Annotated in this window: 59 protein-coding genes (2 of these 59 only partly in view); 27 read left to right on the top strand and 32 right to left on the bottom strand. The window is 42.4% G+C overall.

Annotated elements, in window-relative coordinates:
- Positions 1-200 carry the 5' portion of a DUF445 domain-containing protein gene (locus BK582_RS23485; protein ID WP_169911235.1) on the bottom strand. Its footprint begins 943 nt before the window's first position, so 200 of the gene's 1,143 nt are visible here — the first part of the coding sequence; its start codon is at positions 198-200; its stop codon lies beyond the left edge, outside the window.
- 583 nt (positions 201-783) lie between these two features.
- Between BK582_RS23485 and BK582_RS23490 the strand changes: the two genes are divergently transcribed.
- The 7 genes from BK582_RS23490 to BK582_RS23520 all read left to right on the top strand — a co-directional run bounded on the left by BK582_RS23490 (position 784) and on the right by BK582_RS23520 (position 8,848).
- A complete protein-coding gene (locus tag BK582_RS23490) occupies positions 784-2,055 on the top strand; it encodes a YheC/YheD family endospore coat-associated protein (protein ID WP_169911237.1) in 1,272 nt (423 codons plus the stop codon).
- 42 nt (positions 2,056-2,097) lie between these two features.
- Complete coding sequence (locus BK582_RS23495; RefSeq protein WP_169911239.1) at positions 2,098-3,138, top strand: YheC/YheD family endospore coat-associated protein; 1,041 nt, start codon at positions 2,098-2,100, stop codon at positions 3,136-3,138.
- A 52-nt stretch (positions 3,139-3,190) separates the two neighbouring features.
- Complete coding sequence (locus BK582_RS23500) at positions 3,191-4,591, top strand: YheC/YheD family endospore coat-associated protein (RefSeq protein WP_078597360.1); 1,401 nt, start codon at positions 3,191-3,193, stop codon at positions 4,589-4,591.
- Between the two features lie 197 nt (positions 4,592-4,788).
- The gene (locus BK582_RS23505; RefSeq protein ID WP_078597361.1) at positions 4,789-5,826 is read left to right on the top strand and encodes a YheC/YheD family endospore coat-associated protein; all 1,038 of its coding nucleotides are present in this window, start codon (positions 4,789-4,791) and stop codon (positions 5,824-5,826) included.
- Between the two features lie 232 nt (positions 5,827-6,058).
- On the top strand, positions 6,059-6,277 hold the full coding sequence (locus BK582_RS23510) for a DUF5342 family protein (protein ID WP_078597362.1): 219 nt from the start codon (positions 6,059-6,061) through the stop codon (positions 6,275-6,277).
- Positions 6,278-6,306: 29 nt separating this feature from the next.
- A complete protein-coding gene (locus BK582_RS23515) occupies positions 6,307-7,230 on the top strand; it encodes a PucR family transcriptional regulator (RefSeq protein ID WP_078597363.1) in 924 nt (307 codons plus the stop codon).
- Positions 7,231-7,756: 526 nt separating this feature from the next.
- The gene (locus tag BK582_RS23520) at positions 7,757-8,848 is read left to right on the top strand and encodes an ABC transporter ATP-binding protein (RefSeq protein ID WP_078597364.1); all 1,092 of its coding nucleotides are present in this window, start codon (positions 7,757-7,759) and stop codon (positions 8,846-8,848) included.
- A gap of 35 nt (positions 8,849-8,883) precedes the next feature.
- Here the strand turns inward: BK582_RS23520 and BK582_RS23525 are convergent, their stop codons facing one another.
- The 14 genes from BK582_RS23525 to nadB form a co-directional block, all read right to left on the bottom strand.
- Complete coding sequence (locus BK582_RS23525; RefSeq protein WP_078597365.1) at positions 8,884-9,132, bottom strand: hypothetical protein; 249 nt, start codon at positions 9,130-9,132, stop codon at positions 8,884-8,886.
- Positions 9,133-9,311: 179 nt separating this feature from the next.
- On the bottom strand, positions 9,312-9,521 hold the full coding sequence (locus tag BK582_RS23530) for an alpha/beta-type small acid-soluble spore protein (protein WP_078597366.1): 210 nt from the start codon (positions 9,519-9,521) through the stop codon (positions 9,312-9,314).
- 296 nt (positions 9,522-9,817) lie between these two features.
- Positions 9,818-10,462, bottom strand: a complete 645-nt coding sequence (locus BK582_RS23535; protein WP_078597367.1) for a CoA transferase subunit B — start codon at positions 10,460-10,462, stop codon at positions 9,818-9,820.
- Positions 10,463-10,478: 16 nt separating this feature from the next.
- On the bottom strand, positions 10,479-11,171 hold the full coding sequence (locus tag BK582_RS23540; protein WP_078597368.1) for a CoA transferase subunit A: 693 nt from the start codon (positions 11,169-11,171) through the stop codon (positions 10,479-10,481).
- Between the two features lie 21 nt (positions 11,172-11,192).
- Complete coding sequence (locus BK582_RS23545) at positions 11,193-12,722, bottom strand: acyl-CoA carboxylase subunit beta (RefSeq protein WP_078597369.1); 1,530 nt, start codon at positions 12,720-12,722, stop codon at positions 11,193-11,195.
- Positions 12,723-12,809: 87 nt separating this feature from the next.
- Positions 12,810-12,956 (bottom strand): hypothetical protein, encoded by a 147-nt coding sequence (locus BK582_RS27410; protein ID WP_169911241.1) that lies wholly within the window; start codon positions 12,954-12,956, stop codon positions 12,810-12,812.
- A 48-nt stretch (positions 12,957-13,004) separates the two neighbouring features.
- A complete protein-coding gene (locus BK582_RS23550) occupies positions 13,005-13,781 on the bottom strand; it encodes an enoyl-CoA hydratase (RefSeq protein WP_078597370.1) in 777 nt (258 codons plus the stop codon).
- A 25-nt stretch (positions 13,782-13,806) separates the two neighbouring features.
- Positions 13,807-14,700 (bottom strand): hydroxymethylglutaryl-CoA lyase, encoded by an 894-nt coding sequence (locus tag BK582_RS23555; RefSeq protein ID WP_078597371.1) that lies wholly within the window; start codon positions 14,698-14,700, stop codon positions 13,807-13,809.
- A 12-nt stretch (positions 14,701-14,712) separates the two neighbouring features.
- Positions 14,713-14,931, bottom strand: coding sequence for an acetyl-CoA carboxylase biotin carboxyl carrier protein subunit (locus BK582_RS23560; protein WP_078597372.1), 219 nt, complete (start codon positions 14,929-14,931; stop codon positions 14,713-14,715).
- A gap of 22 nt (positions 14,932-14,953) precedes the next feature.
- The gene (locus tag BK582_RS23565) at positions 14,954-16,303 is read right to left on the bottom strand and encodes an acetyl-CoA carboxylase biotin carboxylase subunit (protein WP_078597373.1); all 1,350 of its coding nucleotides are present in this window, start codon (positions 16,301-16,303) and stop codon (positions 14,954-14,956) included.
- 13 nt (positions 16,304-16,316) lie between these two features.
- Complete coding sequence (locus BK582_RS23570) at positions 16,317-17,465, bottom strand: acyl-CoA dehydrogenase (RefSeq protein WP_078597374.1); 1,149 nt, start codon at positions 17,463-17,465, stop codon at positions 16,317-16,319.
- Positions 17,466-17,687: 222 nt separating this feature from the next.
- Positions 17,688-18,797 carry a quinolinate synthase NadA gene (gene nadA, locus BK582_RS23575; RefSeq protein ID WP_078597375.1) on the bottom strand — a complete coding sequence of 370 codons (1,110 nt, stop codon included), beginning with the start codon at positions 18,795-18,797 and terminating at the stop codon, positions 17,688-17,690.
- The gene (gene nadC, locus BK582_RS23580; protein WP_078597376.1) at positions 18,775-19,641 is read right to left on the bottom strand and encodes a carboxylating nicotinate-nucleotide diphosphorylase; all 867 of its coding nucleotides are present in this window, start codon (positions 19,639-19,641) and stop codon (positions 18,775-18,777) included. The genes nadA and nadC overlap by 23 nt, the downstream gene beginning before the upstream one ends.
- A gap of 19 nt (positions 19,642-19,660) precedes the next feature.
- Positions 19,661-21,235 (bottom strand): L-aspartate oxidase, encoded by a 1,575-nt coding sequence (nadB, locus tag BK582_RS23585; protein ID WP_078597377.1) that lies wholly within the window; start codon positions 21,233-21,235, stop codon positions 19,661-19,663.
- Between the two features lie 95 nt (positions 21,236-21,330).
- Here nadB and BK582_RS23590 point away from each other — a divergent pair, with 95 nt between their 5' ends.
- Together BK582_RS23590 and BK582_RS23595 are read left to right on the top strand one after the other, a co-directional pair.
- On the top strand, positions 21,331-22,479 hold the full coding sequence (locus BK582_RS23590) for an IscS subfamily cysteine desulfurase (RefSeq protein ID WP_078597378.1): 1,149 nt from the start codon (positions 21,331-21,333) through the stop codon (positions 22,477-22,479).
- Entirely contained in the window at positions 22,472-23,008 is a 537-nt protein-coding gene (locus BK582_RS23595; RefSeq protein ID WP_078597379.1) for a transcription repressor NadR, read from the top strand. The genes BK582_RS23590 and BK582_RS23595 overlap by 8 nt, the downstream gene beginning before the upstream one ends.
- 337 nt (positions 23,009-23,345) lie before the next feature.
- Here the strand turns inward: BK582_RS23595 and BK582_RS23600 are convergent, their stop codons facing one another.
- Positions 23,346-24,083, bottom strand: coding sequence for an urease accessory protein UreH domain-containing protein (locus tag BK582_RS23600; RefSeq protein WP_078597380.1), 738 nt, complete (start codon positions 24,081-24,083; stop codon positions 23,346-23,348).
- A gap of 198 nt (positions 24,084-24,281) precedes the next feature.
- On the opposite strand from BK582_RS23600, the gene BK582_RS23605 reads away from it, so the two are divergent.
- From BK582_RS23605 to BK582_RS23615, 3 genes are all read left to right on the top strand, one after another.
- Positions 24,282-25,118, top strand: coding sequence for an STAS domain-containing protein (locus BK582_RS23605; RefSeq protein WP_078597381.1), 837 nt, complete (start codon positions 24,282-24,284; stop codon positions 25,116-25,118).
- A gap of 188 nt (positions 25,119-25,306) precedes the next feature.
- On the top strand, positions 25,307-25,867 hold the full coding sequence (locus tag BK582_RS23610; protein ID WP_078597382.1) for an RNA polymerase sigma factor: 561 nt from the start codon (positions 25,307-25,309) through the stop codon (positions 25,865-25,867).
- Entirely contained in the window at positions 25,848-26,711 is an 864-nt protein-coding gene (locus tag BK582_RS23615) for a hypothetical protein (protein WP_078597383.1), read from the top strand. Before BK582_RS23610 ends, BK582_RS23615 begins: the two co-directional genes overlap by 20 nt.
- 145 nt (positions 26,712-26,856) lie before the next feature.
- Here BK582_RS23615 and BK582_RS23620 read toward each other — a convergent pair whose 3' ends face one another.
- Together BK582_RS23620 and BK582_RS23625 are read right to left on the bottom strand one after the other, a co-directional pair.
- Complete coding sequence (locus tag BK582_RS23620; RefSeq protein WP_078597384.1) at positions 26,857-27,816, bottom strand: aldo/keto reductase family protein; 960 nt, start codon at positions 27,814-27,816, stop codon at positions 26,857-26,859.
- Between the two features lie 86 nt (positions 27,817-27,902).
- A complete protein-coding gene (locus tag BK582_RS23625) occupies positions 27,903-28,805 on the bottom strand; it encodes an NAD-dependent epimerase/dehydratase family protein (protein WP_078597385.1) in 903 nt (300 codons plus the stop codon).
- Between the two features lie 313 nt (positions 28,806-29,118).
- Between BK582_RS23625 and BK582_RS28170 the strand changes: the two genes are divergently transcribed.
- The 6 genes from BK582_RS28170 (at position 29,119) to treP (ending at position 34,304) form a co-directional block, all read left to right on the top strand.
- On the top strand, positions 29,119-29,244 hold the full coding sequence (locus BK582_RS28170; protein ID WP_276328224.1) for a hypothetical protein: 126 nt from the start codon (positions 29,119-29,121) through the stop codon (positions 29,242-29,244).
- 17 nt (positions 29,245-29,261) lie between these two features.
- Positions 29,262-30,197, top strand: coding sequence for a helix-turn-helix transcriptional regulator (locus tag BK582_RS23630; RefSeq protein WP_078597386.1), 936 nt, complete (start codon positions 29,262-29,264; stop codon positions 30,195-30,197).
- A gap of 26 nt (positions 30,198-30,223) precedes the next feature.
- The gene (locus BK582_RS23635; RefSeq protein WP_078597387.1) at positions 30,224-31,063 is read left to right on the top strand and encodes an ABC transporter substrate-binding protein; all 840 of its coding nucleotides are present in this window, start codon (positions 30,224-30,226) and stop codon (positions 31,061-31,063) included.
- Positions 31,064-31,100: 37 nt separating this feature from the next.
- On the top strand, positions 31,101-31,799 hold the full coding sequence (locus tag BK582_RS23640; RefSeq protein ID WP_078597388.1) for an ABC transporter permease: 699 nt from the start codon (positions 31,101-31,103) through the stop codon (positions 31,797-31,799).
- Positions 31,796-32,533 (top strand): energy-coupling factor ABC transporter ATP-binding protein, encoded by a 738-nt coding sequence (locus tag BK582_RS23645; protein ID WP_167553262.1) that lies wholly within the window; start codon positions 31,796-31,798, stop codon positions 32,531-32,533. The genes BK582_RS23640 and BK582_RS23645 overlap by 4 nt, the downstream gene beginning before the upstream one ends.
- Before the next feature lie 355 nt (positions 32,534-32,888).
- Complete coding sequence (treP, locus tag BK582_RS23650; RefSeq protein WP_078597390.1) at positions 32,889-34,304, top strand: PTS system trehalose-specific EIIBC component; 1,416 nt, start codon at positions 32,889-32,891, stop codon at positions 34,302-34,304.
- 56 nt (positions 34,305-34,360) lie between these two features.
- Here the strand turns inward: treP and BK582_RS23655 are convergent, their stop codons facing one another.
- Positions 34,361-35,287: a pseudouridine-5'-phosphate glycosidase gene (locus BK582_RS23655; protein ID WP_078597391.1), complete on the bottom strand. Its 927-nt coding sequence runs from the start codon at positions 35,285-35,287 to the stop codon at positions 34,361-34,363.
- Positions 35,288-35,360: 73 nt separating this feature from the next.
- Positions 35,361-36,461, bottom strand: coding sequence for a carbohydrate kinase (locus BK582_RS23660; RefSeq protein ID WP_078597392.1), 1,101 nt, complete (start codon positions 36,459-36,461; stop codon positions 35,361-35,363).
- A gap of 246 nt (positions 36,462-36,707) precedes the next feature.
- Between BK582_RS23660 and BK582_RS23665 the strand changes: the two genes are divergently transcribed.
- The 4 genes from BK582_RS23665 to splB all read left to right on the top strand — a co-directional run bounded on the left by BK582_RS23665 (position 36,708) and on the right by splB (position 40,412).
- Positions 36,708-38,351, top strand: coding sequence for an ABC1 kinase family protein (locus BK582_RS23665; protein ID WP_078597393.1), 1,644 nt, complete (start codon positions 36,708-36,710; stop codon positions 38,349-38,351).
- Positions 38,352-38,378: 27 nt separating this feature from the next.
- Positions 38,379-38,879: a phasin family protein gene (locus tag BK582_RS23670; protein WP_078597394.1), complete on the top strand. Its 501-nt coding sequence runs from the start codon at positions 38,379-38,381 to the stop codon at positions 38,877-38,879.
- 207 nt (positions 38,880-39,086) lie between these two features.
- A complete protein-coding gene (locus BK582_RS23675) occupies positions 39,087-39,344 on the top strand; it encodes a transcriptional regulator SplA domain-containing protein (RefSeq protein WP_078597395.1) in 258 nt (85 codons plus the stop codon).
- 36 nt (positions 39,345-39,380) lie between these two features.
- Positions 39,381-40,412 (top strand): spore photoproduct lyase, encoded by a 1,032-nt coding sequence (gene splB, locus BK582_RS23680; RefSeq protein WP_078597396.1) that lies wholly within the window; start codon positions 39,381-39,383, stop codon positions 40,410-40,412.
- Positions 40,413-40,565: 153 nt separating this feature from the next.
- On the opposite strand, the gene BK582_RS23685 is transcribed toward splB, so the two are convergent.
- The 6 genes from BK582_RS23685 to map all read right to left on the bottom strand — a co-directional run bounded on the left by BK582_RS23685 (position 40,566) and on the right by map (position 47,443).
- Positions 40,566-42,242 (bottom strand): acyl-CoA dehydrogenase family protein, encoded by a 1,677-nt coding sequence (locus BK582_RS23685; protein WP_078597397.1) that lies wholly within the window; start codon positions 42,240-42,242, stop codon positions 40,566-40,568.
- A 274-nt stretch (positions 42,243-42,516) separates the two neighbouring features.
- The gene (locus BK582_RS23690; RefSeq protein WP_078597398.1) at positions 42,517-43,995 is read right to left on the bottom strand and encodes a methyl-accepting chemotaxis protein; all 1,479 of its coding nucleotides are present in this window, start codon (positions 43,993-43,995) and stop codon (positions 42,517-42,519) included.
- Positions 43,996-44,174: 179 nt separating this feature from the next.
- Entirely contained in the window at positions 44,175-44,915 is a 741-nt protein-coding gene (locus tag BK582_RS23695) for an aspartate/glutamate racemase family protein (protein WP_420841254.1), read from the bottom strand.
- The gene (locus tag BK582_RS23700) at positions 44,890-45,792 is read right to left on the bottom strand and encodes a GNAT family N-acetyltransferase (protein WP_078597400.1); all 903 of its coding nucleotides are present in this window, start codon (positions 45,790-45,792) and stop codon (positions 44,890-44,892) included. Before BK582_RS23700 ends, BK582_RS23695 begins: the two co-directional genes overlap by 26 nt.
- Positions 45,793-46,021: 229 nt before the next feature.
- Complete coding sequence (locus BK582_RS23705; RefSeq protein WP_244895509.1) at positions 46,022-46,519, bottom strand: hypothetical protein; 498 nt, start codon at positions 46,517-46,519, stop codon at positions 46,022-46,024.
- A gap of 159 nt (positions 46,520-46,678) precedes the next feature.
- The gene (gene map, locus BK582_RS23710; protein ID WP_078597401.1) at positions 46,679-47,443 is read right to left on the bottom strand and encodes a type I methionyl aminopeptidase; all 765 of its coding nucleotides are present in this window, start codon (positions 47,441-47,443) and stop codon (positions 46,679-46,681) included.
- Between the two features lie 447 nt (positions 47,444-47,890).
- On the opposite strand from map, the gene BK582_RS23715 reads away from it, so the two are divergent.
- Complete coding sequence (locus tag BK582_RS23715; protein ID WP_078597402.1) at positions 47,891-48,931, top strand: peptidoglycan-binding protein; 1,041 nt, start codon at positions 47,891-47,893, stop codon at positions 48,929-48,931.
- 60 nt (positions 48,932-48,991) lie between these two features.
- Here BK582_RS23715 and BK582_RS23720 read toward each other — a convergent pair whose 3' ends face one another.
- Complete coding sequence (locus tag BK582_RS23720) at positions 48,992-49,909, bottom strand: ketopantoate reductase family protein (protein ID WP_078597403.1); 918 nt, start codon at positions 49,907-49,909, stop codon at positions 48,992-48,994.
- A gap of 147 nt (positions 49,910-50,056) precedes the next feature.
- Positions 50,057-51,745: a glutathione ABC transporter substrate-binding protein gene (locus tag BK582_RS23725; RefSeq protein ID WP_078597404.1), complete on the bottom strand. Its 1,689-nt coding sequence runs from the start codon at positions 51,743-51,745 to the stop codon at positions 50,057-50,059.
- A 419-nt stretch (positions 51,746-52,164) separates the two neighbouring features.
- On the opposite strand from BK582_RS23725, the gene nikC reads away from it, so the two are divergent.
- The 4 genes from nikC to BK582_RS23745 are packed head-to-tail and all read left to right on the top strand — an operon-like array spanning position 52,165 to position 56,049.
- Positions 52,165-53,055, top strand: a complete 891-nt coding sequence (gene nikC, locus BK582_RS23730; protein ID WP_078597405.1) for a nickel transporter permease — start codon at positions 52,165-52,167, stop codon at positions 53,053-53,055.
- An 18-nt stretch (positions 53,056-53,073) separates the two neighbouring features.
- On the top strand, positions 53,074-53,994 hold the full coding sequence (gene nikB / locus BK582_RS23735; RefSeq protein WP_088035875.1) for a nickel ABC transporter permease: 921 nt from the start codon (positions 53,074-53,076) through the stop codon (positions 53,992-53,994).
- Positions 53,995-54,029: 35 nt separating this feature from the next.
- The gene (locus BK582_RS23740; RefSeq protein ID WP_078597406.1) at positions 54,030-55,073 is read left to right on the top strand and encodes an ABC transporter ATP-binding protein; all 1,044 of its coding nucleotides are present in this window, start codon (positions 54,030-54,032) and stop codon (positions 55,071-55,073) included.
- The gene (locus BK582_RS23745; protein ID WP_078597407.1) at positions 55,039-56,049 is read left to right on the top strand and encodes an ABC transporter ATP-binding protein; all 1,011 of its coding nucleotides are present in this window, start codon (positions 55,039-55,041) and stop codon (positions 56,047-56,049) included. The genes BK582_RS23740 and BK582_RS23745 overlap by 35 nt, the downstream gene beginning before the upstream one ends.
- 64 nt (positions 56,050-56,113) lie before the next feature.
- Here BK582_RS23745 and yunB read toward each other — a convergent pair whose 3' ends face one another.
- The 4 genes from yunB to BK582_RS23760 all read right to left on the bottom strand — a co-directional run.
- Positions 56,114-56,869: a sporulation protein YunB gene (gene yunB / locus BK582_RS23750; protein WP_078597408.1), complete on the bottom strand. Its 756-nt coding sequence runs from the start codon at positions 56,867-56,869 to the stop codon at positions 56,114-56,116.
- A 97-nt stretch (positions 56,870-56,966) separates the two neighbouring features.
- Positions 56,967-57,095 (bottom strand): hypothetical protein, encoded by a 129-nt coding sequence (locus BK582_RS28175; RefSeq protein WP_276328225.1) that lies wholly within the window; start codon positions 57,093-57,095, stop codon positions 56,967-56,969.
- A 54-nt stretch (positions 57,096-57,149) separates the two neighbouring features.
- Positions 57,150-57,497, bottom strand: coding sequence for a hypothetical protein (locus BK582_RS23755; protein WP_167553263.1), 348 nt, complete (start codon positions 57,495-57,497; stop codon positions 57,150-57,152).
- A gap of 99 nt (positions 57,498-57,596) precedes the next feature.
- Positions 57,597-57,671: the final stretch of a potassium/proton antiporter gene (locus tag BK582_RS23760; protein WP_078597410.1), read on the bottom strand. The gene runs 1,125 nt beyond the window's last position; 75 of the gene's 1,200 nt are visible here — the last part of the coding sequence; its start codon lies off the right edge, out of view; the stop codon is at positions 57,597-57,599.

Here is a 57,671-nt window from a genome sequence, read left to right on the forward strand (position 1 = left end):
TCCACCATCGTACCGAGCTGATCAGCAATTTCCTCTCGTCGTTTAGGAATGAGCCCCGGAGTGAATGGCACCTGGAAGGAACCTATATATTTGGCATTATGTGGCCGGAGCAGCATTTGAATTGCAAGTATATTCGTTCCTCCTCCGACAGCCGCCCCGATCAGGATGAGGCCCGCAAACCAGTAAAATTGAAATTCCATTATTATCACCTTTTCTTTATCCCGATGCAACCGTCCGTAAAACTCCCGCCTCAAAACATGAGATGAAACGAGGATGTTCAGGCAGGAGATAACGGACGCTAACATCCCGATTGGTTCAACTAGCAATCAGCGGGGGATGAACAAAACTCCCACTGATTGAAGGTTCACTTTATTTGCACCATACAGTTTCTTACTTCATAAGATACCATATCCACTGATACCCATACTTTTAAAGTGACTCTGTTTAACTTTGTTGATGATTTTCGCTTCTGGACGCTTGCTTTCACCACAGGCATAAGCGCAACATCTGCTTAATCTACACTTCGTTCGATTTCGCAGTGTTTTCTTTACCTATGGTAATGCTTCAGCTGCAATCAACCGGAGTTTGTTCACAGTTTGATGACAGAGCCTGACTATTAATTAAAAGCTGGTCCAGTTTCCTGCCCTGTGTGCGCAGGGTGTTTATACGTATGCCGCGGGAATGAGGGATTGTATGTTTTCCTTTACTTACAATATAGACAGTATAAAGCTTAATGATAAACTTCCATTTAACCAAATTGTATTCCCCGAGGAGACAGCACGTTTGTGGAAAATAAATTCTTCTATACCCGGGAAAGCCACATATCATTTTTTATCAAAGGAAATCGAAGTCTCCACGAGTGCTGAATTAAGTCCAGGGACTGTTCAACTGCACTCCAGGCTAGCCTCCGAGCTTTCTTTGTCTCCAGGAGAAAAAATCCGCTGCTTATACAGAAAAAAGGAGAACGTTTTCCAGTTCGGCCCTTCCCTCGGGGTAGTGCTTGGCGACTGTTCGGAAATTAATGAAATGCCATTTGGCGACCTCACGCATTATTTAACCGAAATGGCAAAAACCTGTGAGAGACTTTACTGCCCTTTTACAGTATTTTCTTATAAAGAGACATCCGGCTCTTATACGGAAGGGTTTAAATACATTGAAGGAAAATGGGAAAAGTCCCTCACTCCCCTCCCACAGGTAATTTATAATCGCATTGGGCGTAGAGACCAGGAAAAATCCGTTCAATGCAAACACTTTTTCCAGCGCCTTACAGAATTAAATATACCTTATTTTAATGAAAGGTTCCTTCATAAGTGGGAAGTATATAACTATTTGCTTAATGAACCTGTATTATCACCTTATCTTCCTGAAACAAAACATTTAAAGTCTTTAGCAGATTTAGAGCAAATGGCAGAAAAACATAGCGGGCTGTATATAAAACCTTTCACAGGAAGAGAAGGTTCAGGAATTATAAAGGTTTCTGCTGATAACGGAATCTACTTTATTACCTACCCCGCAGATGAAGGGTGGCAAACAAAAAAAGTATCTTCTTTAAAACAGCTTTATTCTATGCTTAAAGGAAGAATTATGAGAAGACCCTATATTATTCAGCCAATGATTAGTGTAAATGAGAAATATAAAGCCCCGGTGGACTTCCGGGTACTTTGTATCAAAGATTCATATAGTATATGGAAGGCATGTTCCGCTGTGGCTCGTGTAGGCCAGAAAAATACAATTGTTTCAAACCTTGCAAAAGGCGGAAGCCAGAAGCAAGCCCTGTCAATTCTGGAAGAAATCATTCCGTCCGCAGATGTACCGCATACAGAAAGGCTTATGCATGAACTCTCTCTGTTATGCGCATATGTGTTAGACAGAGAAACAGAAGGTATTTACGGGGAACTTGGCATAGATTTAATGATAGATAACGAAGGGCGCCCATGGATTCTGGAAGTAAATATTAAACCTTCCAAAAGCGAACTGCCTGAAGCTGCCGTCAGTCTCCCTTCTGTCAATTTGATTATTTTGTATGCTGTTTCCCTGGCTGGATTTGCAGATTAATAAGTACTGGATAGTTTACTGTGCTTGGAAAGGATGACTGGCATGGGAAGTCTCGGAATCCTTCAGTGGAATACAGAAAGAACCGATTATTATACAGATCAGGTAGCCGAACACTGCGCTTCTTCAGGAATACAGGTAGTCAGATTATCTCCCCTGAGCTGTAACTTCAGCACTTTAACTGCGACAGGCTGCCGTTACGACCTGTCTGCAGGACAATGGACAAAAGATGTTTTTCCTGTCCCTGACTTCATTTACGATCGCTGTTTTTATCCTCCTGGCAGTAAAGAAAAAAAGCGGGTAACTGAAGCTTCTGAGCAATTAAAAAAGCTCAGTGTTTTTCTTGGATCTGGCCTCCCAAATAAATGGGCTGTATACCGATGGCTCAGGAAAGATTCCCGTATCGCCAGTTTTCTTCCCCCTACACAGCTTCTTGAAGAAGATGTGTTGAATGCCTACGTGAATGCTTTTGGGACGGTAGTTATAAAACCAGTCTTCGGTTCCGGCGGCGACGGATTTCATGTAATCCGTCGCCGGGACAATACAATCAGTCTTTATAATAAAAGCAAAGAACTCCTGCTGGCTGAAGACAGCGGGGCAACTTTATATAAATTTTTAAAAAGCAGCTTACCAGCTTCAAGGTACATTATTCAGCCTTTTCTCAAGCTGCAGTTGAACGGCCGGCCGTTTGATTTAAGGGTGGTAATGCAGAAAGAATCTCCTGAACACTGGTATGAGGCGGGCAAAGGATACCGGGTTGGCCGGAAAAATTCCTATGTGTCTAATTTGAGAGCAGGGGGCAGAATCTCCTCTTCCCTGAACCACCACAGTGGAGAATATAAACAAGCTGAACAAATTGCCGAAAAAATCTCTCCCTTAATACCATTCGTTCTGGAAAAGTATCATCAGCCTCTTTTTGAGCTGGGAATTGACTACGGACTTGATTCCCAAGGAAAACTCTGGATCATTGAGGTTAATTCCAAGCCAGGTTACGAAACTGTCATGAAAACAACAGATAATACCAGAAAGAAACTGATTTTTTCCAGGCCTGCCCGCCTCATCAGACAACTGGAAAACTCAGAATAAAGGGTCAACAATAAAAGCACAGCCTTAAGATTAGTGATGCTGCAACTAAGGAGTGAGTATATTGTCTTTTATAACTGAAGTCTCCCTTAATGAACTTGAGGAGGAGAGCAGCAGTCTGCTCCTCTCCAGACAGATGCTTGATAAATTATCACTCAAGGCAGGTTCAGAGCAGTATGTTTTTTTTGGCACAAAGAAAACCGCATGTACAATAAGCATCGCAGTTGATGAGAAAAATGACCGTTGCTTTCTGTCTAAAAAAGCATGGGACAGTCTCAGTATTCCGTTTCCTGTAAAGTTAAATATTCTTTCAAGTGACACAGGGGACATTTATTTAGGTCCTGTAGTCGGGATTTACACAGCAGGTTTTACAGGAAACCTGCTTCGTCCGGCCGGAGAAAGATCTTTCTTGTTTGCCAAATATATCAGCGCAGCTAAAGCGGCCGGTGTTCTGGCTTTTATCTTCGGTTCCCACCATCTTATGTGGGAAGAGGGAACGGTGGAAGGTTACACATACGGCAGGAAAGGATGGAAAAAAATTAAAGTCCCTCTGCCCAATGTAGTTTATGACAGGCTGCCTAACAGAAAGACAGAAGAACACCCACTCTATGCAGAAACAAGAGACCGGCTGCAAAATGAATACAGCATACCGTGGTTTAATCCAGGCTTCTTTGATAAATGGACCGTGTATAATCAGCTTTCCGGTTACCCAATGGTGAGCAGTCTGATGCCCCGGACCATATCAGCCCCTTCCGCTGTTGAAGTGAAAGAGTTTATTGAAAAATACAAGCATATTTATATAAAGCCTAAAAATGGAAGCCTGGGACTCGGTATACACCAGATCATTTTTGATCCTGATGAGCAGCTTTATTACTGCCGTTTCAGAGACCATTCCAGAAACAGGTTAAGGCGTTACGGAAGTCTGAACGGTCTCTTAAAGACACAGTTTCCTCATGGTTATGAGAACATGGTCATCCAGCAAGGAATAGATTTATTAAAATATCAGAATAACCCGATAGATTTTCGCATCCACACAAATAAAGATGAAACAGGAAAATGGCGTATTACTGCAATAGCCGCGAAAGTGGCTGGCGCTGGCAGTGTTACTACCCACGTAAAAAGCGGCGGGCAGGTTAAATCGGTTAATGAAATATGGGAAGAGCTGCAGCTGGGAAGGGATCTTCTTGATGATTTAAAAAATATCTCGCTGAAACTAAGCACAGCGATAGATGAAACGACAGATGGTTGTATCGGAGAAATCGGCTTCGATATAGGCATTGATGAAAAGGAAAATATCTGGATGTTCGAAGCGAATTCCAAGCCTGGCAGAACAATTTTCTTCCATCCGAAGCTTAAACGGGAAGACCTTCTAACACGAAAGTTGCCGATGGATTATGCAGTATGTTTATTCAGGAAATCCATTGAAGCCGCTGCTGCGGAAGGAGTCACCATGTAAAGAGTAAGTCTTGTAAAACGCATCCTGCGTATAAAGTGAACCTTCAATCAGTGGGGTTTTCGTTCATCCCCAACTGGTTGTTAGTTGAACCAATCGGGATGTTAGCGTCCGTTATTCCCCCCTAAACATCTTTGCTTCCACTTATGTTTTGAGGCGGGAGTTTTACGGACGGTTGCATCGGGATAAAGGGTGAGACAATGGCAGCTAACCATAATAATCCAGAAGAAAGAAATATTATTATTTTGACCGGGCAAGGGAAAGACAGAAAGTTTACAGGTGAGACACGTTTCTATGAGCAGCTCGCTGAAACGGCCCGAAAGAGACGGGGAAAGGTTTACATTCTTCCTTTTAGAGGAGGCGAGGCGGCAGACGGAAAGGCATTTAGCTGGGATATGGAAAGGAAAGAATGGGTGGAGACTTCCTGTCCGGAGCCCGATGTGGTATACAATCGTTTTTCTGACAGGTTTACAGAATGGGCAGATCCAGTCCAGCAATATTTTAACGAGCTGGAAAAAGAGAAAATCCCTTACTTTAATCGTTGTTTCTTTAACAAACTTCATACCTCCTCCCTTTTGCAAAATCATCGGGTGCTGAAAAAATATTATCCTGAAACAAAGAGGATGGCAACGAGGGATGATTTGGCCGCTTTTCTAAATAAGCACAATGCCGTTTTTATTAAAGATATCCACGGCTCACAAGGACAAGGGATATGGAAAGTAGAAAACAATGGCACCTCCTATACCCTTCAAACTCAGAAGCAGCAATATAAAGGACTGTCATTTCAGAACCTTGCCGAACTTTTAAAGCCTGTGTATAAAAAGAAAACATTGCTTATCCAGGAAGGAATCCCCCTTACGTTATTGAATGACAGAACTTATGATTTCAGAGTCCTTGTTCATTTTTTCGCTGGAAAATGGCACGTAACGGGGATCGGCGTCCGCCAGGCCCGCAATGGTGGATACACCACCCACGTTCCACAGGGCGGCCGTATCCTGTCTTTTGACTCAGTCCCTGTAAAGCCGGACCCGGAAACTGTGAAGCAGTTGTCAGCACATATAGGAAAAATGCTGGATTTAAAATTTCAGAATGTAAGGGAGTTTTCTTTCGATTTAGGTACAGACGATGAAGGCGGGCTGTGGATTCTGGACGTTAACAGTAAGCCAATGATGTTTGATGAACGAGAGATAAATAAAAAGAGGATCAATACTCTGGCAAGGATATTTGCCGAGGCTTAGCCTGCCGGTTTACCCTTCCTCCCTTTATAGAATGAGCTGATAAACTTCTGAATCCTTCCTTGTCTGTTGCCGCTGACTTTTTATGATATGATAGTTTTAGCCAGGGATTATGAAAATGGATATCCATTTCTTCACGTGAAGATTTAGTCCTGAGAAGACGCTGGACTAACTTCACCTTACATAAAGGTCCCTAAGAGCTCAGATAAAGAGTCAGCTACTGGAGGAATGTATTTTGATATCTCACTTTAATTATAAAGAAATCAAAAATAACTTAATTAATCAGGAGTGGAGCTTTTCGTTTTTTTATCAGCAAAAACGATATACAGGGAAATATTATAAAGATGGCAGCATCAAGTGGACAAGCCCGGAAGATATCAACGAAGAGGACAGGAAGTTCCTTGAAACTGCCATACATGATTTAATGCTTTATCATGTATACGAAGACCATTAGAATCTTTTTAATGAAGGGGTAAGCAATTCATGCTTGATAAGCTGAAAAATTATTATGCGGGACTACTGGCAGAAAACGCTCAGACTATCCCGGAGGAATACCGCCTGACTTTATATGAGGAAAATGAAGAAGAAATTATACTTGATAAACGCAAGTTATCGAGCGAAGAAGTTTCATTGCTGGAAACACTGTTTAATAATTCTCCCGCTCTTCCATCAAGGCCGGTTTCGGTTTCCGAAGGTATGATATATAACTGGCTTTTTAAAGATGAAGAACCTGATTTTTCCCTGTTAAATAATATCATTAACCCGCCTGTGCGGCTGGTCCACTTTTATATAAAAAGCAGAATAAGTGACTACGAATCTTTTGAAGAAGCTCTTAAAAGCTTGTTTGTATCTACCCAGTCCCTTATATGGGCTTCTGCCACAGAAGGATTTCTTGTACAGGAGATCACAGCTGACAGCGAGGATATGGAAACTGATGAGTCTATACCGGATATTATTGCTTCAGACTTTTTCGTTCAAGCGCTTTTCTATACAGGATCCATCATTTCCGAGGTGGCAGATTTAAAGAACAGGCATGCATGGGAAGCCGAAGCTTTCAGAACAGCACGTCTGGTGATGCCTGCCAAAAGCATTTATATTGAGCAGGAGATTGTCCCTGCTCTTATGATTAACGAACTTAACAATGAATCAAGACAAAAACTTCTTGAGCTCCTGGATCCTGTGTTAAGTGAACATGATCTGCTGGAATCTGTGAAAGTATATCTCGAGTGCAATATGAATACGAGCATGGCGGCAAAAAAACTGTACATGCATCGTAACACTGTACAATACAGAGTAGATAAATTTATTGAAAAAACGTCAATTGACATTAAAAGGTTTCCAAATGCCGTGGCAGTTTATATTTTATTTCTCCTTTCCCAGGCAGTATCACAAGGCAGCGATAATTAAAAAATGATCCTCTTGAACTCAGGGAAGAGGGGGTCCAAAAAGAGACTGGGACATAACTAAAGTGTTTAAATGAAAATACGAGCAAAATATCACTATAGCGGAGGAAATATACGTAGACTCCTTCGGGAGCAAAGGCAACGGTGAGACCCCACAGGGCGATGCCCGAGGAGGCTCACCAGCCGCCCGAGGAAAGCGAAGTGTATTTCCGTAGCGTTTTTTTTATCCTTGTTCGGATTTTCAATCCATCAAAAACTTCTGCCCCTGCCTCTTTAAATTTTATTTAAACACTCGAAAGAACGTATTATATTTACTTCAATCAATCATTATCGTTATAAAGAGAGAGGGTTTCATCAAAAGCCAGGCTTTTGGGATACCCTCTTTTTTACTTAACACTGCTGTAATCCTCTCTGAACACAAAAAAATGCACCTTGCACAAAAGATTGCATTTTTTTTGTGCAGGCTGCCAGTAGTTTTGAAAACCCTTACATTATAAACTGTAAACAGATATAAAAGAGGAGTGACAACTATGGCAGATATTACTTTTAAAAGTCTTTATAAAATTTATGACGGCGATGTACAGGCAGTTAAAGATTTTAATCTTGATATTGAAGATAAGGAATTTATCGTATTTGTAGGCCCTTCCGGCTGTGGTAAATCAACAACTTTACGTATGGTTGCCGGCCTTGAAGACATTTCTAAAGGAGAACTTTATATCGGTGATACACTCGTAAACGATGTAGCCCCAAAAGACCGTGACATCGCGATGGTGTTCCAGAACTATGCCCTTTACCCGCATATGAATGTATATGAAAACATGGCTTTCGGCCTTAAATTAAGAAAGTTCAAAAAAGATGAAATTGATAAACGTGTTAAAGATGCTGCACGAATTCTTGGTCTTACTGAAATGCTCGAACGTAAACCGAAAGCAATGTCCGGTGGGCAGCGCCAGCGAGTTGCCTTAGGACGTGCGATTGTGCGTGACCCTAAAGTATTCCTTATGGACGAGCCTTTATCAAACCTGGATGCAAAACTCCGTGTACAAATGCGTGCTGAGATTACAAAGCTTCATCAGCGCCTCCAGACAACTACTATTTATGTAACACACGACCAGACAGAAGCGATGACGATGGCAACACGCATCGTTGTAATGAAGGATGGAATTATCCAGCAAGTTGGACGTCCAAAGGATATTTACGATAACCCTGAGAACGTCTTCGTAGGCGGTTTTATCGGATCTCCTTCCATGAACTTCCTGACAGGAACTTTAAAAGACGGCTACTTCCACGTTGAAGACCTTAAAATCAAAGTTCCGCAGGGAAAAATGAAGCCAATCGAAAAATACAATAATAAAGAACTGATTCTTGGTATCCGTCCGGAAGATGTACACGATGAGCCTGTCTTTATCGAAGCTTCTGAAAACTCTCAGCTTGAAGCAAAAGTAGACGTAGCAGAGCTTATGGGTGCTGAGACTTTCCTTTATTCAAAAATTGGCGAGCAAAACTTCATCGCACGTGTAGATTCACGTACTGATATTGGAAGTGGCGATGACATTAAACTTGCTTTTGATATGAATAAAGCACATTTCTTCGACCCTGAAACAGAAAGCCGTCTCCGTTAAAAAAATGAAAGACCTCCCGGATATTTCGGGGGGTCTTATTCTTCTTCCTGCACAAGAAAGATTTTATCTTCTCCACAGTCCTCACACGTTAATAAATGTGGACATTTAAAATCTTTTTTATCATTTTTTATCCCGTCAATCTCTTTCATTTGCTCAATCGGCATATAAGGGCTGTAATCATCAAAATAATCCATATACCGTCCTTTATCACTCATCACTCCTGAGCAGGAAGGACATTTTTCTGTTAAAATTTTCATTCCGTTGCATACTGGACAATCTTTCATAATTCCTCCTTCATTTAACACTTGTTTTTTATAAAAGGAAGATTGGGTATCCTTATGTTTATATGTAATGATTTTACCTTTTTCAGCTGCTGATAAACTTAGGTATTCTGGTAAGGCTGATTTTTTATAAGAAAGGGGATGGCCTAAACCATCCCCTTTACAGCCATGTTATTCATTTGTTATTGTTGTCCACCGCTGAATTGAGACTCAGCCATAGATACAAGACGCTTAGTAATTTCTCCTCCAACAGATCCGTTAGCACGAGAAGTTGCATCAGCACCTAACTGTACTCCAAATTCCTGAGCAATTTCATACTTCATTTGATCTAATGCTTGTTGTACTCCAGGTACAAGAAGCTGGTTGCTGTTATTGCTTCTGTTGCTTGCCATGTTTCTCACCTCCTGTCGTAACCATAGTTTGTATCAAAGTTAGTCAGGTATGTAAAAAAAACATTAACAATTTTTACAAGAAATTTGAGAAGGCTGTTCAGATAAAGAAAACTCGCCGATTGGCGAGCCTTAAGGCGAAGACAGAGGCGTAGTTGCACTTATACTTTAGCCCTGAAAATTTTCTCTGCGCCGAATCAACTTCTCTGCTAAAATTTTATACTTTCTTAAAGTGCAAAAAAGCCGCCCTTCAGTCCGCTTATAAACGCACTTCAGGACAGCTTTTTTCATTAAAACAATTATTCCCTGATAAGCTTTGGTTCTGTTACTGACTGAATATCTTCAAAGGTATAGTCTCCAAGTATTTCTTTGAGTACGAGCCCATCCTCTGTAACATCAATCACCGCTCTGTCCGTAATAATCCGGTTAACAACACCTTTACCAGTCAGCGGCAGACTGCATTCTTTCAATATTTTCGGGTCTCCGTTCCTGTTCACGTGCTCCATTATAATGACTACTTTTTGAGCTCCGTGTACAAGGTCCATCGCTCCGCCCATTCCTTTAATCATTTTTCCAGGAATCATCCAGTTAGCAAGGTCTCCATTCTCAGCTACTTCCATTGCGCCGAGAATCGCCACGTCAATGTGGCCGCCTCGAATCATCGCAAAGGATTCCGCACTGCTGAAATAGGACGCTCCTTTTATTGCTGTTACCGTTTCCTTCCCTGCATTGATCAGATCAGGATCAAGCTCATCCTCTGTTGGATAAGGGCCGATACCTAATAATCCATTTTCTGATTGCAGCACAACTTGTTTATTATCAGAAATATAATTGGCAACCATCGTCGGCATCCCAATGCCAAGGTTCACATAATCACCATCATGAATTTCCTTTTCCGCCCGTCTTGCAATTAACTCACGCATCGCTTTTCGATCAGTACTCATTCATTTCACCCCCTGATTACGATTGTGCTACAGTTCTTCGTTCAATACGTTTTTCCTGTTCTCCTACAATCAGCTTATTTACGTAAATACTCGGCGTATGAATATGCTCTGGATTTAAATCCCCGGCTTCCACGAGATTTTCAACTTCAGCGATCGTCACTTTACCGGCGGCAGCGATCATAGGGTTAAAATTCTGCGCAGTCTTCCGGTAATTCAGGTTACCATGCTTATCACCAAGATAAGCCCTTACAAGACTAAAGTCGGCTTTCATAGCTTTTTCGAGTAAATACTCTTTCCCGTCAAAAATACGCGTTTCTTTGCCTTCAGCAATTTTCGTTCCGACTCCCGCTGGCGTATAAAAAGCAGGAATCCCTGCTCCGCCCGCGCGAATTCTTTCCGAGAGAGTTCCTTGTGGCACTAGTTCAACTTCCAGCTCACCTGCCAGAACCTGACGCTCAAATTCCTTGTTTTCTCCCACATAAGAAGCATAAATCTTATTTATTTGTTTGTTTTCCAGCAGCAGCCCAAGACCCCAGTCGTCGACACCACAGTTGTTTGAAATAATAGTAAGGTCCTTTACGCCTGTTTCCCGCAGTCCTTTAATCAGATTTTCAGGTATACCACAAAGACCGAATCCTCCGACCATAATTGTAGATCCGTCCTTAATATCCGCAACCGCGTCGGTAAACGAACTATATACTTCTTTCATCAGCCGCACCTCCACTTTCTTTTAAACTGGATACACAGAATGCTTTCGGTCAGTGAACACTTGATACTTGGAAGAGTACAGGTCATAACGCCCAACAAGTTCTTCCCTCAGATGATTCGCCGGAACAATTTCATCAATAATCAGTTCAGAAGCAAGACGGTAAACATCGATATTTTCCTGATATTCCTTTCTTTTTTCAGCAATAAATGCCGGCCTTTCTTCTTCCGGAAGTGACGCAATCTTATTAGCGTATACAGCGTTAACAGCTGCTTCAGGCCCCATAACGGCTATTTGGGCAGATGGAAGTGCAATACAGCAATCAGGTTCAAATGCAGGACCTGCCATTGCGTATAGCCCGGCTCCGTATGCTTTTCGCACAATAACAGAAATCTTAGGCACTGTCGCTTCCGACATAGCAGAAATCATCTTAGCTCCGTGGCGGATAATACCAGCTCTTTCTACCTTTGTTCCAATCATAAATCCTGGCACATCAGCTAAGAATAAGAGTGGAATATGATAGGCATCACAAAGGGTTATAAATCTGGCTGCCTTGTCGGCAGAGTCATGGAACAGAACTCCTCCTTTCTGTTTAGGCTGATTTGCTATAATACCTACTGGCCGGCCATCTATTCTTGCAAAGCCTGTAATAAGCTCTTTTGCAAACAATGCCTTCATTTCGAAAAAGCTGTCTTCGTCAATAATTCCATCAATAAATTTATACATGTCAAAAGGTGCGTTCTGATTTTTCGGCACCAGTTCTTCCAATGACTTATCAAGCTTTTTCGGGGAAACTGGTTCAGCTGCTTCCGGGCGGTTTAAGTAGCTTGAAGGGAAATAGCTTAAGTATTGTTTTGCTTTTACGATCGCTTCTTCTTCACTTTCAACAAGAATATCGCCGCAGCCGGAAACAGAACAATGCATTCTTGCACCACCCATCTCTTCGAGGGTGACCTTTTCACCAATCACCATTTCTGCCATTCGGGGGGAACCGAGATACATGGATGCATTTCCATCCACCATCATTACTACATCACAGAAGGCCGGAATATATGCTCCGCCAGCTGCTGAAGGACCGAAAAGAAGACAGATTTGAGGTATTTTACCTGAAAGCTTCACCTGGTTGTAAAAAATTCTTCCAGCTCCTCTTCTGCCTGGAAACATTTCAATCTGGTCTGTTATTCTTGCTCCTGCAGAATCCACAAGGTATAAAAGGGGAACTTCCATTTTTTCCGCGGTTTCCTGAATACGGATGATTTTTTCAACTGTTCTTGAGCCCCAGGAACCTGCTTTTACAGTGGAATCATTAGCCATAACACACACTGTTCTGCCGTTTACTTTACCGATTGCGGTAATAACACCATCGGCCGGGAGCCCTTCGCTCTGGCAGTTGGCGAACTTACCGTCTTCTTTATATTTACCTTCATCAAACAGTCTTGCCAGGCGTTCCCTTACAAACATCTTACCTTTTTGCTCGTTTGCTTCATGATATTTTTGCGCTCCGCCGCTTTCTATTTCGCTTGTTATTTCTTCCCATCTGTTTTCTCGACTCATGCTACCACCTCTTTTTCGGCATCTGTTTATTTATTACTTGTATCAATTTCATAATTCAAAACTTTCAACTTCAATTCGAACATTATCTCAAAAAGTTACTTTGTGGTTCGATTTACGCTTCAGACGGACGCGTTCTGCGGGCACGACTTCAACTAATTTTTGCCGGCTGAACGCCGTCAAAAATGGATTTTCAGCCCGCGCTATTCCCGCAAGAGTCGTCGTCTTACGCTGCAATCGAAAAGTAATGTTCGTCTTTTTTCAAAGTATATATATGAAATCAATTCACTTACCTGTATAATTTGGCTTCCGTTTTTCTTTAAAAGCGTTAAGTCCTTCCAGACGGTCTTCTGTTGGAATTGTTACTTCATATGCTTTTTCTTCGATGACAAGCCCTGTTTCAAGATCTGTCACGCTGCCGTAATTTATTGCAAACTTTGCCTGCTTTACGGCAACAGGACCATTTTTTGCAATTTCCAGAGCGAGATCCCTTGCTTCTGAGAGCAGGAGGTTAGGAGGTACTACTTTAAGCAGCAATCCCCATGAATAAGCTGTGTCAGCTGGGATCCTACGGGCCGTGTAAATCATTTCCTTCGCCCGCTGTACACCGATGGCCCTTGGAAGACGCTGTGTTCCCCCTGCTCCAGGGATAATGCCAAGACTTGTTTCAGTAAGCCCAAATTGTGCATTTTCAGCAGCTATCCTTAAATCACAGGCAAGGGCCAGTTCCAGTCCTCCCCCAAAAGCGCTTCCATTTACAGCGGCAATAACAGGGACAGGCATTTCTTCCAGGTATTTTATTGTGGTTTTTATTTTGTTTACCGCATGGCGAACCTGCATTTCAGACATGCCCCGACGTTCTTTCAAATCGGCTCCGGCACAGAATGCTTTATCGCCTTCTCCGGTAACTATTATGGCCCGGACTTCCCGGTCAAATTTCCACTCATTGAGCTGGTCTGTTATTTCTTCCAGCATTGCCTGAGAAAGAGCATTCGCCGCTTCTTTTCTTTTTAAAGTTAAATATCCGATATGATCTTCTACCGTTGCTTCAATCCATTCCATAATGACTCAGCTCCTTTCGCCTGTCTCAGCTGCTTATTTGTAACTGTCGGCTCGGCAGACTTTTATCCAGCTGTTTTTCAATATATTTTGCAGCTTCCATAAAGCGGTCAAAATCAATGCCTGTATCAATGCCCATTTCTTCAAGCATATGAATCAGGTCTTCGCTCGCTGTATTTCCGGAAGCACCTTTTGCATACGGACAACCACCAAGACCGCCGGCAGCACTGTCGAACACTTTAATTCCATGAGTGAGCCCCACAAGAGTATTTGCCAGTGCCATCCCTCTTGTATCATGAAGATGGAGAGCAAGCTGATCCGGGCTGAAACTTTGAGTAATGTCTTTCAGCACCTGATCCATCTGCCATGGGTTTGCCACACCTATCGTATCGCCAAGGGAGATTTCGTACGCTCCCATGTTTAAAAGGCGGTCAGTCACCTTTTTAACCTGGTCAACCGGCACTGCTCCATCATATGGACAACCAAAAACTGTAGAAACATACCCTCTTACCTTTTTACCAGCAGAGACCGCGTCTTTAACAACCTCCTCAAGCACAGGAAAAGTCTCGTCTACAGATTTATTAATATTTTTCCGGTTATGTGCTTCACTCGCTGACATGAATACAGATACTTCATCTAAATCAGCCTCCAGCGCCCGTTCAAGGCCTTTCCTGTTAGGGACGAGTGCCGCATATGTAATACCGGGAACCCGTGTAATTTTTCCGGCTACCTCTGAGGCATCAGCAAGGGCTGGAATCCACTTAGGGGGGACAAAGGACGTGATTTCAATGTATTTAAGTCCGGAACTGCTTAATCTGTTGATCCATTCCACTTTTACATCTGTCGTGACAAATTCTTTTTCATTCTGCAGGCCGTCCCGGGGACCGACCTCTTTTATCTGAACTTTATCTGGAAAGTCCACAGTGAGACCTCCTTATTTGTCCTTTAATATAATAAGTACTTCTTCTTCGTTTACAAAGCTTCCTTCCTCAACTTTAATTTCTTCAACGATACCGCTGGTTTCCGCTTCAACCGGTATTTCCATTTTCATAGATTCCAGAATCACGACCTCTTGTCCTGCACTCACTTCATCCCCTGTGGAGACCTGGATTTTCCATACATTACCTGCCATTGATGTTTTGATTTCTTTCATGATTAGTTCCTCCTTGAGAATGTCAGTTTGCTGTTTGTACCAGATGTTTCGCAACGAAGTCGGTCGTTGCTTTTCCTTCTTTAAAGATACCATTTTTCAGTGTATTTAAAAGCATCGGAATATTTGTTTTAATCCCTTTTACATTGGATGATTCCAGACATTCGGCCAGCCTTTCAATTGCCTCATCTCTCGTGGCCCCTGTGGAAATAACCTTTCCGATCATCGGGTCATAATAAGGCGTGACTGTAGTACCTTTTCTGACTCCAAAATCATAACGGATATTTTCCATTTCAGGAAAATCCCATTCTTCCAGTTTTCCTGGGGAAGGGAAGAACTTCACAGGATCTTCTGCATAAATTCGTACTTCTATCGCATGTTCTGTATGTTCCTTAGGGTCAGGCATAGTGTTTAGAGACTTTCCTTCTGCCAGCAGAAGCTGCCATTCTACCAGATCATGGCCAGTTGTCTCTTCAGTGACAGGATGTTCCACTTGAAGACGGGTGTTCATTTCCAGGAAATATATTTCTTCGTGCTCGTCGACCAGAAATTCCACTGTGCCCAGATTTGTATATCCTATTGTTTTACCAGCCCTGACAGCGGCTTCATGAAGCTTTTCTCTTCCTTCCGGGGAGAGAAAAACGGATGGCGCCTCCTCAACAATCTTCTGGTGCCTCCGCTGAATGGAACAGTCCCGTTCACCTAAACAAATAATATTTCCGTCTTTGTCCCCTGCAATTTGAGCTTCAATATGGCGAGGGTTTTCGATAAATTTTTCTAAAAATATTTCTCCGGAGCCGAAGAAGGTTTCTGATTTTTTCACGACGGAAGAAATCACTTTCATCATTTCTTTTTCATGCTCCACCTTCTGCATCCCAATTCCGCCTCCGCCGACTGCAGCTTTAACCATAATTGGGTATCCAATGTTCCTTGCAGCCAGGAGAACTGAACTCTCCTCAAGCTCTGTCAGTGTAATCCCGGGAATAACAGGAACATCTGCATTGCCCATCGTCTCTCTCGCCTCTACCTTATTGCCCATACTTTGAATAACATCCGCTTCAGGCCCAATAAAAGTAATCCCTTCTTCCTTGACTCTCTCTGCAAACCGGCTGTTTTCTGATAAAAATCCATAACCTGGATGAATGGCATCAGCCCCTGCTTCCTTTGCAGCTTCGATGATTTTATCCATATTTAAGTAGCTTTCGTTCACCCGGGCACCACCGATGAAATAAGCCTCATCGGCCAGTTCAGCATGAATGCTCTCTTTGTCTGCCTCTGAATACACTGCTGCTGTTTTAATACCGAGCCTCTGGCACGTTTTGATAACTCTTACAGCAATTTCACCCCGGTTTGCTATTAAAACTTTCGAAAACATATTTATATCCTCCTTATCTTGGACAGCCGATTTCTCTCGCAATAACAAGGCGCTGAATTTCCGATGTTCCTTCTCCGATTTCCATAAGCTTAGCGTCCCTTAAATACCTTTCCACATGGTATTCCTGCATGTAGCCATACCCACCGTGTATCTGAATCGCCTGGTTGCATGCCCGTGAAGCCGCTTCAGAAGCAAAAAGCTTAGCCATCGCAGCTTCTTTTTTAAACGGCTTTCCTTTGTCTTTCAGCCAGGCGGCTTTATATACAAGATTCGATGCAAGCTCCAGCTCTGTCGCCATATCTGCAAGCTTGAACTGGATTGCCTGGAAGCTGCCAATCGCTTTGCCAAACTGCTTCCTCTCCTTGCTGTAGGATAACGCAGCTTCATACGCGGCTTTTCCGATTCCAAGAGCAAGAGCCGCAATAGAAATACGTCCTCCATCAAGTGTATAAAGGAATTGATTAAAGCCTTTATCCGGATCGCCGAGGATATTTTCTTTTGGCACTCTTACATCCTCAAGCACAATTTCTGTAGTATTTGAAGCGCGGACACCCATTTTGTCGTACTCACTCCGAACCGTCAGGCCAGGCGTATCAGTTGGCACAATGAAAGCTGAAATTTTCTTTTTGCCCCGCTCATCAGTACCATTTATAGCTGTTACAATTACTGTCCTAGAATAACTCGTATTAGTAATCCAGCACTTTTCTCCGTTAATAACATATTCGTCTCCATCAAGCACTGCTTTCGTTCGCGTTCCTCCTGCATCTGATCCAGCATTTGGCTCTGTAAGGCCGAATGCCCCAAGGCTTTCTCCTTTCGCAAGCGGCACAAGATGCTCTTGTTTTTGTTCTTCTGTTCCGAAATAGTAAAGCGGAGATGCACCGAGGGAGACCGCTGCCGCATAGCTCAGGCCAGTACCTCCGCAGGCCTTTCCTATTTCTTCTACTGCCAGGATATATGAAATCGTATCTCCGCCGGACCCGCCGTATTCTTCAGGAAACGGTATACCGAGAAGACCCAGTTCACCCATTTTTTTAAAGTTTTCAATTGGAAACCTTTCCGTTTTGTCGAGCTCCGGGGCAAGAGGCGCGATTTCCTTTTCTGCGAAGTCACGCACCATATCCCTGATCATTACCTGTTCTTTTGTAAACGAAAAATCCATTTCTCCTTCTCCTCCATTCGGAATGTAAGTGCTTACATATGTGGGTAAAATAAAATTCGGCAACTGACTGAGCATTCGCTCAGAATTATCCGATAACTAATTCCATTATAATGAATGGTTTTTGAATTGACAATTAATTTGTAATATTTAAAACCTTGTGAATTGATGAGCTAACCCCCGGTACACTGTAGTACCGGGGGTTCACAGAGAAAATATATAATATTAAACGAATGCAAACATTCTTTCAATAGCTGTTTTAGCGTCAGAGGCTGTTTGCTTATTTACTTTTATTACATTCACTGGCTCTCCCTTAATGATTCTTTCCAGCGACCAGACAAGGTGGGGCAGATCTATCCGGTTCATTGTAAGACAGGGGCACATTTCTGGGTTCAGCGAAATAATATCTTTATCTGGATGCTGAGATGCGAGCCGCTGGACGAGATTCATTTCTGTTCCCACGGCCCACTTGCTGCCTGGTTCGGCGGCTTTAATAACATCTATGATATATTTAGTAGAGCCGTTTAAATCAGAAGCCTGAACTACTTCATAACTGCATTCCGGATGGACAAGAATTTTCCGGTTCTGCTCTGTATCCCTTAACTGTTCTATATGTTCCAGGCGAAAATTTTCATGCACAGAGCAATGGCCCTTCCATAATATCATTTTAATATCATCTGCTTTTCCGTCAGGGTACTCCATTTCTTCTTTGAGAGGATTCCATAATCCCATCTCGGATAACTCTACCCCTAAGTCAAAAGCAGTATTTCTCCCAAGATGCTGATCTGGAAGGAATAATATCCGCTTTTTTTGCTGAAACGCCCATTCCAGCATTTTTCTTGCATTTGATGAAGTAACTGTAGCTCCCCCGTTTCTTCCCACGAAAGCTTTAATTGCTGCTGTAGAATTTACATAGGTCAGCGGAATCATTGTATCTCCGAATTCTTCCTGCAGTGCTATCCAAGCACGCTCTGTCTGTTCAATATCAGCCATATCCGCCATGGAGCAGCCTGCACGCATATCCGGAAGCACAACAGTTTGATTGTCGCCTGTCAATATATCTGCTGTTTCAGCCATAAAATGAACACCACAGAATACAATATAGTCTGCTTCCCTGTTCTCCGCTGAAATTTGTGCAAGCTGAAGAGAGTCACCCGCTGCATCTGCAAACTGAATAACTTCATTTTTTTGATAATGATGGCCCGGGATAAACAGCCGGTTTCCAAGCTGGGCTTTTATCTCCCTAACTCTTGCTGCAAGTTCTTCCACAGGACGATACTTATATTTTTCAGGAATAGTCCCCTCTACCTTTTCAAACAAATTGATTCTTGCCATTTTTCGTGCCCCCATTTACTTCAATATTGAAACTAATATCAAGTGCTGGCGCCGAATGTGTCAACGCCCCTGCTGATATAAAATCCACCCCGGTATTTGCATATTCATGAAGATTATCAAGCGCTATTCCTCCTGAAAGTTCCGTATAGACAGAGTCAGGTGTTTCCCTCCGCCAGACTGCTGCTTCTTCAGGAGTACAATTATCAAACATAATCACATTTGCCCCTGCTTCGACTGCTTCCCTGACTTCTTCCATGGTTTCAGCCTCTACTTCTATTTTTATCATATGGCCTGTCTTTTCCCTTACAAGGCGGACAGCTTTACTGATCGAACCGCTGCGGGCTATATGATTATCTTTAATAAGGATCGCATCATCGAGGCGGAACCTGTGATTAAACCCTCCGCCGCAGCGAACAGCATGCTTTTCCAGCATACGAAGGCCAGGAGTAGTCTTCCGTGTATCACATATTCTTGTCTTTGTACCTTCCAGCTGCTTAACAGCCTCAGCTGTTAAGGTCGCAATTCCGCTCATTCTCTGAATCAGGTTTAGGAGTACTCGTTCTGTTGCCAGCAAATCAACTGTTTTACCCTTAACTCTCCCTATGATTTCCCCTGCCCGTACATAGTCACCGTCCTTCTTGTTCATTTCAAGAATAATATCACTGCCAAGCAGCTTATACCCTTGTTTTAAAATATCTTCCCCTGCAAAAATACCGTCCTGTTTAGCCAGGAAGTGTGCTTCACATTTTTCATCAGCGAATATTGCCTCCGAGGTACGGTCCCCAAAGCCTATATCCTCATTAAAAAAATGTATTAATTGCTCATTCAGTAACAATTTATTCATTTTATCCCATGCTCCTCTGCTAATTTTTCACCGGTAATCTTTCAGGCTGAAGCTGCCTGATAATTTGCTTTCCCTGCCATGCATATTGGTCCGGCTTTGGAAAATCAGTACGGTAGTGTGCTCCGCGGCTTTCTGTTCTCTCAAGGGCAGACCGGGCCATCAGCCATGCAGTCAGCAGCATATTCGAACGTTCAATTTTTTCCCTGTTCCACCCTGTTCTGTCTGCATAGGCATGATATTCTGCACCTTGTTCCTGTAGCCAGGCTTCCAGACTCTTAAGCTTCTCTTCGTTTCTTTCAACACCGAGAGATACAGTGATTTTGCTTTGGATTTCTTTTCTGGATGGTAAAGCAGGCACCTTACAGCTGGTGTTTTGTTTTTCGAAATGCTGATTATGCCGGATTTGAGCTGGAGTAATTTTTTCAGCTTCTATTAAAATACTTTCAGCCGCTCTTTCGCTAAATACAAGTGCTTCAAGCAAGGAATTGCTCGCCAGTCTGTTTGCTCCATGAACCCCGGTTCTTGCTGTTTCACCTATAGCATACAGCCCTGGAAGCGTTGTCCTGCCGAAAGTGTCAGTAAGAACGCCTCCCATCAGGAAATGAGCTCCGGGTGAAACAGGAATCCGGTTACTATCCAGAGAAATACCAGCGTCCTGGCATATTTTATAGATTGCAGGAAACCTCTCTCTGAAATTATTAATAGGTGTTATATCTAAATAAACTTGTTTTTTCTGCCGAACATACCCCTCGATAACTCGGGCAACAATATCCCGTGGAGCCAGATCCTTCAGCGGATGGACTCCCTTCATAATAGGACAGCCTTTCTCATCCGTCAGAATGGCGCCCTCCCCGCGGATTGCTTCAGAAGCAAGACCGGCTGTTTTCCCGTTTTGAACTATAAGAGTTGGATGAAACTGAAGGAATTCAAGATCTGATAAAGCTGCTCCTGCACGGTAAGCCATTGCAATACCATCACCGATAATGGAAGTGTCATTACTCGTCTGCTGAAATAATACGCCGCATCCCCCGGTTGCTAAAATTGTGAAATGTGCACGGTGGCCGCATATTCTTCCACCCGTTCCTTTTGTTATTATTCCGGAGCATTTTCCGCCTTCTGAAAGCAACTCTACTGCCTGTTCATTTTCATAGATTTGTATATCAGAAGATAATGCAGCCTTGTCATAGAGATACTGCATCATCCGTACACCTGTCTGGTCTCCCCCTGCGTGGAGGATTCGCCTCTTTCCGTGAGCTCCTTCCATTCCAAGAAGATAGCTTCCGGAAGAATCTGTATCAAATGACATACCCGCGGCGATCCATCTGTTTAATCGTGTTACTCCTTCTTTAACGAGGAGCGATACTGCGCCATGATCGTTATGTAAGCAGCCTGCCTTTAGTGTGTCGGAATAATGATGAAAGGGTGAATCATTATTATGGACGGCTGCGGCAATTCCCCCTTGAGCTCTCCAGGAATTACAGTTGTTTTTCAGCTTCTTTGTAAATATTTTCACATTCATCTTCCCGGCTAATTTATTGGCAGCTACAAGGGCGGACATTCCCCCTCCTATGATAATGACATCATGCTTTTTCATTGTTCACCTGCACCTTTTCTTTACATCTGTCTTGACACCTATATTTACACAAAATTAAACTAAAGACAAGAAGATTTTAAAAATGAGGGATATTAATGATATATTTAGACCATGCGGCTGCTACCCCGATGTCTCCTACAGCTTTAGGAGCATATGTAAAAGCTGCCGAAGAATATTTTGCAAATACAAGCAGCCTCCATGAACAAGGAGAAAAATCAAAACAGCTGCTGGAAAAATGCCGTGCCGAAACAGCCCAAATTATTCAAGCCTCCCCAAACGAAATATTTTTTACAAGTGGAGGAACTGAGTCTAATATACTTGCTTTAGAAGCTATATTTTCGGCAAACGGACAAGCTGACAGCCACGTAATTACTTCAGCAGCAGAACATCCATCAGTTCAAACTTTTTTTAAAAAGCTTGAATCAAAGGGTATAGAAGTGAGCTATCTCGGAGTGGATTCTTCCGGGCAAATCAGCGTGGAGGAACTAAAGCAGACTATTAAGCGAAATACAGTACTTGCTTCTATACAGCATGTAAACTCTGAAACAGGAACGATCCAGCCTCTTCATGAGATAGGAACTGTGTTGAGGGAATCGGGTGTTATTTTTCACAGCGACTGTGTCCAGTCTTTTACTAAACTTCCGATACAAGTGGACAAATTGCCGGCAGACGCCCTTTCTTTTTCCGGCCATAAAATTTACGGTCCAAAGGGAACGGGTGCTGTTTATCTTTCATCACGTATAAAATGGGATTCCGTTAATCCCCTTACAACACATGAATCCGGTTTCCGCCCCGGGACAATAAACCTTCCTGGGATTGCGTCTTTCACCGCAGCAGCAATTGAATCCGTTGAAAATCAAACCTCGGGGCTTGAGTATATCCGTGGATTAAGAGAGTTATTTTTTGAAGAATTAAAACCTTTCACGCAAAAGTTTTTAGTTGAAGGTTCATCAGACGAGGCGCAGCTGCCGCACATAATCGGTATGGGAATTGAAGGCTATGAAGGCCAGTATATCCTCTTGACACTGGACAGGTACGGAATTTGTATATCAACCGGCAGTGCATGCCAGTCCGGCAAACAGGACCCTTCTGTAATGATGCAGGCCTTAAACCGGACACCCCAGGAAGCAAGGCGTTTTTTCAGGATTTCCTTAGGTGTTAACAATACGAAAGAAGAAATTATCAGAACTGCTGAAGTGATTAAAGAGTGTATTTATGAAAGAGAGGGAAACGCATATGGCTGAAAAGAAAAAATGGCTAGGCGAGGAAAGGAGGAAGAGAATATTAACACTGCTGCAGGAACGGCAGGATCCTCAAACAGGAGGAATGCTTGCTGAAGAGGTAAATGTCAGCCGCCAGGTCATCGTACAGGATGTATCATTGCTGAAAGCACAGAACATTCCCATAGTAGCAACAAGCCAGGGGTATATACTTACTTCGGCAGATGAGGGTACGCTGCCTTTCTCCCGGGTAATTGCCTGTAAACACTCGCCTGAAAAAACCGAAGAGGAACTTTTCATTCTCGTAGATCATGGGGTGCTTGTTAAGGATGTGAAAGTCGAACACCCGGTTTACGGAGATATTACAGCATCAGTAATGGTAAACAACCGGAAAGAAGTAAAAGAATTTATAAAGAAAATTACATCAACAAAAGCCGCCTACTTGTCTGAACTAACTGACGGAGTACATCTTCATACGCTTGAAGCAAAGTCAGGCGAAGACCTTGATGATGCAATCGCAGAGCTGCGGCAAGCAGGTTTTCTGCTGGATTAAAAATAGCGCAAGAGCATTAATCACGAGTGGCAGGTGAACACTAAGTTGAGTATTCAGCTAAAGTGAAATAACCGGAGCTTTTCCGGTTATTTGCAGTCTGGAGGTTGTTTTTCGGTGATATAAGGGGAGATATTCCGGTTATGCAAAACTAAAACTACTATTTTCTAATTTTTCCAGTCAATAGGCGGAATCTTTCCGCCTATTTAAGCTTTTTTTAATAATAATTATGAATTAACCGGAATTTTTCCGGCTATTTATTAAATCGGCTGCATGACTGCTTAACCTGCCTCCCAGCCAATAAGTTCAACACGCTTGATTCTCTCCCTCTGCCAGTCTCTTACCAAAAAGTTAAAATATCCAGCACCCCTAACACAATCATAAAACTCCCTGCAGTACGCTGGACAATTAAGCCTATTCTTTTACCTTTCTTTATCACTTTTCCGCTCAGGCCTAAATACCAGATGATGAAGATAACGGCGAGAAACGGCAACGACGTTCCTATTGCAAACAGGCTGGGCAGTACGGCCCCATAGGCAGTTGATAGAGTCATAGGCATTAACAGTATAAAGAACAGCAAAAACATTGTAGGACAGAAGCCAAGAGAAAAGCTGAAGCCGAGCATAAACGCTCCCCATTTTCCTCTTCTCTTTTCTCCTTTTTCATAAGCTGATTGTTTCCACAGATTGAGCGTCCAGTTCCATCTGAATAGCCCCAGCATATATATACCAATCAGGATAAGCACTGGTCCAAGCACTTTTCTCATTGGCTCGAAAAACAATGGAAGCTGCTGCTGAAATTCCTGTCCTAATAAGTAAACAATCAGGCCCAGGCCTGAAAATGCAACGATCTTTCCAATCATGTAATAAACTGTATCAGACCAGGAAATACCCCGGTTTAATGAATTAGTGCCATATAGAGTTATTGCACTGACGTTTCCTGAAAACTGGCATGGCGCCAGAGCACCTACAACACCGAGCATTAATGCAAAAACGATTGGAATAGATTCCATACTGTTGGCAGCGTGCATAAACGGTTCCCTAAGCATTGAACTAATTTGGTCTACATATTGAAACATAATTTTAAGTCTCCTGTTTTTTAATAGCTTACATAAACAGTTTACCAAAGTCATAGTCAAAATTTGTGAAGAATGAATGAATTCTTAATGGTATACTTAAATACATAATAGCCCCTGGGGTGAAAACAATTAACTGAATGTAATACAGGAAGTTTACTATTGTAATATTGAATACTACTACTTGGAGGCAGGCTGAAAATGGATAAGCTGAAAAGCTGTGCTGATTACTTTAAAGAAAACTCGGAATATCTGGCTGAAGAAATTGTTGAAGGAGTAATAAGCAGAATGGAGCTTAAAATCTCCGAGCATGAAAAGAGCCAGGCTTTAAATATGTATATAAATTTACTGGATTTCCTGGGTCAGTCTATTAAAGATGAGAAAGATGGAGTACCAGTTTCTTTAATTGAATGGAGTAAAGAAAATGCAGCCTCCATTGTCTCAGACAAAAACGGGATTTCGGACATTATTACCCGTTATCCGCCAACGAGGGATATTTTCATTGAAATTATAACCGGGATTAGTATAGAGTGCGGGCTGTCACTTAAGGAACTTGCTTTTGTAATTAAACGGATTAACGGCATACTGGATGCCAGCCTTAACGAAACGGTCTTTGCTTTTGAACGTCTGTCAGCAGAGTATAAAAGCGAGGCACAAAGAGAAATTGCCAGATTGTCGGCTCCTGTCGTTCCAGTGAAGGAGGGAATAGCCATTCTCCCTTTGATTGGCAACATCGATTCTTTTAGAGCTGGATATATAATGGAATCTGTAATACCAGAGATCGAAAGCAAAGGGATTGATATTCTGATAGCCGACTTTTCCGGAATCTTTACGATAGATTCGTATGTCGCAAGCAATCTGCATCAAATCGGGCAAATGCTCCGGCTTATGGGAGTTAGAGTAATTACTACCGGGCTCCGTCCCGATATAGTTCAGAGTGTGACAAAAAGCGGTATTAACATGTCCTCGTCTGAAATATATTCTACCGTCAAACAGGCATTGTCCAGTCTTGAACAAAGTACTAATACTCCTGATTAACAGTAAAGCGGATGGGCCATGTGCAGCCCGTCCGTTTCTCTTTTACATTTCCCCGCCCTATTTAATACATAACTACCCTTTTCATATCCTTTACCGGCCGCTAACCTGCCGTCCATTAAACATATTCTTCAGTTATGAAACTTTTCCTGCGAATGTACTGTCAAATAAATGAGAGGAGGCCGGAAAGCATGTCCGAGTTTGATGATTATTCCTGTATACAGAGTGCACTTCAGGGTGATGATATGGCGTTCCACCAGTTAATCGACCATTATTATTTGACTGTAGAAAGGTTTGCAAGACAGATAGGTGTCCGGGAGGAGGATCTCCAGGATGTCACCCAGGAAGTTTTTATAAAAGTCTTTCGATTTCTCCATAAGTATTCCAGGGGAAAATTCAGTACTTGGCTGTACAGCGTGACCCTGAATGTGTCAAAAGACTATTTCCGGAAACAAAAACGGGAAAAGGCGAAAATTGATAAAACAATAAACAGTTCCCCTGAAACATTTTACACAGAAAATACCGATCTTACTGATGATGCACGGATATTACATAAATCCATACAGATTCTGGATGAAAAATACCGTGTGCCTATCGCCTTATTTTATTTTCAGGAAGCTTCTATAAAAGATATATCAGCCATTATGAACCTAAGCGAAAGCACAGTAAAAACGAGGCTGAAAAGAGGAAAAGAAAAGCTGAAGGCATCACTGGAAAAAGGAGGCCGTATGTATGAGCGAGAAGCGTTTTGACGAAGGGATCATGGAACTTAAAAATAAATACAATCAATCGAGACCAGTAAGTTCACCTTCAGACATATTCCAGGCTGTCCAGGCATCCAGAAAAAAAACATGGATTATAAAGGGATATGGCGGTATTGCAGCTGCATCTGTATGTGCATTGCTGATAGCCGGCATCCTGATTGGTTCAATGCTTACCGGCAACGATACGAACCTTACAGGAGAGGATGCTGTACCACCGGAATCAGGAGGCAGGCCCGATGCAGTATTGGGAGGAACCGGAGAATATGACAATAATGAAAATCCGACTGATGAAGCGGCTGATACAAATAATCCGAATGAGTCCCGGGATGATCTGGATGTACAATACAAAGAACGCCCCGAGACTATTTCTGAAAATATAACTGCAGAAGGTATGGAGCATGAACATACACTTCATCTTTATATTGACGAAGAACTGGGCTATTCCACTTACCTGGAACCTCAGACTGTCGTTACAGAAGATATTTACCGCTCAGAAAAACTTATAGGCCGTGAATTTAAAGTTACCGATTCATTCTCTATTACTTTACTGGTTCATTCTGAAGAAGAAAGCTCTCTGGAGGCAATTGAAATGCGTACCATTGAACAGATGGAATCAGAAGGATACGAAGAGTCCGCCGAGCCTTATCCTGTCTTCGAAACTCCTGATCGGCAGGGTCAGTTCAGCCAGCCAGCATCGAGCCAGCGTTATTACGCCTTATTAGAACACGACGGGAGAGTCTTTTCTGTCCAGGCAGAATTGCCTTCCGAATCGTTTGACGGCCGATTTCCAGTCACCTTAAAAAGCTTTATTGATGAACTGATGTTCAGATAATTTTACAGAGTACAGCAAGTCCGCCGAGCATTGCAATACCTGAGTGCCGGGCCGTATCCCTTCAGAAATCGCACACCTTAGGCAATACCTTCCCAAAAGAATACGAAAGGAATGGACATCTGCGTCCATTCCTTTCATTTCTCGTTTAATCAGCCTGGCCTTTCAGAATCAAATCTATCCTGTTAACAACTTCATCTGAAAGTTCAATTTCAGAACCCTGTACATTCTCAACAACCTGTTCCGGGCGGCTGGCTCCTATAATTGCACTGGAAATATTTTTATTTCGCAGTATCCACGATAACGCCATCTGTGAAAGGGCTATCCCCTGCTCTGCTGCTATAGTTTCCAGCTGGTCTACTTTTTCGAGCATTTCATCGTTTAAGAAGCGTTCGATATATTTTCTCTGTTCCTCGTTCGTTGCCCGGCTTCCTTCAGGTGCTTCCTGTCCTTTTTTATACTTGCCCGTCAGCACTCCCTGAGCAAGAGGAGAAAAGACGACCTGCCCGATTCCGTATTTTTCACAAACCGGAATAACTTCTTCCTCGATGTATCGGTTCAGCATATTGTAAACTGGCTGATTTACCACAATTCTGTCCAGAAGTTTCTGATCTGCTATCCGGACTGCCTCTTCAATCTGGGCTGCTGTCCACTCACTGACCCCCGCATAGAGAATTTTTCCCTGGCGGATTAAATCATCGATGGTGCGCAGCGTTTCCTCCACAGGTGTATTAGGATCATACCGGTGGCAATAATAAATATCTACATAGTCAGTCCCCAGCCTGTCCAGGCTTGCATGGAGCTGCTCGAAAACATGCTTTCTGGAGAGCCCCCTGTCGTTTGGCCCTTCTCCCATCGCCCCAAAAACTTTCGTTGCGAGAACATAGGAGTCCCTTCTGTACTGGCGGAGTGCATCCCCGACTACTTTTTCAGATTCCCCGCGATTATAAACATTAGCAGTATCAAAAAAATTAATTCCTACATCGTATGCCTGTTCAATTGTTTTTACCGCTCTCTCTTTTTCCACGCTGTCTCCATATGTCAGCCAGCTTCCTAAGCTGATTTCACTGACTTTCAGTCCTGTATTTCCAAGTCTTCTGTAATTCATAGATGGTATCCTCCTTATTTTTATCCTGTTTTATCCTTTCCTTAAACCGTTGCAAATTCCAGGTTATTTTCCCTTCAGATATCCTGTTACTGCTGTTTTGCTTTCTCTTCGTTTACAATCCATTCTGTCAGGGGCTCAAACCATTCCGACAATTTTTTAAACTTATATCCTTCCGCTTCGGCTAATGAGACATCCTGATAGATAGATACTGGAAAATTCATTGGCGAACTCTTGACAGTCCCATCAGGAGAGGCCACTTTTGCCGCCTTTCCTGTTTTTTCTTCAATAATGGTGAGAAGTTCTTTAAGGGAAAGCTGGTCCGGTGAGGAAGCGTTCACCGGGCCTGTAAAATCCTCTTTAAAGCCTGCCCAGAATAAAAACTGGGCCAGGTCTTCAGACTCAACGAAAGACGCTTTTCTTTCAGTGTTGTCAAGACCAATTACTTCTTCAGAGAGTACTTTACGCACATAATAATGCAGTCTCTCGGTATAATCATCTCTGCCCAGTACGATTGGCGGCCTGACTGCCAGCACAGGAAACCTGGCGTTCCGGAAAAATACGGCCTCAGCAAGCCGTTTCCCTTCACCATAACTGAATTCATCCTTGCGGCCATATTTAATATGGCAATCATAGGGATTAAAATCCTTCTCTTCTTTTTTCGCCTTACTGTCAAAATTGTAAACAGACAAAGTAGACGTAAGAATATATTTCTTTACCCTGAATTTAAACACCTCACATGCATCGTGAGCGTCATCCGGAGAAAAGCAAATTTGATCATAAATAAGGTCCCACTCGTCATCACCGGAAAAAGCCTTTTCCATCGACTCCCTGCTGAATCTGTCCACCTTTATTCGTTGCACATCGTCCCCAAAAGGATCGTCCGTTTCTCCTCTGGTGGCTATAGTTACATCATCCCCGTTATCAAGCAGCTTTTGTACGAGACGCTTCCCAAAAAATCGTGTTCCTCCTAATACGAGTATTCTTCTCATATGTATCCCTCTTTCTCTGAGATTTCAGCTTGTCCGCCATACTTCCAGAGTCACAAGTAATCTTCCCTTTATTAAAAGTATTCAATCCCATTGTATTATAAATCTGATAATTTTGAAAAAAATGCTTTCCTTTCTTTTTTTAAAAGACTAATATAAATATAACAACATCAAACTCAATAAAACTTAACGAAACTTAACTAAACTTAACAAAACGTGATAAAAAACACAGAATGAAGCCCAACTGGAAAGTATATTTAATATGAATGAATTTCATATATAGGCTTTGTATAAAAAAGACGAATTTACTTTTCGATTGCAGCGTAAGACGGCGATTCTGGCGGGAACAGCGCGAGCTGAAAATCCATTTTTGAAGGCGTTAAGCCGTCAAAAATTAGTTGAAGCCGTGCCCGCAGAATGCGTCCGTCTGAAGCGTAAATAAAGAAGGGAGAGACGGCAGTGACTGAAAAAATATATACACCGGATGAAATAGCCCAGCTGCTTCAGATTTCAAAACATACCGTCTATGAACTCATTAAGCGGGAAGAACTGATTGCTTTTAAGATTGGGAATAAAATGAGAATTGAAGAAAAAGAGGTAGAGGCTTTTAAGAGGAAAAACTCAACAAGAGTAAGTTCGGGCAGATCTGAAGGCGCTTCAGTTAAACAGAATTTTTTTGCTCGTTTAGCCGGCAGCCATGATATTCTCCTGGATAAATTCTGCCAGTCAGTACACCAGGACAGCAGAATCCCTGTTACATTGCAGACCTCTTTTATCGGCAGCCTGGAAGGTCTGATGGCCCTTTATCGCGATGAATGTGACATTGCGGCAGTCCATCTCTTTGATGAAAATACAAGCCAGTATAATTTACCGGTAATTAACCAGTTTTTCAGCTCAGCTCCTGTATCTGTCGTCCGTTTTACGACAAGGCGACAGGGGTTTATCCTTCCGAAAGGCAACCCGAAAAATATTACCGGCTGGGAGTCCTTTGCTAATGGAAATCTCCGGATAGTGAACCGGCAGAAAGGATCGGGAACTAGACAGCTTCTTGATTCCAGCCTAAGAAAGCATAATCTTTCTCCTCCTTCTATAAAAGGTTATGAAACAGAGGAATCCACCCATTACGGGGCTGCTTCCATGGTCGTTAACGGAACTGCGGATGTGACGATAGGAATTGAGCCTGTTGCTCATCTTCTTGGCCTTGACTTCCTCCCTCTTGCTGAAGAATCTTTCGACTTAATTTTTAAATGGACCGGAAAGAACAAACAAGCTTTAAATTATGTTCTGGAGCACCTTCAGTCAGACAATGCATTTAAGGGGACCCTCGTTCCGGAAGGTTATGACTTAACAGAGTCTGGAAAAGTGATTCAAAGTCCGGCAGCAGAAATTATATAAAAATTTTTATCAGGAGGTGACAAATCATGAATCAAAAATGGACCAGTTTACTAGTTTCAGGAGTGATTTTATTACTTGCTTCCGGCTGCGGGGACACTTCAGAAGGACAGGAAACAGGTACTGAAATTGACGGGGAAATGATTCTGGCCACAACCACAAGCACATATGACACAGGGCTTCTCGATGAACTTATGCCTGTTTTTGAAGAAGAAACAGGTGTGAACGTAAAAATCATTGCTGCAGGTTCCGGACAGGCACTTGCTATGGGGGAAGCAGGAGAAGCTGATGCTCTGCTTGCCCATGCACCTGAGGCGGAAGAAGTGCTTGAAGCGGACGGAAAAGTTATTAACAGGCACAGGGTTATGCATAATGATTTTATCGTGGCAGGACCTGAAAGCGACTCTGCAGGAATATACGGTTTGCCGGTGGAGGAAGCATTTTCGGAACTTGCGCGCCAGAACGGGGTCTTTTTCTCAAGAGGTGATGATTCAGGTACACATAAAAAGGAACTTGATATATGGAATCTCGCCGGCACCGAACCTGATTTCGAAAATTATCAGGAAACGGGACAGGGGATGGGAGAGACGCTGCGGATCGCCAGTGAGCGTGCAGGCTACACCCTGACTGACAGAGGAACATATTTATTTCAGAAAGAGAACATCGGTAATCTGGCTATTCTCAATGAAGGCGATGAAAGCCTGGAAAATGTATATCATGTTATGCAGGTAAACCCTGATCTGTCTGATAAGATTAATGACAAAGCTGCTCAAGCGTTCGTAGATTTCTTCCTCTCCGATGAAACACAATCGTTTATTAAAACATTCGGAGAAGAAGAATGGGGTCAGCCGTTGTTTTTCACTAACTAAATTTAAAGTCAAAAGTTATTTTCAAAGGAGCTTTTCAATGGAACTCATCTGGTCGGGGCTGGTTGAAGCCTTTAAAATGATCGTTCAGCTGGATAACGAAGTGCTGCAGATCACTTTGTTAACTCTGCAAGTCTGCCTTATTTCCACTTTTATCAGCACACTTATCGGCCTCCCCGCCGGAATGGTTCTGGCGTTCAAAAATTTTGCCGGCAAGCAGCTAATTTTGTTAATTGTACATGCTGGAATGGGCCTGCCTCCTGTAGTGGCAGGCCTTTGGGTTACGATGTTTCTCTGGCGGTCAGGTCCTCTTGGAGACCTGCAGTGGCTGTTTACTCCTCAGGCGATAGTCGCTGCTCAAGTTGTCGTTTCACTGCCGATTATTATTTCTCTCACATATTCGGCTTTTAAGAAAATTGACTACGCCTTAATTTTGCAAATTAAATCATTGGGACCTACAACAGCACAAAAGGTGTATATGTACATTAAGGAAGCCCGTTTCGGCATTATGGCCGCGATCATGGCAGGACTGGGAAGAGTCCTGGCAGAAGTGGGAGCTGCTATGATGGTCGGCGGAAATCTTCGGGGAGAAACAAGGATCTTAACAACAGCGATGGTAATGGAGGTTTCCAGAGGAAACTTTCATATTGCTCTGGCACTCTCCTTCATTCTCATGGCTATTGCCCTGATTATCACATTTATTTTACTGCACTTGCAGCAGAGGAGGTTCACACCGTGACAGCCTTACTTGATTATAAAGAAATACAATGCATCCGGAACGGCAGAATTACTTGCGGATTTGACAAACTAACTTTGACACAAGGAGACCGGCTGGGAATAATCGGGCCGAATGGTGCCGGAAAGTCTACTCTTCTTAAAGCCTGTTCTCTGCTCGATCCCCCTGATAAAGGAATGATGACATACAAAGGAAAAAGCCTTTCCCTCTCTTCTCCTCCTCTGGATGTCAGAAGAGAATGGGCATGTGTTTTTCAGCATTCCCAGCGCTTTCAGGGCAATGTATATAAAAATGTGGAGATTGGCCTGTCTATCCGAAAAATAAAAAAAGAAGAACGGCATAACAAAGTTATGCATTGGCTGAAAAAATTCCAAATTGAACATCTTGCTGACGCTGACGCGGCGTCTTTATCAGGGGGAGAAGCCCAGAGAATGAATCTGGCCAGGGCATTTGCCACAAACCCAAAAGTTCTGTTTCTGGACGAGCCGTTTTCAGCACTTGATTTCCCTACTAAGACTGGACTTATCAACCAGCTGAACACCATTCTCCGCCAGACAAATACAACAATGTTTTTTATTACCCACGATTTAATTGAAATCAGGCAGCTGACAAACCGGCTTATTTATATTGAGAAAGGAAAAGTCTTTGATAACGGTGATACCGGGGAAGTTCTCTCACAGCCCTCTCCTCAATTAAACACCTTCTTAGCGCCGTGGCAAACCCTCCTGTCCATTTAAAAGTGTAATCAGAATAGAGGAATATTAGTTTAATTAGCAATCCTTAAATGGTTTGCTTTTTTTATTTCAGTTCATCTATTTTCCCTATTAAATTTTTGAAATCGGGTAAATAACTATAGAGTGGAAAAATAATTTAAAATAAAACGCTTGCAAAACTTGTATAGACAAATTAAAATATATTTCAGACCGGTTATTTGTATATACAAATTCTTTGGTTAAACGTTTACATTTTCGTTAGAACAGAGAATCATATATCATACCGTAAACCAGCAAGATTTTAAACAGACTAATACAAGTGTGATGAATGCACAGCCTGTGCAGTAAGTAATCAGCTTGTGAGATACAGGAGGGTACTATGGGTAAATATGAAACACAAGCAAAAGAAATTCTAGAAGCAATTGGCGGAGAAGAAAATGTTAATAAAGCCACTCACTGTGTCACAAGACTTCGTTTTTCTTTAAAAGACGAATCAAAAGTAGATTCAGAAAAACTGGAATCACTCGACCTGGTTAAAGGGGCATTTTCCTCTAACGGGCAGTACCAGGTTATTATCGGCCAGGGTACAGTAGATCAGGTTTACCGGGATATGGTGGCAATATCCAGTATTGGAGAAGCAACTAAAGACGATGTAAAAGAAGAATCATCTAAGAAAATGAATCCTTTCCAGAGAGCAATTAAGACTCTTGCGGATATATTTATTCCAATATTGCCTGCCATCGTAACTGCAGGTCTCCTGCTCGGATTAAATAATATTCTGACAGGTGAAGATATTTTCTACCCAGGGCAGTCTATTATTGACGTCCATCCACAATGGGCAGACTTTGCAACGATGGTAAACGTAATCGCTAGTGCAGCGTTCGCCTTTTTGCCAGCCTTAATCGGGTGGTCGGCAGTTAAAAGGTTTGGCGGAAGTGAGCTGCTGGGTATTGTTTTAGGTTTGATTTTAGTTCATCCTGATTTATTAAACGCCTGGGCTTATGGAGATGCGCAAGCGGAAGGTACAGTTCCAATTTGGAATTTATTCGGACTGGAAGTGGAAGCTATCGGTTACCAGGGTCAGGTATTGCCGGTATTGTTCGCATCCTATATATTAGCAAAAATAGAATTAGCACTCAGGAAACGAGTTCCTGAATCCATTCAGCTTTTAGTAGTCGCTCCAGTAGCTTTACTAGTGACCGGTTTTATCACATTTATCGCAATCGGCCCAATTACGTTTACACTTGGTAATACTATTACTGATTTCTTTATCTGGATGTTCAGTGCTGCTCCTGCAATCGGCGGACTTGTATATGGTGCTCTTTACGCACCGTTGGTTGTAACTGGTATGCACCACGCATTCCTTGCAGTCGATTTACAGCTGGCAGGTTCCGGGCACGGAACATTCCTGTGGCCAATCCTCGCCTTATCAAATATTGCGCAAGGATCAGCTGCTATGGCGATGATATTCGTAACAAGAAATGAAAACTTAAAAGGTTTAGCAGGTACTTCAGGTGTTTCAGCATATCTGGGCATCACAGAACCTGCAATGTTCGGGGTTAATATCCGTTATCGTTTCCCGTTCATCTGTGCGATTATCGGTGCTTCATTAAGTGGTATGTTCATCACTATTAATAACGTACTTGCACATTCAGTCGGTGTTGGCGGGCTTCCTGCTTTCCTTTCCATCATGACCACTGGCTGGACTTCATTCTTTATCGGTATGGGAATTGCGATCATTGTCCCATTCGCGTTAACATTTATGTACGGAAGATTTGTCGCAAAAACTCAATAAGCAAAAAAGTCGGGGGCCAGACCCCCGACTTTTTCATGTAAAAATATGTGATAATATTATTCACTTCTTCTCTTTTTTAAGGCCACCGCGAGCTGCCCGCCTGTAAGTGCGTTATTCTCTACTAATGCAATATTTGTTTCCAGTGTTTTGCCTTCGCTTAATTCCTTCAGCCTGGACAGTAAAAATGGGGTTGTTTCTTTACCGCTGATTCCTTTTTGCTCTGCTTCTTTCATCGCATTAGCAATAATACTTTCAATCTGCTCAGGATTCATTTCAAATTCTTCAGGTACAGGGTTTCCAATAACAGCTCCACCTTTAAGGCCAAGCTCCCATTTCACAGCGAGAATTTCAGCTATATCCTCTGCGGAACTCCCTTCCACATCTACTCCAAAACCGCTGTCTCTCGTATAGAAAGCCGGGAACTTGTCTGTTTTATATCCTATAACAGGTACTCCATGAGTCTCCAGATATTCCAGTGTCAGGCCGATATCGAGAATCGACTTTGCTCCTGCACAAACAACAGCAACACTTGTTTTCGCAAGCTCCTGCAAATCCGCGGAAATATCCATCGTCGCTGTCGCACCCCTGTGCACACCCCCGATTCCACCAGTAACAAAAACATCCACACCTGCAAGCTCCGCGCAAATCATCGTAGCAGCAACCGTAGTTGCTCCAGTCTTACGCTGGCTTAATACAGCAGGTAAATCACGGCGGCTTACTTTTACAACGCCCTGTTCTTTTGCAAGTCTTTCCAGATCCTCTTCACTAAGGCCTGCCCGGATTTTCCCATCCATAATCGCCATCGTTGCCGGAACAGCCCCTTGTTCACGAATAATTTCCTCCACCCGCTTGGCGGTTTTCACATTTTCCGGATATGGCATCCCGTGAGAAATAATTGTAGATTCCAGAGCAACCACAGGCTTCCCTGCTTTCTTAGCTTCCAATACCTCTTCTGAAAAAACAATATAATCTTTTAATTCCATAGTTTATTCCTCCATTTGTTTTAAAGATTTTCTTCTCAAAGTTAATTTATTTTTCACTCAAGCAGTTCGCTCTCTATTCTCCTGCCTTTTCCGCTCTTTCACGGAGCTTATCGGCAGACAGATCCTGAAAAACTGTTTCATTTGTTTCCAATGCCAGCGCTGCACCGGCAAGGCCGTAACGGCAAGACTGCTCAATACCCAACCCTGTAAATATGCCATAAAAAAAGCCGGATGAAAAAGCATCTCCTGCGCCAGTGACATCTTTTACTTCTGCACCAAGAGCCTTAAGTGTTCCCTTCTCTCCATCGCTAGTTAAAAAGGTTACACCATCCTTGCCGGCAGTCACAACGAGATTTTTAATCCCAAGATCAATTATCTGTTCCATATCAGAAAATAATCCGTTACCAGAAACAATTGAATATTGCCTGCATATTGTTTCCAATTCCTCTTTGTTGCAGATCAAATAGTCAATTCCTGTAAGGTCGTCCGGCAGGCGGTCGACTTTTTTGGCGGAAACTGGCACAACTGCAGTTAAAGCATTTACTGCTTTTCTCTCATCAATGATTGCTGTCAATACTTCCTTAGGGAAATTTGTATCCAGAATTGCAAGTGAAGCAGTTCTTATATGAATCAATTTATCCTTCAATGTGTCTGATGTTATGGAATCATATATTTCCATATCCGCCAGGGCAAACAACATTTCACCTGTACTGTCCAGTACAGCTGTATAGGTTCCTGCTCTTTCTCCCTGGACCTTAACAGATGGAGAAACATCCGCAAACTGAGATAACTCAGAAGAAATCTTTTTACTCGCGGCATCTTCCCCGATCGCAGTCAGAATAGATACAGGCACCTGCAGTCTCCCAAGGTTTTCTGCAATATTTCTTGCAACGCCGCCACTCGTTTCAGTGAATGTCACAGGGTTGGAATCTCCCCATTTGAAGGAGGTCTTTACTGAAGCTTTCCTGTCAACGTTCGCGCCGCCTACGCAGAGCACCCTTTCACTATCGTTAACTATATAGGCACGGCCGATAATTTTTCCTGTTTTTATTAATCCGGAGATATACCCAGCAACTCTGGAACGGGAGAGAGATAAACGTTCGGCAATCTCCTGCTGGGTGATATATGGATTTTCTTTTATAAGCTTTAAAATCAGCCCTTCTTTGTCAGCCAATAGTACCGCCCTCCTTTAGTTTATATTATAAACATTTGTTTGTTATTTGGTCAAGTGTTTATTTAATCCATTAGAAAGTGAGACATATTATGACAGCTTTTGGGGAATAGAGGTAAAAAAACTATGCTATTTCATAATCAGAGTAATAGATTCCAGGCATGGGATATTTTCAGCTGCCTATCACTCCTGGTACAAAACCCATTAAATTAACTGAGTATCTTTCACCGCTATGGAGGTGGCAAAAACTTGAAGCAACGCTCGTTATACCGCATTACAGTTATCGTTTCTATGTTTGTCAAATTTATTCTCCAGCTTTATTTGTTTAAAAAAAGAAATAAAAACTGGGACTCAGTTACCAATGAAAAATGGACTGATCTGCTAAAAAAACAAGCAATAGAATACAGGGATAAGTCTATCTCCCTTGGAGGTTTAATGATTAAAGTGGGCCAGTTTCTGAGCACGAGAGGAGACATATTCCCTGAAGCCTTTATAAATGAACTTGACGATCTGTCTGACCAGGTTCCCCCGGTGCCCACGGAAATATCTATGGAAATACTGGAAGAGGAATGGAGAAGAAAAAAAGAAGATCATCTGAAGATGATATCCTCGGACCCTATTGCTTCCGCCTCTATCGGCGAAGTGTATAAAGGAACGCTGAATAATGGTACAGATGTAGCTGTAAAAATTCAGCGGCATAATATCGATAAAATCATTCACACGGATTTTAAGGCTCTGAAAATTGTGTTATGGCTTTCGGAACGTTTTACTTCCTTTGGAGAAAAAGTTAATCTGAAGGCTCTTCATAGAGAAATGGTAACAACGATAGGGAATGAACTGGATTATAGAAAGGAACTGAAAAACGGGCTAGAATTCCGCGAGAGATTTCAGGATACAGAGAGTATATACATCCCCGATTTTTATGAAAAACTATGTACAAAACGCGTTCTCGTCATGGAATGGGTTGAAGGAGCAAAAGTCACGGATACTGAGTTTCTGGATAAGCACCGTCTGAACAGAAAGGAAATTGCAGAGGAACTGTATGACTTCATTTTCAGACACCTGCTCCATCATGGCACTTTCCATGCCGATCCTCACCAGGGCAATATCCTTGTTGACGAAAATGGCCGGATTATTATTATCGATTTTGGAATGATCGGTGAAATAAAACGGGACGATGCTTTACATCTGCGCCAGATGATACAGGGGTTTGTCTTAAAAGACTACCCTCTGGTGATAGGCCAGCTCGAAAAACTTGGCTTTCTTCTTCCCAACACTGATAAAAAGAAACTGCAGGATACGTTTAAAACTCTTTCTGAAGCTTACCTGGAGGATTCCTCCGGGGTATCCGACGAGGAAAAAATCGAACATCTTCTCGGTGATGTTCAGGAAATCATAAGAAAAGAACCTATCCAGCTACCGGCACAGTATGCTTTTTTAATCAGGGCATCCGCCATCGCAACAGGAGTTCTAACTATTGTTGACCCTGAAATTGATTTTATTGAGTTAGGAAAGCCCATTGTCCGGGAATGGGTAGAAGAAACAGGTCAAAATGATGAAAACATCAAATACCAGGTGTTAAAGGAAGCTGCGAAACCGCTCCTGGAAGTTCCCCGCAACCTAAACACCTGGCTAGAGGCTCCGGAACATCAGCGTACGTCTGAAGAAGCGAGAGAGTGGCACCGATTTAATCATCATCGCCTGCTTATGGGAATTGCGTTTTCCCTCTCTGCTTTCTTAATTTCATTAGTATTTGTTTTTTTAGCTGTCTGGACTGGCAGTGAACTTATGCAGATTACTGCTGGAAGCGCAGCGATAATCTCATTAACAACCGGTATTCTCATTTTCAGAAAGCATAAAAACTGGATAACTGAGGAACGGAAATATAAATAAACTCATTCATTAACAGGAGGCGAGAATATGAGCGACCTGCTAAAAAAAGGATTTCTGCTGGGGCTCGGTGCCGCAGTAACAGGTAAGGAGCGCGCAGAAAAATATCTTGATGAATTACTTGCTAAAGGTAAGATCACTCCGAAAGAAGCCGATGAGATGTATGATAGTTTTATTAAAAAGGGACAGGAAACCGAAGAAAAATGGACATCCCGCTCCAGGGATTCGGTCAGAACCATGCTTCTTGAAGACTTTGAGTTAGTTCCCCGGGACGAGTTCCTGCAGCTGCAGGAGCGGGTTACTTTACTGGAAGCAAAACTGAAAGAACAGGCCCAGGCACCTGAAAATAATGACTCAAACCATAGAGATAAGTCCTCTCTCGACAGCAGCATGAGCTTATACACAACAACGGAGTCTGCAGACGCTGGCAATAAAAAGTCCGCCGGGAATGAGGAGGAACAGAAATCGCACAATACACCAAGAAAAGATCCTGAAGACCCTCACAATCTTAGCGATGATAAAGAAAAATAACTCCAGGCGATATTACACTGGCCAGAACAAAACAGTATTATCAGTAAACAGCACGTCCTGCTGCAGGGGCGTGCTGTTTTTCTGTGAAAAAATCTTAATTGCTGGACCGCTCTTTCCCCCGGCATAATTAACCAGCTGCCAGGCTGAATATTGTCTTTCTCCTTACCTAATATTAAGAAAGACATACCACAGGAGGAGGAGAAATAAATGGATATATCACATCTCCAGGAAGGAGACAGTGTTTACGTAATAACCAGAAACCCCCATACACAATCAGTTGCGGAAATTCAGGAGGCTTCCGTTACTGAACATCCTGACCATCCTGGCCGTCTCGTTATGTTTCTTTTTGAGGAATACTTCCCTTTAACAGACGACAGTGCCATTTTCCCTACCGAAGAGGAAGCACAAAAAATGTATAATGTTTATTTTGGAGATGAGACTCTGCAGGGCGACTGGCAGATCTAATATCTTAAAAAAGAGGAGAAAAGCAGGTGAAGGAGTATGTCAATAAAACCGTTTGTTCCCCAGTTAGTATATATTGAACCAAGGGCACTTGAATATCCCCTTGGAGCAATGCTCAAAGATAAGTTTGAAAACATGGGTCTGGAAATACGCCAGACTACTTCCCATAACCAGGTGCGTAATATACCAGGGAAAAATGATTTCCAAAAATACAGAAATGCGAAATCCACTTTAGTGGTTGGTGTCCGGAAAACTTTAAAATTTGATACATCAAAACCATCTGCTGAATATGCAATTCCTCTCGCTACAGGGTGTATGGGGCATTGCCAGTACTGTTATCTGCAGACTACCATGGGAAGTAAGCCATATATCAGAACATATGTGAACACCGATGAAATTTTCGACTCTGCGCAAAAATATATGGAGGAGCGAGCTCCCGAACATACACGATTTGAAGCGGCGTGTACCTCTGATATTGTTGGTATCGACCATTTAACCCATTCTCTGAAAAAAGCAATTGAGTTTTTCGGTAAGTCAGACCATGGAAAACTCCGCTTTGTGACAAAATACCATCATGTGGATCATCTCCTGGATGCTGACCACCAGGGAAAAACAAGATTTCGTTTCAGCATAAATGCAGATTATGTTATTAAGAATTTTGAACACGGCACTTCGGCTCTGGAAGACAGGATAGGAGCTGCAGCTAAAGTGGCCCAGGCTGGTTATCCTCTTGGTTTTATCGTTGCTCCGATTTATCTTCATGAAGGCTGGAAGGAAGGCTATGAAAACATGTTCCGGCTGCTTGATAAGACCCTTCCTTCTGAAGCAAGGGATGATATTACTTTTGAGTTGATCCAGCACCGGTTTACAAAACCGGCAAAACGGGTTATTCAGAAAAATTACCCTATGACAAAGCTGGAATTAAATGAAGAAGCACGGAAATATAAATGGGGTAAATACGGGATCGGGAAATATGTATATCAAAATGAAGAACAGGAAGATATTAAAGCGACACTTTCTGCAAACATTGAACAGTACTTTCCTGAAGCAAAAATAGAGTATTTCACCTAGTATATAAGGCAAAAGAGGCTGGTTTTCCCCGGCCTCTTTCTGATTAATTTATTTATCTTCGTTGGTTTTATCCCGGTCCATCGGCGGTGTGTTATGCATATACGAAGGTGCCGGTTTAATACAGCGTAAGCCGTACAGGTCCATAGTCAATCATTAACGTTTTACAGGTTCCTTAATTCCAAGAATTTTGAGCCCCTCTTCAAGTGACCAGGACTGTTTTTGTTCTCCCAGATTAGGGAGGAGCTTATCTTTAATATAAATTGTTGCTGTAATTTCCCTTTTCTCGTCTCCATTTTCAGCCCGCTTTAATAAGAGAACGCTTTCAAATAAGGTGACCATTTTTTTCTGCAATTCCTTAATGTTTCGCGTTTTTTCAAATTCGTTCATTAATTTCAGTTCAGCAAACTCGTTCTTTAAGAGCACGAGAGCCTGGTCGGCACATTCAATCATTGCTTTATCATAAAAGGATAATGCAGCAATCTCCTTTTCCATAAGCTGGAGAAACAAATCGTCCATATTATACTTTTTAATGAGCCTGAGGACCTCAAGACCCAGAATATTCGCTGTTCCTTCCCAGACAGTCAGAACCTGTGCGTCCCTTAACAGCCTTGGAGTAACAAAATCTTCAATATAACCGTTTCCTCCATGCATTTCTATTGCTTCATGGGCAAAATGAATTGCCTGTTCCGCTGTTTCAGACTTTAACAGCGCTATGAGCATGCGTAGCAAGCCATCTTTTTCTTCTGAAGGAATTTCTCTTCCTTCACACCATTCATCATAAATTCTCGCAAGTTCAAACACACTTACTGTTTCAGCTTCAAGCTTCACTGCCATTCTGACAAGTGAATCCTGAACCATAGGATAATTTATAATTTTTTGTCCGAAGGCGTCTCTTTCAGCTGCATAGCTGACAGCTTCGGTATACGCTCTCCGCATAATTCCCACAGAGGCTACTGCATTACATATTCGCGACAAATTAAGGGCTTCCATCATATAATAAAAACCCTGCTCCTTTTCTCCGATGAGGTAAGCTTCGGCACCGTTAAACTCCACTTCTGCTGATGGCACTGCACGTACTCCAAGCTTGTCCTTGAGCCGGCGTACAGAAAGACCATTCAGGCTGCCGCCCTCCTTCCTCCACGGTACAAGGAACAGGGACAGACCTTTTGTTCCTTCCGGGGCTCCCTCTGTCCTTGCAAGCACAGTAGCCACTCCGCAAGCCCCAGCGTTACTGGCAAAGTATTTTTCCCCGTATAATCTGTATGTTCCATCAGCCTCCAGCACAGCTTTTGTCTCATTAGCACCTACATCGGAGCCGCCTTGCCTCTCTGTTAAAAATGTCGCCCCTTCAAATAATTCTGTTTCTCCTGTTGAAGCAAGATGCGGCATATATTTTACCTTTAAATTCTGGCTTGCATAATTATCGATCAAATAGGCTGCAGCCATAGTCAAAGTTACAGGACAGTAAAAACCAGGTTCTGTCTGGGAAAGCAGATATCCCTGGGCGAATGAATACACATAATTCCCCTTTTTTCCAAGAGTGGGAATGTCTTTGTAGAGATATCCTACAATCCCCCTGTTATAAGTCTCTTCCACCGTCTTCCTGTAGCCCTCATTAAGCCAAATAAAAGACTGGTCATTACCATATTTATCATATTTCAATAACTTAGGCTGTCCATCACGATCCGTATAGGCGGCCCGTTCATCAAACTCTCCGCCGCACAGCTCTCCGAATTCTGTGAGTTCCCTGTCAGCCCATGCAAAAGTTTCCTGATCCAGTACATCTTTTAAAATGGATTGAAGCACATCATCCTTTTTATAAAAATTCATCGACTCACCTTCTTTCCAGGAATAGGAGTTTATTTTTTTCCAATATTCTGCTTTTTACTACTTTATCATTACTCTTCTGTTAATTGTCAAGTACAAGTAGTAAAAATTGTAAAGATAGCTCTTTTGGCCCTGAAAACTAGGGAATAACGGAACCAGGACCCTAAATCCTGCTTAAAAATAAGGAATTCAAAAAAATAACGGAACGAGGATCCGCACCGGCAAGTAACTCAGCACATACGGATTCTCATTCCGTTAACTAGCTTTTCTGGTTATCTCAGCTCTTTTTAAGGAGCTGACCTTTTAATTCTCCTGACAGCTTATCAATTTCATTCACCTTTTCGGTCATTGATAATATTCTTGCGTTCTGCTCCTCTACACTTGCAAGCACTTCTTCTACAGAGGCGCTAAGCTCCTCTGTAACACTCGAGACAGAATTAATTTCATCTACTACTTCCCTGGAAGAAGAGTTTAAGGAGGCTAATTTCCCTTCCATTTCTCTTGATTGTTCTTTCACTTCATTCGCATTACCTTCGATTACTTTAAAAGCCGTTCCTGTATCCCTGGTGATTTGTTCACTGATCTGGAAAGTGACTTCCCCTTCACTCACCCGCTCGGAAGCTGATCTAGCCTTTGTTTGTATACTGCTCAGAATAGGAGTAATTTCTCTGGTGGATTTCAGGGAATACTCCGCCAGTTTTCTCACTTCCTGTGCAACTACAGCAAAGCCCCGGCCGCTCTCTCCCGCTCTTGCTGCTTCAATTGCTGCATTAAGAGCTAACAGGTTTGTCTGATCGGCAATGTCTGAGATCGTTTCTAATATATCCCCCACTTTGGATGTGGCTTCCCGCAGTTCATTCATCTCCACTGCTGTATCTTTCATAATGCTGTTTACCTGCGCCATTTGTTCCTGGAGTGCCTGTACTTTCTGCGCCCCTTGCTGAACAAATGAATTAGTTTCTTCAGCATATTTGTACATCAGTCCAGCACCATCTGAAATAACTTTAACTTCGTCATCAATAGCAGTAACAGAACTGCTCATTTCAGAGGCACTGTCAGCCTGGCTTTCCACACCTCCGGCAATCTCATTAAAGGTTACCGTCAGTTCGTTTGAAAACTGGCTTGTTGTATTTGCATGTTCCTGCAGTTCTTCATTAAGTTCATCGAGAGTGTCAGCCGTGCAGCTTACTTTTTCAAGCATACCTTCTATTTCCTCTTTTGATTTCAAAGCTTCATTTGCCAGTGCTTCACTCTTCTTTTGCATTGTGCTGCCTAAAATCGTCTGCGTAATTAACAATCCTGCAATCAGGACATACAGCAGGTTTACAGAGGTATAAAACGAGGCGTCAAATCCGGCAATTGCCTGCTCACCATGAAAAATAAGAAAATAATTTGTCGCCAGAAGACCGATAAATCCAGCTCCTATCATATATTTATAATTATGATAGAGGGAAGCAATTACCAGTGAATAATATGTAAGCAAATAAGATGATACAGCCGGTCTGAAATGTATAAGGGTAAAAACCATTCCACCAAGACTCAAAATAATTAGGTATGGAATAAAATGTATATATAATCGGAATTTGTGCATCAGAAACATAACTGCTGTGGCAGTCAGACCGATCAATGCTACCGTAATAACAGAAGAGGCTGCATTCCCTCCAACAATTAAAATAATTGTGCCTAGTACAGAAGAGAAAAAATACAGTCGGATAAGCAGCCAGTTTCTTTTTTCCAGTGTGTGGTCATGTGTCATGTGAATTCCCCTTTATCAATTGTATTGGTGTTTGAATCAAAGATGTGCCTATCTATAATTTCGACCCAATTAGTTGTCTGTTTATATGTGTTGTAAAATATTTTAAAAAATCTGTAAACCATACTCCTCTTCTTCACAGAAGATATCCACTTCAAAATAAAAAGGCGACCGTTAACTGGTCACCCTCCAAGCATAAAATCAGCAGCTGCTTTTATATGTATTTCAGTGGTGTCATACAGTCTGACTCCTGGTTCTTCCCCTTCCCTGAATAACTGCTCAAGCTCTGTGCAGCCAAGTATCACTGCTTCTATTTCATATTTTTCTTTGTAAACTTTAATTATATCTCTCACCTTTTGTTGTGAGCTTTCCCTAATTTTCCCCAGACAAAGCTCCTGAAAAATGATTCTGTTAATTTCCTCTCTCTCGTCCTTGTCAGGTATATATACGTCCAATCCGGCAGCAGTTAACCTGTTAAAAAAGAAATCTTCTTCCATCGTATATTTCGTACCCAGAAGGAGCACTTTGCCCACACTGTCACCAGTAATCCTGTCTGCTGTCACTTGAGCGAGGTGAAGGAACGGAACAGCTATAGTTTCTTCCATTCTAAAAGCAACCTTATGCATTGTATTTGTACAAAGCACAACTGCTTCAGCACCTGCTTTTTCAAGCTTCCGTGCTATATCCGCAAGTTCTTCTCCTGCTTCTTCCCATTTACCGCTCCTCTGCATAGCTTCTATTCTCGCAAAATCAACGCTGTAAAGAATACATTCTGCTGAGTGGAGTCCTCCAAGGTGTATTTTTACCTGCTCATTCAGGGCTTTATAATAAACCAGGGTGGACTCCCAGCTCATCCCTCCTATTAATCCAAGCGTCTTCAGACTGATCTCTCCTCTCTTAAATACTCGCTCCGCTGTCCTCAGCTTTTTTTTGCCCTGTTCCTGAAATAAACCGGTATTCCACAGAATCAGCTATAGGTTCATAGCCTATTTTTAAATAAACACGGTTGGATACATGATTATCTGCGTCCGTATAAAGACTGCAGAATTTAAACCCTTCCTTTAACAGCCATTCGCTCATCGCAGCCACACATGTTGTTGCATATCCTTGCTTTTTGTATTCATCCGGAGTATAGACCAGGCTTACAGTGACTCCATTTTCCGATTCCCTCGATCTTTTGGCCATAGATACAGGGACACCGTTCTCATCGCGCCAAAGGAAAATTCTGTTGCATTTTATTTCCTTCATTATAAACTCTTCTGCCTGCAGCTTTTCCTTAGGTTCAAGGGCCTCTTCATAAAAACACTGCGTCCAGTATGTTACAAGAGCGATATCATCTTCTGTCGCATAACAAAGCCTCCCTTTTTTCCGGGGAAATTCTTTTAACGTTTCAAGTTTATAGATTTTCTGCTTCATAAAAAGCTGCAGGTTACACTCCGTTTCGTCTTTCCATTTATTAGCGAATTTCTCCACCACAGGCTTGCAGCCTACAACTCCGGGAATATCCACCTTATTTTCTTTAAGCCAGAGCACTGCTCGTTCAACAGCCTCCTCATTACCACAAATGACGAGGTTTTGCGGCGGAGTTTGCACCATGATAAATTCTATATGTTCGCTCTCATTTTCCACGAGCACGAGGAGCGGACTTTCCCCTTCCTCTCTTGCATTCTTATTTTCTTCCTCTTTAGCCAGCCTTTTAAGCAAGCCTAAAGGAAGATTATTTTCCGCTTCCTTTTCTGTGAGCACATCTTCCGCTCTCGCTAACATCTCTGCTGCTGATATATACTTTTTTATAATCATTTTCCCTCTCCCCTTCCCCAACTATTAAATACCGATGTAATGACAGGGCTCAGTGAAAAATTCTTTCAATTCTGTAAGTTTATTATACAATTATTTACTGACTTTTTCAGTCGTTTCAGGGCGTTATCTTAATAGTTTCTTTAATTTATCATAAATCCTATAAGAAAACTCCTGAATTATAATAACCTCAGGAGCAGGTTACCGCTTTTCAGGAGTTTTCCGGTATAAATCAATAACACTCAAAAGATCTTATTTGCCGCGTATCCAGCCCTGTATATGACCACCTTTGCCTTGCCTGGTTCCATCTGTATCCTGCAACGGAAGTTCTCCCTATAAAAACCGGCCAGAACCAAAACCTTCTTCCGCTTTCAAGAACGACTATTGTATATCTGTGTAAACACCCATACATCCCACCAGGATCAACCGCCATCACTCCTGGTCCTGGGGCGTATCCAGGCTGCTGCCCTGGCAGGGTGGATGGGGGCGGTCCTGGCGGGGGGCCAGGTGGCTGGCCGGCACCTGGTGGCCCATAAGGAGGCATCATTCCTCCATCGCCAAAAGGCGGCCGGGGCGGGACAGCCGGAGGCTGCCCCATCCCAGGAGGCTGCTGAAACCAATTCTGCGGCAGACCAAGCAAGGAGCCCAGTCCTCCCCACCCTTGCTGGCCTGCCTGAGACTGAGGAAACAACAAATTCATAAAACCAGGAAACTGTCTGTTATTATACACGGAGTTCCCTCCCTTTCATTCAATCACTCTTTATAAAATATGTGGGATTCAGGCCATGGTGCTTGCCCATATTGAAAGCATACCTGGAGACTACTCCTGCCCCTCTGTTAAGGAAGAGCAAAAAACTGTTTCCCTGATAAACAGAGAAACAGTTTTGCATTAAACATTACTGTTAGTATTTTGTTCTGTCAAAATTACTGGTCCGTCTTTTGTAATTAATACAGTATGTTCATATTGTACAGAAAGGCTTCCATCCATAGTTCGCGCTGTCCATCCGTTACTATCCATCTGAGACGGCCAGAAGCCTGTATTTATCATCGGTTCAATAGTAATAACCATTCCTTCTTTCAGCCTCTGGCCTTTTCCGGCTGTGCCAAAGTGAGGAATGCTTGGCTCTTCATGAATAGTGGGGCCGATTCCATGACCAGCGAAATCACGAACGATTCCGTAACCATAAGGTGTCACAAATTTCTCAATAGCAGCCCCGATATCTCCTGTGCGATTCCCATGCTGTGCCGCTTTAATTCCGATATAGAGAGCATTCTTAGTGACTTCACAAAGCTGTTTAACCTCGTCAGAAACACTTCCGACGATATATGTCCAGGCAGAATCAGCAAGACCACCGTTTAAATCTGCTACAAAATCAACTGTAATGACATCTCCGTCTTTCAATGGTGCAACTCTGGGAAAACCATGGCAGATTTCATCGTTTATGGATGCGCATGTAGCATAAGGATAACCTTGATATTCTTTCTGTGCAGGTTTAGCTCCATGTTTTTTCATATAATCTTCTACAAAAGAATCAATCTCCAGACTGCTGACACCTGGTTTAATTATACGGGCAAGCTCTCTGTGAATTTCAGCAACCAGTTTGCCTGCTTCCTTCATTAATTCAATTTCTCTTGCTGATTTTCGATGAATCACTACTGGCATTCCCCTTTCAGAGGTAGTATCATTTTTTTATCCATTTTATATGTAACGAACCGTAAAATGTTATTCCAGCGGTAGTTTCTCATTCAATTTTCTTTAGCATACCAATTACCGAACCTGGCACGCAAGAAAGCAGGCCTGACAGCTATCCAGTTTTTCTTTTCCCTGTATACTGCCTTTACTGCCCCTCTGCCCCAATAAATTCAGCTCATATTTCCTATTGTTTAATTTACCTGTCTATGAAAATAGTGGAATATCAGTATTTCAGAACTGATTCTTTTGTAACAGAAATGTTTCAGCATATAACAGTCCCTTTTCATTGTTATTAAAAGGGGGGTTTTTGGTTGAATACTATTTTTTTGCTTGTTAGGATTAGCATTGTCTTAATTAAAGGCAGGAATGTCCTTTGATTAAAGACTAAAACATAAGGAGGTTTTCCAATTGAGAAACACAATACTTAAATCTATGAAAGTATGTGGAGTTACAGCTGTGGCATTCGGTGCCCTCGTATTAAACAGCGGACAGGCATCTGCTGCCGAAGAAAATGAGCTTGGCAACAAACTTCTCTACCAGGGAAAAGCTCATGAGCATGTAGTTGAATTAAAAGAACTACTCGCAGAACAGGATTTACTAGATGGAGAAGAATTCAGCAATGAATACGATAAACAAACTAAGGAAGCTGTAAGAAGCTTTCAGGAGGAGTACGGCTTAATCGTTGATGGCCTTGCCGGAGAACAGACACTTGGAGCTCTTTTCTCCCCTGAAAAAGGTGATGAAGGCTTACTGGTATTAAATCTTCAGGAAGATTTGGCCGACCTTGGATATTATAAAGCAAAGCTTGACGGTATTTTTGGGCCTATCACAGAAAGTGCAGTGTCAGACTTCCAGGGAGACTATGGCGTTGAAGGTGATGAAGCTGGCGTTGCTGGTCCAAACACTTACGGTGCCCTCCATGAAGCTGTGAGAGCATTGAGAACTGCTTCAGCAAGTTCAGATAACAGTTCATCTGAGCAGTCCAGCAGCTCTTCAAGTGAACAGTCCGGAAATTCAGATTCCAGCCAGTCTGAGAGTACAGACCAGTCTTCAGAGAGTTCTTCTGAAGGACAAGCACAGACATCCGAAAAATCAGAAGAAACATCATCCGCCAGTGAAAGTAACTCTTCCGATAACTCAAATGAGCCTTCCGGAAACGTTATGACAATGGAAGCAACAGCATACACTGCAGGCTGTGAAGGCTGCACCGGGATCACTTACACTGGACAGGATTTAAACAACAATCCGAATAAAAAGGTTATAGCAGTTGATCCTAACGTAATTCCTCTTGGTTCAATTGTAGAAGTGGAAGGTTATGGGCGTGCGGTTGCAGGTGATATCGGCGGAGCTATTAAAGGAAACCGCATCGATCTTCACATGGCTACAAAAGACGAAGCAATTCAGTTTGGCCGAAGAGATGTTCAAGTAACTATTATCGAAACACCATAAACGTTAAAATAAGTCAATTTGAAAGAGCCGCCTGATGCAGGCGGCTCTTTTTCTTCCTTCTTAGCCTCTGTTTTTTTCATAGACTTTCAGATGCTGATATACAAGCCGGAGCAGAGGTGTTTCCACTCCGTGTCTTTCGGCGAGAAGAAGAAGATAGCCCTGCAAATGATCCGCTTCAATGGCTGAGTTTCTTTCAATATCTCTCAGCATAGACGATTTCATACCAGGATCCTGATTATCGATGATCTGCATTTGCTTTTCAACGATCCCTTCAGCTAGAGGCGCTCCAGCCTCCTCCATTGTAAGCCTGATTTCTTCAAACAGCTGTTGTATGTATGTTCTTCCTTCAAGGGTGTCCCTGACGGGTCCTATGGAAGATCTCATCAGCGAGGTAATGCCGGACAAGGTCGTTATAAATAAATATTTATGCCACATTTCCTGCTGTATGTTGCTGCTGAGCCGGAAGTTTGTCTTCGTTCCCGAAAATGCTTCAGAAAGATTTCTCATCCGGTCTGACACTTCACCATCCCACTCTCCGAAAACTGCATCATGAATATCGCTTGTCTGTATTACGTCCCCTGATTCATCCAGCGTTGCTTCCACGAAACAAAGACCTCCAATCACTTGTTCCGGAGAATAATAGGCTCGGATATCTTCCAAATGTTCTATACCATTTAATAAAGGCAATATGACTGTATAATCTCTCACAAAAGGCTCAATTGCTCTGAGGCCGCCCTCCAAGTGGTATGCCTTTGCAGCAAGGATAACAACATCGAAAGGTTCGTCTGGAGAATCAGCAGTAATTAATTGGGGTCTGAAAGAAAAATCACCATGCCTGCTCTTAATTGTCAAACCATGTTCCTCAATTTGCTGCTTTCTTTTTTCTCTGACGAGGAAGGTTACATCTTCGCCTTTCTCAACAAGGCGGCCTCCAAAATACCCCCCTACAGCGCCTGCACCAAGAACTAATATTTTCATAAGTACTTCTCCTCTCATCATTACTTAAATTCTTTTTCGACAGATATGAGTTATTTCCTTCTTATAGTAAAATACCATCCTTTTTTTTATGAATTTCCGCAAAAAAACAGCCCCTACATCTAAGTAAGGGCTGTTTCAGAAATAAAATTAGTTGATTGTTACATCACGAAGCTGAAGAAGTCCGTTTGGATGCTTCCAGAGACCTTGTACTTCGTCTCTTACACCAACATTATATTCCGGGTGGTAAAGATAAAGCATAGGAGCATCTTCAACTAAGATTTCCATTGCCTGCTCGTAGAGATCCTCACGAGTTGCCTCGTCAGCCTCTTCACGGGCCTGGTCAAGGATTTCGTCCAGTTCATCGTTTGCTAAGAATGAACGGTTACCTGGATCACCGTGCTGAGAAGAGTGGAACAGAGAATACATACCATAGTCAGCATCACCTGTTACAGTAACCCAGCCAAGAATGAACATGTCGTGGTCGCCAGCAGCTGTGCTGTCAAGATACGCGCCCCACTCAAGTACTTCAATGCTTACGTCCACACCGATTACAGAAAGATATGCCTGGATAAGCTCCGCAATCTGCTCACGCTCACGGTTGTCGTTTGTCCAGATTGTAGTTTCAAATCCATCCTCGTATCCTGCTTCAGCAAGTAATTCCTGCGCTCTTTCAGGATCGTATGGAAGAGGGTCTACATCATCACTGAATCCGAATACCTGCTCACCAATCGGTCCAACCGCTGGTGTACCAGTACCTTCAAGCACGGCTTCAATGATTTCGTCTTTATTAATTGCCATTGAGATAGCCTGGCGTACCTGTGGATCGTCAAATGGTTCTTTTTCTGTGTTAAAACCAACGTATGATAAGCTTAAAGTATCAGTATGATACATGCTTACACCGTCTTCACCTTCTACCATAGAAATATCACTTGGGCTTACTGGGTCAACGATATGCGCTTCACCAGTAAGAAGCTGACCTACTCGGGACTGATCCTCAGGAGATACGATAAATCTTACAGTATCAACCTTAGCTTCTTCTCCCCAGTAATTTTCGTTTTTATTAAGTACAATTTCATCGCCAGTAGACCAGGATTCAAATTCAAAATATCCTGTACCGATTGGATTTTCATTAATATAATCACCTGGTGATCCGCCATTTTCCATTTCTTCGTAATCAGCTTCAATCGCATCACCACTGATAATACCACCACCGGAGTGAGCTAAGTGTGAAGGAAACGGAGCAAATGGATATTCAAGCTGGAATTGAACAGTGTGGTCGTCAACTACGATAACTTCCTCAATCATATTGAAAAGGAAACTTCTTGGGGAAGCTACATCTGGATCAAGCACCCGGTCAAAGTTTGCTTTAACCACATCTGCAGTTAACTCAGAACCATCATGGAATGTTACATCATCACGAAGGTGGAATTCCCATAGATCATCTTCGACAAGATCCCACTCCGTTGCAAGAAGCGGCTCAAGTTCCATATCTTCTGTCTGGTTAATTAATGTTTCATAGATATTAACCTGAACATCACTGGAAGGAACATCGTTTGAACCGTGCGGATCCAGCGCCTGCGCGTCTGAAGTACGTGCTATGATTAGCTCGCCGCCTTCTGCACCTTCTCCTGCTGTGTTAGCGTCGTTGTCGTTGTTGTCCTCATCGTTGCCGTCAGCATCATTGCCAACATTCTCTTCATTGTTGTTCCCGTTATTAGCAGGATCTGCGTTTCCGTCATTGCCATTGTCGTTGCCCGGCTCAGTTGCACAAGCAGCCAAACCAACTACCATCGCAGCAGACAGCGCCGCAGTTTTCAAAGTCTTGCTTCGAAACATGTGTTTATCCCCCTTAAGTAAATTAATGATTAGAAAACCATAATATTAAACTACACTATTAAAAATAAAATTACAAGATTAAACAATTTAAAACTTTTAAGTTTTCGAACTTTATAGTTTTTTAAGTTCATTAATATACAAATATAATTTTAATTATAAACCAAAATAACCGCGTCCTCTCTGCTGTCAAAACAAATTGCCAATATTATATATAGGACAATTTTCTCCAAAACACTTGTCAAATTGCTCGCAAATGATATAATTCAACCTTGATAACTTTAATTTTTCTGCAGTTAAATCTACCATTTTCAAATTTTTTATATTGGGATTTTTCTGAAGATTTACATTAGAGTTAATACAGCAAAAGGGTTATCTAAAACTAAATAATTAAAATTATAAAGGAAAGAGAGGATGTTATTATGGCAGAAACTGTAACTTCGCCAAACAAGGAAGTAAAACCGCCTAACCCCCAAATAGAAAATTTGAAGATAGTATGGAAGAAACTAAAGAAAAACAAGATTGCTATGGCGGGTGGATTTCTTATTTTGTTTTTTATTCTTGCCTCATGGATTGGTCCGCTGCTGACGACAATGGATCCAAGCCAGCCTAACATACCAGACCGGCTTCAAGGTCCTTCTGCCGAATACTGGTTTGGAACAGACCATCAGGGAAGAGATATCTTCACTAGGATTGTTCACGGGATGTCAATTACGCTTTATATCGGATTTGTATCCGTAGCCCTTGGTTGTGTCGCTGGTGTGTTTCTTGGACTGATTTCAGGTTATTACGGTGGACGTACTGACACAGTTATCATGCGTATTATGGATGTTCTTCTTGCGTTCCCTGGAATTCTGCTTGCTCTTGCAATCGTAAGTGTACTGGGAGGAAGCTTAAACAATGTAATTATCGCGGTAGGTATTTTCTCTATTCCGGTATTCGCGAGGATTGTGCGCGGTTCGGCACTTGCGGTAAGAAAACTGGAGTATATCGATGCTGTCAGAGCTTTGGGAGCTTCAGATACGAGAATTATTTTTAAACATGTACTGCCAAATATTATGTCACCGATCATTGTTCAGGCTACTTTACGGATTGCAACAGCAGTCCTTACAGCCAGCGGCCTTTCCTTCCTCGGGCTTGGAGCACAGCCTCCTACACCTGAATGGGGAGCAATGCTGAGTGCAGGAAGAAACTATATGTGGGAGCATCCTCATATCGCCCTGTTCCCTGGCCTTGCAATTGTGGCAGTAGTTCTTGCCTTTAACTTATTTGGCGACGGACTACGTGATGCACTTGATCCTAAAATGAAATAAAAAGAGAGGTGAAGCCCGTTGTTAACCTATACTATCAGACGAATATTTCAAACAATACCGGTATTAATCGGTGTTACTATATTAGTATTCTCGCTTATGCATTTAATTCCCGGCGACCCTGCCCAGATAATTGCTGGTGAACAAGCAAACCAAGAACAAGTAGAGCAAATGAGAGAAAGACTCGGCTTAAACGAGCCTCTTCCGGTGCAATACTGGAACTTCGTAAGCGGAGCTGTGCAGGGTGACCTTGGGAATTCTATCCGAAGCGGCCGGGCGGTAAGCTCGGAAATAGGCGCCCGTTTCTGGGTGACTGTGGAACTTGCCTTATATAGTACGATACTGAGTATATTCATTGGTTTGATTGCAGGAATTATCTCAGCTACTAAAAGAGGCACAGTAACTGACTCACTAATCATGATTGTTGCTTTGTTCGGTTTATCCATGCCTAACTTCTGGCTTGGACTTATGCTTATCCAGTATTTCTCATTAGGATTTGGATGGTTCCCTGTATCAGGCTGGGGGTCACCGCAGCAGCTTGTGCTTCCGGTTATTACATTAGGTACTGCCGGTGCGGCAATTATTGCACGAATGACAAGATCAAGCATGCTGGAAGTCATTCATGCTGATTACATCAGAACGGCAAGAGCAAAAGGTGTTAAAGAACGCTACGTTATATATAAACATGCACTCAGAAACGCGCTGATTCCAGTTGTAACTGTAGTTGGTTTACAATTCGGCGCCTTGCTTGGAGGAGCAGTATTAACAGAGACAGTATTTGCAATCAATGGTTTAGGACGATTCGTAGTTGACGCTATCCGGATGAGAGACTTCCCTATTGTACAGGGTTCAGTACTTGTACTTGCCCTGATGTTCGTTGTTGTAAACTTCTTAGTTGATATTTCATACCGATTCCTCAACAAGCGAATTGAACTAGATTAATTTAAAGGCTAATTAAGAAAGGTGGGAGGAATATCGTGGAATCCCCGAAAACAATCATAAAAGTTGATAACTTACAAACTTCGTTTTATACAGATAAGGGAGAAGTAAAAGCGGTAGATGGAGTGAGCTTTGAAATCCCAAGCGGAAAAACACTGGGTATTGTTGGTGAGTCTGGTTCAGGAAAAAGTATCACCTCCCTTTCCGTTATGAGGCTTATCCAGGACCCTGGTAAAATCAAAGGAGGTCAAATCCTCTTTAACGGAGAAAATCTTTTAGATAAAAGCGAAGCACAAATGCGCCGTATCCGCGGAAATCAGATCTCAATGATTTTCCAGGAGCCGATGACATCTCTGAACCCTGTTTTCACAGTTGGAGATCAAATTGCTGAAGCTTACATGATTCACGAAGGAAAGTCCAAGAAGGAAGCACTGCGAAAAGCCCTTGATATGCTTAAGCTCGTAGGTATTCCTTCTCCGGAACAGCGTTTAAAACAGTATCCTCATGAATTATCCGGGGGTATGCGTCAGCGTGTAATGATCGCCATCGCACTTGCATGTAACCCGGAACTGCTTATTGCTGACGAGCCGACTACAGCTCTGGACGTTACAATTCAGGCCCAGATTCTTCGTCTGATTAATAACCTGCAGGAAGAACTCGGAATGTCTGTAATGCTCATCACCCACGACCTGGGTGTTGTAGCAGAGACATGCGACTATGTAGCAGTTATGTATGCCGGAAAAGTGGTTGAGTACGCTGATGTAGAGACGCTTTTTGAGAGTCCAAAACATCCTTATACTGTAGGGCTCCTTAAATCACTTCCTCGTCATGATATCGACCAGGAAGGTGAGCTGGAAGTTATTAAAGGTATGGTTCCTACCCCAGATAATCTTCCAAAAGGATGCCGGTTTGCTCCTCGCTGTCCTTTCGCAAGCGACATTTGTGCAGACCGCCTGCCGGAATTAGATGAATTAGAAGATAACAGCCAGGTCCGCTGCTGGATCTACACAGATGAGTGGGATGGCAAATCGGGGGTGAGTGTAAAAGATGACTACGGAACTTTTGCAAGTAAAGAATCTTAAGCAATACTTTCCTATTAAAGGTGGATTGCTTGGCAGAAAAATAAATGATGTAAAAGCAGTGGACGATATCAGCTTCTCTATTAAGGCTGGAGAAACTTTAAGTATCGTAGGTGAATCCGGCTGTGGGAAGTCAACGACTGGCCGTGCTATTCTTCGTCTTGACGAACCTACTGCAGGTGAAATTCATTTCCAGGGCGATGATTTACTAAGCCTTAACAAAAAGGAAATGCGTAAGAAACGGAAAGATCTTCAGATTATATTTCAGGATCCATACGCTTCCATTAACCCTAGACAAACTGTGCGTCAAGTATTAAACGAAGCTATGGAAATTCAAAACGTTCTGCCGAAAGAGCAGCGTTATGACAGGATGATTGAGCTGCTGGAAACTGTAGGTCTCGGTCCTGATAAACTGGACAGATTCCCTCACGAATTCAGTGGCGGACAAAGACAGCGTATCGGTATCGCCCGTGCTCTTGCTGTAGATCCTAAACTGATCATCTGTGATGAGTCTGTATCAGCGCTGGATGTGTCCATTCAGGCCCAGGTACTGAATCTGTTAAAGAAACTTCAGCGGGAGTTTGACCTGACATACCTGTTTATCTCCCACGACCTTGGTGTTGTACGTCACATCTCTGACAGAGTTGTCGTTATGTATTTAGGCAAAATTGTGGAGATCGGCGATAAAAAGTCCTTGTTTGATAATCCGAAGCACCCGTATACAAAGACATTATTATCAGCCATCCCTGTACCCGACCCTAAACGTAAAAAAGACCAGATTATCCTTAAAGGAGATGTTCCGTCACCAATTGACCCTCCTACAGGATGCCGGTTCCACACACGTTGTCCGTTCGCTACCGAAAGATGTGTAACCGAAGTACCGGAGCTGAGAAACACCACTGGTATGAAAAATGGCCATGAATCCGCCTGCCATTATATCGAAGAAATTGAATCCGGCGAGATGAAGCCGAAATATTAATCGAAACTAAGAGGCTGTCCCAAATGGTTGTTTAATAACAATCTTAAATGGACAGCCTCTTTAATTACTTTTCCATTAGAACTGCCGGGACAGGTGAATTTTCTCTTCCACCATCTCCTCCCCCATAAAAAAACGGAACTTCGCCAGGAACTAATACCATGCCTACTGGAATCGTGGTTCTCACCTTCTCCATCTCCGTTGCGAAAGGAATAATAACTTCGACTTGTACTTCAAGATCCAGTGATACGTTAACCCATGTGTTATTAATACCTACATTTTTCACAGTTTCATTTAAATCAACATCTACGTCGCCTATTGCAGTAAATTTCACAGGAATTTCCGGGCCAAGATGTGCCAAAAAAGCATTTTTTGTTGCGGCGCCTAATGGAATATGGTGAATAATTCCTTCACCTCTTAAATTATAATCCTGATAACGTTCTTTCAGAGGATCTATTTTATCCAGTTTTCCTTGTTCCATTAATTTTAAGTAATGTTGAGCGCTTGCTACGGAATTTACTACCACATCATTATAGACGTTTGCGTCAAAGCCGACCGAAAGAACATTCCCTTCCTCATCAGTCTGGTATGCAATCAATTCATTCATATCAATCTCTTTTATCGTTTGATTCAAAGCATAATTTATTGTGGAAGTAGCGATTTTTTGTGTCTCCAGATTTGCGATATCCATTATAATTGGGCGGATTCCTGCTTCAGTGATGACTAAACCAATAGTTGTCAATAAGGAAAAGATTATTATAGATAATATAAGAGAAAACCCTCTTCTTCGCCTATGAAAAATCTTTTTTCTTCGAAATTTCAAAGACGTCCCCCCTTTTTTTAACTATATACAAATCAGTTCTGAGAAATAACTAAAAAAGAAAAACGAGAAGGATATATTTTCCTTCTCGTTTTGTTTATTAATTAAACGCCTGAATGCCGAATACAAAATGCAAAACTGAAAATACAATTATCATCATAAGTAAACCAAAGGCTAAGCCCCGCAGAGCTTCCGAGACATTTTCATCATACCTCATTTTCCTTTTCATCCTTTGTCATTACTCCCTTGTAATTAGATTTTTCGGTAATTGAGAAGGGAGTACTCAGATAAAGGTACTTTGAAAATGATTTAGCATAACAATCAAAATGAGCTTCTGTTTAGTTATCGTGGAATCATATAGTTTTAGTGTTATTTCAGGGTGGCCGAAAGAATCAGCTGCAAAGGAAAATAAATTTAAAAACCATACTGTCTTGCTGTCATCCTTTGAGGATAAATATCTGCTTTCCTCAGTCCCGATGAAAGCTTTTTCTTTTTCAAGCTGGATGGAAGCTGAGTACTTTTCTTTAGTTTGCTCTGAAGCAGATATATCAATCACGTCAGGCAGGCATAATATAATTATCAGGTTTAATAGAAGAAGCCTGTTTAACACGACAACCTCTCCATTCATCATTCATTAATTAACTTATTCTAATCTATTTTCAACTTTTTTTGAAGGGTAAAATAATACTTAAAAATAATAACTCCCAGTTACCGTGTACCTGGGAGATTTTTAGTCCTTGCTATTGACTTTAAGTTTCTCAGCTGCAAAGGAAATCGTGCTTCCCTGGACAACCGCCGAAATTAT

The sequence above is a fragment of the Evansella clarkii genome (assembly GCF_002019695.1).
GTDB classification, from domain to species: Bacteria; Bacillota; Bacilli; order Bacillales; family Salisediminibacteriaceae; genus Evansella; species Evansella clarkii.

Coding starts and splice junctions, on each gene's coding strand:
- BK582_RS23495 (WP_169911239.1), top strand. CDS start 2,098: ATGGGAAGTCTCGGAATCCTTCAGTGGAATACAGAAAGAACCGATTAT.
- nadB (WP_078597377.1), bottom strand. CDS start 21,235: ATGAAAAAGCATGATGTCATTATCATAGGAGGGGGAATGTCCGCCCTT.
- BK582_RS23515 (WP_078597363.1), top strand. CDS start 6,307: ATGCTTGATAAGCTGAAAAATTATTATGCGGGACTACTGGCAGAAAAC.
- BK582_RS23745 (WP_078597407.1), top strand. CDS start 55,039: ATGACTACGGAACTTTTGCAAGTAAAGAATCTTAAGCAATACTTTCCT.
- treP (WP_078597390.1), top strand. CDS start 32,889: ATGGGTAAATATGAAACACAAGCAAAAGAAATTCTAGAAGCAATTGGC.
- BK582_RS23685 (WP_078597397.1), bottom strand. CDS start 42,242: ATGAATTTTTATAAAAAGGATGATGTGCTTCAATCCATTTTAAAAGAT.
- BK582_RS23540 (WP_078597368.1), bottom strand. CDS start 11,171: ATGAAAGAAGTATATAGTTCGTTTACCGACGCGGTTGCGGATATTAAG.
- BK582_RS23700 (WP_078597400.1), bottom strand. CDS start 45,792: ATGATTATAAAAAAGTATATATCAGCAGCAGAGATGTTAGCGAGAGCG.
- BK582_RS23550 (WP_078597370.1), bottom strand. CDS start 13,781: ATGGAATGGATTGAAGCAACGGTAGAAGATCATATCGGATATTTAACT.
- BK582_RS23615 (WP_078597383.1), top strand. CDS start 25,848: ATGAGCGAGAAGCGTTTTGACGAAGGGATCATGGAACTTAAAAATAAA.
- BK582_RS23675 (WP_078597395.1), top strand. CDS start 39,087: ATGGATATATCACATCTCCAGGAAGGAGACAGTGTTTACGTAATAACC.
- BK582_RS23620 (WP_078597384.1), bottom strand. CDS start 27,816: ATGAATTACAGAAGACTTGGAAATACAGGACTGAAAGTCAGTGAAATC.
- BK582_RS23610 (WP_078597382.1), top strand. CDS start 25,307: ATGTCCGAGTTTGATGATTATTCCTGTATACAGAGTGCACTTCAGGGT.
- BK582_RS23520 (WP_078597364.1), top strand. CDS start 7,757: ATGGCAGATATTACTTTTAAAAGTCTTTATAAAATTTATGACGGCGAT.
- BK582_RS23605 (WP_078597381.1), top strand. CDS start 24,282: ATGGATAAGCTGAAAAGCTGTGCTGATTACTTTAAAGAAAACTCGGAA.
- BK582_RS23590 (WP_078597378.1), top strand. CDS start 21,331: ATGATATATTTAGACCATGCGGCTGCTACCCCGATGTCTCCTACAGCT.
- splB (WP_078597396.1), top strand. CDS start 39,381: ATGTCAATAAAACCGTTTGTTCCCCAGTTAGTATATATTGAACCAAGG.
- BK582_RS23720 (WP_078597403.1), bottom strand. CDS start 49,909: ATGAAAATATTAGTTCTTGGTGCAGGCGCTGTAGGGGGGTATTTTGGA.
- BK582_RS23635 (WP_078597387.1), top strand. CDS start 30,224: ATGAATCAAAAATGGACCAGTTTACTAGTTTCAGGAGTGATTTTATTA.
- BK582_RS23625 (WP_078597385.1), bottom strand. CDS start 28,805: ATGAGAAGAATACTCGTATTAGGAGGAACACGATTTTTTGGGAAGCGT.
- BK582_RS23565 (WP_078597373.1), bottom strand. CDS start 16,303: ATGTTTTCGAAAGTTTTAATAGCAAACCGGGGTGAAATTGCTGTAAGA.
- BK582_RS23725 (WP_078597404.1), bottom strand. CDS start 51,745: ATGTTTCGAAGCAAGACTTTGAAAACTGCGGCGCTGTCTGCTGCGATG.
- BK582_RS23505 (WP_078597361.1), top strand. CDS start 4,789: ATGGCAGCTAACCATAATAATCCAGAAGAAAGAAATATTATTATTTTG.
- BK582_RS23640 (WP_078597388.1), top strand. CDS start 31,101: ATGGAACTCATCTGGTCGGGGCTGGTTGAAGCCTTTAAAATGATCGTT.
- BK582_RS23755 (WP_167553263.1), bottom strand. CDS start 57,497: ATGATGAATGGAGAGGTTGTCGTGTTAAACAGGCTTCTTCTATTAAAC.
- BK582_RS23560 (WP_078597372.1), bottom strand. CDS start 14,931: ATGAAAGAAATCAAAACATCAATGGCAGGTAATGTATGGAAAATCCAG.
- BK582_RS23600 (WP_078597380.1), bottom strand. CDS start 24,083: ATGTTTCAATATGTAGACCAAATTAGTTCAATGCTTAGGGAACCGTTT.
- nadA (WP_078597375.1), bottom strand. CDS start 18,797: ATGGCAAGAATCAATTTGTTTGAAAAGGTAGAGGGGACTATTCCTGAA.
- nadC (WP_078597376.1), bottom strand. CDS start 19,641: ATGAATAAATTGTTACTGAATGAGCAATTAATACATTTTTTTAATGAG.
- BK582_RS23525 (WP_078597365.1), bottom strand. CDS start 9,132: ATGAAAGATTGTCCAGTATGCAACGGAATGAAAATTTTAACAGAAAAA.
- nikC (WP_078597405.1), top strand. CDS start 52,165: ATGGCAGAAACTGTAACTTCGCCAAACAAGGAAGTAAAACCGCCTAAC.
- BK582_RS23530 (WP_078597366.1), bottom strand. CDS start 9,521: ATGGCAAGCAACAGAAGCAATAACAGCAACCAGCTTCTTGTACCTGGA.
- BK582_RS23690 (WP_078597398.1), bottom strand. CDS start 43,995: ATGACACATGACCACACACTGGAAAAAAGAAACTGGCTGCTTATCCGA.
- BK582_RS23670 (WP_078597394.1), top strand. CDS start 38,379: ATGAGCGACCTGCTAAAAAAAGGATTTCTGCTGGGGCTCGGTGCCGCA.
- BK582_RS23595 (WP_078597379.1), top strand. CDS start 22,472: ATGGCTGAAAAGAAAAAATGGCTAGGCGAGGAAAGGAGGAAGAGAATA.
- BK582_RS23570 (WP_078597374.1), bottom strand. CDS start 17,465: ATGGATTTTTCGTTTACAAAAGAACAGGTAATGATCAGGGATATGGTG.
- BK582_RS28175 (WP_276328225.1), bottom strand. CDS start 57,095: ATGAAAAGGAAAATGAGGTATGATGAAAATGTCTCGGAAGCTCTGCGG.
- BK582_RS23535 (WP_078597367.1), bottom strand. CDS start 10,462: ATGAGTACTGATCGAAAAGCGATGCGTGAGTTAATTGCAAGACGGGCG.
- BK582_RS23655 (WP_078597391.1), bottom strand. CDS start 35,287: ATGGAATTAAAAGATTATATTGTTTTTTCAGAAGAGGTATTGGAAGCT.
- BK582_RS23545 (WP_078597369.1), bottom strand. CDS start 12,722: ATGAGTCGAGAAAACAGATGGGAAGAAATAACAAGCGAAATAGAAAGC.